Annotated in this window: 52 protein-coding genes and 1 riboswitch; of the genes, 45 read left to right on the top strand and 7 right to left on the bottom strand. The window is 40.1% G+C overall.

Annotated elements, in window-relative coordinates; genetic code table 11:
- The first annotated feature begins 229 nt into the window (after window positions 1-229).
- The 13 genes from IEX94_RS13310 to IEX94_RS13370 all read left to right on the top strand — a co-directional run bounded on the left by IEX94_RS13310 (window position 230) and on the right by IEX94_RS13370 (window position 15,598).
- On the top strand, window positions 230-712 hold the full coding sequence (locus IEX94_RS13310; protein WP_188858246.1) for a ribonuclease H-like YkuK family protein: 483 nt from the start codon (window positions 230-232) through the stop codon (window positions 710-712).
- Window positions 713-1,094: 382 nt separating this feature from the next.
- A complete protein-coding gene (gene aceB / locus IEX94_RS13315; RefSeq protein ID WP_188858163.1) occupies window positions 1,095-2,699 on the top strand; it encodes a malate synthase A in 1,605 nt (534 codons plus the stop codon).
- Window positions 2,699-3,976, top strand: coding sequence for an isocitrate lyase (gene aceA / locus IEX94_RS13320; protein WP_188858165.1), 1,278 nt, complete (start codon window positions 2,699-2,701; stop codon window positions 3,974-3,976). The genes aceB and aceA overlap by 1 nt, the downstream gene beginning before the upstream one ends.
- A 136-nt stretch (window positions 3,977-4,112) precedes the next feature.
- Window positions 4,113-4,259: a hypothetical protein gene (locus tag IEX94_RS20325; RefSeq protein ID WP_188858168.1), complete on the top strand. Its 147-nt coding sequence runs from the start codon at window positions 4,113-4,115 to the stop codon at window positions 4,257-4,259.
- A 234-nt stretch (window positions 4,260-4,493) separates the two neighbouring features.
- Complete coding sequence (locus IEX94_RS13330; protein WP_188858171.1) at window positions 4,494-6,764, top strand: ATP-dependent Clp protease ATP-binding subunit; 2,271 nt, start codon at window positions 4,494-4,496, stop codon at window positions 6,762-6,764.
- Between the two features lie 241 nt (window positions 6,765-7,005).
- Window positions 7,006-8,349 (top strand): dihydrolipoyl dehydrogenase, encoded by a 1,344-nt coding sequence (gene lpdA / locus IEX94_RS13335; RefSeq protein ID WP_188858174.1) that lies wholly within the window; start codon window positions 7,006-7,008, stop codon window positions 8,347-8,349.
- Between the two features lie 159 nt (window positions 8,350-8,508).
- Entirely contained in the window at window positions 8,509-9,444 is a 936-nt protein-coding gene (locus IEX94_RS13340; RefSeq protein WP_229782727.1) for a thiamine pyrophosphate-dependent dehydrogenase E1 component subunit alpha, read from the top strand.
- Window positions 9,445-9,471: 27 nt separating this feature from the next.
- Window positions 9,472-10,503, top strand: a complete 1,032-nt coding sequence (locus IEX94_RS13345; RefSeq protein WP_188858179.1) for an alpha-ketoacid dehydrogenase subunit beta — start codon at window positions 9,472-9,474, stop codon at window positions 10,501-10,503.
- 16 nt (window positions 10,504-10,519) lie between these two features.
- A complete protein-coding gene (locus IEX94_RS13350; protein WP_188858182.1) occupies window positions 10,520-11,767 on the top strand; it encodes a dihydrolipoamide acetyltransferase family protein in 1,248 nt (415 codons plus the stop codon).
- Between the two features lie 189 nt (window positions 11,768-11,956).
- On the top strand, window positions 11,957-12,352 hold the full coding sequence (gene spxA / locus IEX94_RS13355; RefSeq protein WP_156855778.1) for a transcriptional regulator SpxA: 396 nt from the start codon (window positions 11,957-11,959) through the stop codon (window positions 12,350-12,352).
- 148 nt (window positions 12,353-12,500) lie between these two features.
- Window positions 12,501-13,052, top strand: coding sequence for an RNA polymerase sigma factor (locus IEX94_RS13360; RefSeq protein WP_188858184.1), 552 nt, complete (start codon window positions 12,501-12,503; stop codon window positions 13,050-13,052).
- Window positions 13,042-13,356 (top strand): hypothetical protein, encoded by a 315-nt coding sequence (locus IEX94_RS13365; RefSeq protein WP_188858187.1) that lies wholly within the window; start codon window positions 13,042-13,044, stop codon window positions 13,354-13,356. Before IEX94_RS13360 ends, IEX94_RS13365 begins: the two co-directional genes overlap by 11 nt.
- Window positions 13,346-15,598, top strand: coding sequence for a carboxypeptidase-like regulatory domain-containing protein (locus tag IEX94_RS13370; RefSeq protein WP_188858190.1), 2,253 nt, complete (start codon window positions 13,346-13,348; stop codon window positions 15,596-15,598). The genes IEX94_RS13365 and IEX94_RS13370 overlap by 11 nt, the downstream gene beginning before the upstream one ends.
- 42 nt (window positions 15,599-15,640) lie before the next feature.
- Here the strand turns inward: IEX94_RS13370 and trhA are convergent, their stop codons facing one another.
- On the bottom strand, window positions 15,641-16,288 hold the full coding sequence (trhA, locus tag IEX94_RS13375) for a PAQR family membrane homeostasis protein TrhA (protein WP_156855782.1): 648 nt from the start codon (window positions 16,286-16,288) through the stop codon (window positions 15,641-15,643).
- A gap of 128 nt (window positions 16,289-16,416) precedes the next feature.
- Between trhA and IEX94_RS13380 the strand changes: the two genes are divergently transcribed.
- The 12 genes from IEX94_RS13380 (at window position 16,417) to IEX94_RS13435 (ending at window position 28,096) form a co-directional block, all read left to right on the top strand.
- Window positions 16,417-16,986: a DUF1836 domain-containing protein gene (locus tag IEX94_RS13380; protein WP_188858248.1), complete on the top strand. Its 570-nt coding sequence runs from the start codon at window positions 16,417-16,419 to the stop codon at window positions 16,984-16,986.
- 204 nt (window positions 16,987-17,190) lie between these two features.
- Window positions 17,191-18,246, top strand: coding sequence for a M42 family metallopeptidase (locus tag IEX94_RS13385; protein ID WP_229782722.1), 1,056 nt, complete (start codon window positions 17,191-17,193; stop codon window positions 18,244-18,246).
- A gap of 273 nt (window positions 18,247-18,519) precedes the next feature.
- Window positions 18,520-19,506: an LLM class flavin-dependent oxidoreductase gene (locus IEX94_RS13390; RefSeq protein WP_188858193.1), complete on the top strand. Its 987-nt coding sequence runs from the start codon at window positions 18,520-18,522 to the stop codon at window positions 19,504-19,506.
- A gap of 99 nt (window positions 19,507-19,605) precedes the next feature.
- Window positions 19,606-20,211, top strand: coding sequence for a DedA family protein (locus tag IEX94_RS13395; RefSeq protein ID WP_156855785.1), 606 nt, complete (start codon window positions 19,606-19,608; stop codon window positions 20,209-20,211).
- Between the two features lie 244 nt (window positions 20,212-20,455).
- On the top strand, window positions 20,456-20,800 hold the full coding sequence (locus IEX94_RS13400; RefSeq protein ID WP_156855786.1) for a lmo0954 family membrane protein: 345 nt from the start codon (window positions 20,456-20,458) through the stop codon (window positions 20,798-20,800).
- A 26-nt stretch (window positions 20,801-20,826) separates the two neighbouring features.
- On the top strand, window positions 20,827-21,465 hold the full coding sequence (locus IEX94_RS13405; RefSeq protein WP_188858195.1) for a PspA/IM30 family protein: 639 nt from the start codon (window positions 20,827-20,829) through the stop codon (window positions 21,463-21,465).
- A 90-nt stretch (window positions 21,466-21,555) separates the two neighbouring features.
- The gene (liaF, locus tag IEX94_RS13410; protein WP_188858198.1) at window positions 21,556-22,284 is read left to right on the top strand and encodes a cell wall-active antibiotics response protein LiaF; all 729 of its coding nucleotides are present in this window, start codon (window positions 21,556-21,558) and stop codon (window positions 22,282-22,284) included.
- Complete coding sequence (locus IEX94_RS13415) at window positions 22,281-23,354, top strand: sensor histidine kinase (protein ID WP_188858200.1); 1,074 nt, start codon at window positions 22,281-22,283, stop codon at window positions 23,352-23,354. Before liaF ends, IEX94_RS13415 begins: the two co-directional genes overlap by 4 nt.
- On the top strand, window positions 23,354-23,983 hold the full coding sequence (locus IEX94_RS13420; RefSeq protein WP_156855831.1) for a response regulator: 630 nt from the start codon (window positions 23,354-23,356) through the stop codon (window positions 23,981-23,983). Before IEX94_RS13415 ends, IEX94_RS13420 begins: the two co-directional genes overlap by 1 nt.
- Before the next feature lie 313 nt (window positions 23,984-24,296).
- Entirely contained in the window at window positions 24,297-25,634 is a 1,338-nt protein-coding gene (locus IEX94_RS13425; RefSeq protein ID WP_229782723.1) for a C40 family peptidase, read from the top strand.
- 234 nt (window positions 25,635-25,868) lie between these two features.
- Window positions 25,869-27,161 (top strand): hemolysin family protein, encoded by a 1,293-nt coding sequence (locus IEX94_RS13430; RefSeq protein ID WP_188858201.1) that lies wholly within the window; start codon window positions 25,869-25,871, stop codon window positions 27,159-27,161.
- A 128-nt stretch (window positions 27,162-27,289) separates the two neighbouring features.
- Window positions 27,290-28,096: a VLRF1 family aeRF1-type release factor gene (locus IEX94_RS13435; RefSeq protein ID WP_229782724.1), complete on the top strand. Its 807-nt coding sequence runs from the start codon at window positions 27,290-27,292 to the stop codon at window positions 28,094-28,096.
- A 47-nt stretch (window positions 28,097-28,143) separates the two neighbouring features.
- On the opposite strand, the gene IEX94_RS13440 is transcribed toward IEX94_RS13435, so the two are convergent.
- The 5 genes from IEX94_RS13440 to IEX94_RS13460 all read right to left on the bottom strand — a co-directional run bounded on the left by IEX94_RS13440 (window position 28,144) and on the right by IEX94_RS13460 (window position 32,296).
- Window positions 28,144-28,608, bottom strand: coding sequence for an SH3 domain-containing protein (locus IEX94_RS13440; protein ID WP_156855793.1), 465 nt, complete (start codon window positions 28,606-28,608; stop codon window positions 28,144-28,146).
- A 711-nt stretch (window positions 28,609-29,319) separates the two neighbouring features.
- Window positions 29,320-29,733, bottom strand: coding sequence for a Fur family transcriptional regulator (locus tag IEX94_RS13445; RefSeq protein ID WP_156855794.1), 414 nt, complete (start codon window positions 29,731-29,733; stop codon window positions 29,320-29,322).
- Window positions 29,733-30,581 carry a metal ABC transporter permease gene (locus IEX94_RS13450; RefSeq protein ID WP_188858202.1) on the bottom strand — a complete coding sequence of 283 codons (849 nt, stop codon included), beginning with the start codon at window positions 30,579-30,581 and terminating at the stop codon, window positions 29,733-29,735. The genes IEX94_RS13445 and IEX94_RS13450 overlap by 1 nt, the downstream gene beginning before the upstream one ends.
- 12 nt (window positions 30,582-30,593) lie before the next feature.
- Window positions 30,594-31,349, bottom strand: coding sequence for a metal ABC transporter ATP-binding protein (locus IEX94_RS13455; protein ID WP_188858204.1), 756 nt, complete (start codon window positions 31,347-31,349; stop codon window positions 30,594-30,596).
- A gap of 14 nt (window positions 31,350-31,363) precedes the next feature.
- Complete coding sequence (locus tag IEX94_RS13460; RefSeq protein ID WP_188858207.1) at window positions 31,364-32,296, bottom strand: metal ABC transporter solute-binding protein, Zn/Mn family; 933 nt, start codon at window positions 32,294-32,296, stop codon at window positions 31,364-31,366.
- Between the two features lie 340 nt (window positions 32,297-32,636).
- On the opposite strand from IEX94_RS13460, the gene IEX94_RS13465 reads away from it, so the two are divergent.
- From IEX94_RS13465 to IEX94_RS13515, 11 genes are all read left to right on the top strand, one after another.
- Window positions 32,637-35,024 (top strand): 3-hydroxyacyl-CoA dehydrogenase/enoyl-CoA hydratase family protein, encoded by a 2,388-nt coding sequence (locus tag IEX94_RS13465; RefSeq protein WP_188858209.1) that lies wholly within the window; start codon window positions 32,637-32,639, stop codon window positions 35,022-35,024.
- 20 nt (window positions 35,025-35,044) lie between these two features.
- Window positions 35,045-36,220, top strand: a complete 1,176-nt coding sequence (locus tag IEX94_RS13470; protein WP_188858212.1) for an acetyl-CoA C-acetyltransferase — start codon at window positions 35,045-35,047, stop codon at window positions 36,218-36,220.
- 39 nt (window positions 36,221-36,259) lie between these two features.
- Window positions 36,260-38,044, top strand: a complete 1,785-nt coding sequence (locus IEX94_RS13475) for an acyl-CoA dehydrogenase FadE (RefSeq protein ID WP_188858214.1) — start codon at window positions 36,260-36,262, stop codon at window positions 38,042-38,044.
- 137 nt (window positions 38,045-38,181) lie between these two features.
- A complete protein-coding gene (locus tag IEX94_RS13480) occupies window positions 38,182-38,538 on the top strand; it encodes an arsenate reductase family protein (protein ID WP_188858216.1) in 357 nt (118 codons plus the stop codon).
- Window positions 38,539-38,632: 94 nt separating this feature from the next.
- Entirely contained in the window at window positions 38,633-39,019 is a 387-nt protein-coding gene (gene gcvH, locus IEX94_RS13485; RefSeq protein ID WP_188858218.1) for a glycine cleavage system protein GcvH, read from the top strand.
- A gap of 118 nt (window positions 39,020-39,137) precedes the next feature.
- Window positions 39,138-39,494 carry a toprim domain-containing protein gene (locus tag IEX94_RS13490; protein WP_188858221.1) on the top strand — a complete coding sequence of 119 codons (357 nt, stop codon included), beginning with the start codon at window positions 39,138-39,140 and terminating at the stop codon, window positions 39,492-39,494.
- Between the two features lie 12 nt (window positions 39,495-39,506).
- On the top strand, window positions 39,507-39,827 hold the full coding sequence (locus tag IEX94_RS13495) for a thioredoxin family protein (RefSeq protein WP_188858223.1): 321 nt from the start codon (window positions 39,507-39,509) through the stop codon (window positions 39,825-39,827).
- 52 nt (window positions 39,828-39,879) lie between these two features.
- Window positions 39,880-39,981: riboswitch (SAM riboswitch) on the top strand.
- 87 nt (window positions 39,982-40,068) lie between these two features.
- Window positions 40,069-41,097: a methionine ABC transporter ATP-binding protein gene (locus IEX94_RS13500; RefSeq protein ID WP_188858225.1), complete on the top strand. Its 1,029-nt coding sequence runs from the start codon at window positions 40,069-40,071 to the stop codon at window positions 41,095-41,097.
- Window positions 41,090-41,746, top strand: a complete 657-nt coding sequence (locus IEX94_RS13505) for a methionine ABC transporter permease (RefSeq protein ID WP_188858228.1) — start codon at window positions 41,090-41,092, stop codon at window positions 41,744-41,746. Before IEX94_RS13500 ends, IEX94_RS13505 begins: the two co-directional genes overlap by 8 nt.
- A 17-nt stretch (window positions 41,747-41,763) precedes the next feature.
- Window positions 41,764-42,639 carry a MetQ/NlpA family ABC transporter substrate-binding protein gene (locus IEX94_RS13510; RefSeq protein WP_188858229.1) on the top strand — a complete coding sequence of 292 codons (876 nt, stop codon included), beginning with the start codon at window positions 41,764-41,766 and terminating at the stop codon, window positions 42,637-42,639.
- Window positions 42,640-42,866: 227 nt separating this feature from the next.
- A complete protein-coding gene (locus IEX94_RS13515) occupies window positions 42,867-43,007 on the top strand; it encodes a YuzK family famiily protein (RefSeq protein ID WP_194461812.1) in 141 nt (46 codons plus the stop codon).
- A 46-nt stretch (window positions 43,008-43,053) separates the two neighbouring features.
- Here the strand turns inward: IEX94_RS13515 and IEX94_RS13520 are convergent, their stop codons facing one another.
- On the bottom strand, window positions 43,054-43,737 hold the full coding sequence (locus tag IEX94_RS13520; protein ID WP_188858231.1) for a DUF421 domain-containing protein: 684 nt from the start codon (window positions 43,735-43,737) through the stop codon (window positions 43,054-43,056).
- 235 nt (window positions 43,738-43,972) lie between these two features.
- On the opposite strand from IEX94_RS13520, the gene IEX94_RS13525 reads away from it, so the two are divergent.
- The 9 genes from IEX94_RS13525 (at window position 43,973) to IEX94_RS13565 (ending at window position 54,808) form a co-directional block, all read left to right on the top strand.
- Entirely contained in the window at window positions 43,973-45,235 is a 1,263-nt protein-coding gene (locus IEX94_RS13525) for a hypothetical protein (protein ID WP_188858233.1), read from the top strand.
- 21 nt (window positions 45,236-45,256) lie between these two features.
- Entirely contained in the window at window positions 45,257-45,406 is a 150-nt protein-coding gene (locus IEX94_RS13530; protein ID WP_188858235.1) for a hypothetical protein, read from the top strand.
- Window positions 45,407-45,533: 127 nt separating this feature from the next.
- Window positions 45,534-45,998 carry a KGG domain-containing protein gene (locus tag IEX94_RS13535; protein ID WP_188858237.1) on the top strand — a complete coding sequence of 155 codons (465 nt, stop codon included), beginning with the start codon at window positions 45,534-45,536 and terminating at the stop codon, window positions 45,996-45,998.
- 565 nt (window positions 45,999-46,563) lie between these two features.
- Entirely contained in the window at window positions 46,564-47,349 is a 786-nt protein-coding gene (sufC, locus tag IEX94_RS13540; RefSeq protein WP_156856685.1) for a Fe-S cluster assembly ATPase SufC, read from the top strand.
- A 17-nt stretch (window positions 47,350-47,366) separates the two neighbouring features.
- Window positions 47,367-48,680 (top strand): Fe-S cluster assembly protein SufD, encoded by a 1,314-nt coding sequence (gene sufD / locus IEX94_RS13545; RefSeq protein ID WP_188858240.1) that lies wholly within the window; start codon window positions 47,367-47,369, stop codon window positions 48,678-48,680.
- Entirely contained in the window at window positions 48,680-49,900 is a 1,221-nt protein-coding gene (locus IEX94_RS13550; RefSeq protein ID WP_188858242.1) for a cysteine desulfurase, read from the top strand. The genes sufD and IEX94_RS13550 overlap by 1 nt, the downstream gene beginning before the upstream one ends.
- A complete protein-coding gene (sufU, locus tag IEX94_RS13555; RefSeq protein ID WP_156856688.1) occupies window positions 49,890-50,324 on the top strand; it encodes a Fe-S cluster assembly sulfur transfer protein SufU in 435 nt (144 codons plus the stop codon). The genes IEX94_RS13550 and sufU overlap by 11 nt, the downstream gene beginning before the upstream one ends.
- Before the next feature lie 34 nt (window positions 50,325-50,358).
- The gene (sufB, locus tag IEX94_RS13560) at window positions 50,359-51,756 is read left to right on the top strand and encodes a Fe-S cluster assembly protein SufB (protein ID WP_156856689.1); all 1,398 of its coding nucleotides are present in this window, start codon (window positions 50,359-50,361) and stop codon (window positions 51,754-51,756) included.
- A 655-nt stretch (window positions 51,757-52,411) separates the two neighbouring features.
- Window positions 52,412-54,808 (top strand): YhgE/Pip domain-containing protein, encoded by a 2,397-nt coding sequence (locus IEX94_RS13565; RefSeq protein WP_156856690.1) that lies wholly within the window; start codon window positions 52,412-52,414, stop codon window positions 54,806-54,808.
- Window positions 54,809-55,125 lie beyond the last annotated feature (317 nt).

Below are 55,125 nucleotides of genomic sequence, written 5' to 3' on the forward strand. Positions count from 1 at the left end.
CTTTCTTATTGCCATTTTTAGCGTTATTTCGTAAGTATTTTCATACAAATGTTAGTTGAACCGAATCAGGAATTTACGGGTATTAGAGATCGTTAATGCGTGATAAAATAAGCAACTATAATTGAATCAAAGAATATAAGTGAACATATTTTAGAAACAAGAGGAGGTTATCATTTTGGAAAAATTCCAGTTGTACAACTTCGCTTTTGAAAACTTAAGCAGGAAAAATATGTCGTTTCAAGAAGTGTTTCAGCATGTTAAAAGTTTCATGGAGAAGGATCGATATGGCAATTATAAACTGATGTTTGGGACAGATTCCCAGGTCCATCCGACATACACGCGTTTTATTACAGGGATTGTTATTCAGTGTGAAACAAAAGGAGCATGGGCTTGTATTCGGAAAGTAATTGTTCCAAGAAGAATGAATCATCTTCATGAACGGATTTCTTACGAGACAACGTTGACGGAAGAAATTGTCGGGTTGTTTACAGAGGAACGCAAGAATCAGTTGATTGAACTTATTTTGCCGAATATTTATCGAGGCGCATCATTAACGATTGAAGGGCATATTGACATTGGATCAGGTAATAAAAATAAAACGAGAATCTTTGTAAACGAAATGCTTGCACGTATGGAAGCACTTGGAATTGAAGCAAAGATTAAACCGGAAGCATTTGTGGCAAGCTCTTACGCGAATCGATATACAAAATAATTTTTTAAAAGAAAAAAATAAAATATTATATAGCGCTTTAAAGCTTTGTACATAAGGCTTTATTGAGAAAAAGCAAGTTCATTAATAAAAAATTTTCACTCTTTTTTAAAAAAGGTGTTGCATTATTATTTAAAATCGAATAGACTGTATTATAACAAGGGAACAAAAAATAATATTGTTATATAAGAGGAGGGGCGAACATGAACAAACATGAACAAGTATCGTGTCCGGAATGTGGGCAGGAAGTTGATTCAAGAAGCTACACGATGGAATGTGATTATTGTTTGTCAAAAAAGGAAGATTAATTTTTTTATTAATATTGTTATATAACAATATTAATATTTGAAACTATAATACAACAGTATATTGGGAGAGTGAATTCATGCTTACGAATCAAACTTCTGTTTCTGTACAAATTGAACACGAACAAACCTTTCCGAAAATCTTGACACCTCAGGCCTTAGAGTTTTTAGGAAAACTTCATGAGCACTTCGATGAACGGCGAAGGAACTTACTCGAAATTAGACAACAAATTCAAGAAAAGCTGAATGAAGGGAGACAGCTTCAGTTCTTGAAGGAAACGAAGCATATCCGTGAAGGTGACTGGACAGTAGGGCGTTTGCCGAAAGATTTACAAGATCGCCGCGTTGAAATAACGGGACCGGTTGACAGAAAGATGATTATCAATGCACTTAACTCAGGTGCAAAGGCATTCATGGCAGACTTTGAAGATGCAACATCTCCAACTTGGGAAAACATGATGAACGGGCAAATTAATTTAAAAGATGCAATACGCAGGTCTATTGATTTTGAAGCAGATAATGGCAAGCGATATGAATTGAATGAAGATACTGCCGTATTAATCGTCAGGCCGCGAGGATGGCACTTAGAAGAAAGGCATTTGCGGTGCAACGGAAAGTCAATGTCTGCCAGTTTAGTAGATTTCGGACTGTATCTATATCACAATGCAACAGAACTAATAGCAAGAGGAACAGGTCCTTACTTTTATTTACCGAAAGTAGAGAATCACCTTGAAGCACGTCTTTGGAATGAGGTATTTGTTTTTGCACAAAATGAGCTTGGTATTCCACAAGGTACAATTAAAGCAACGGTCTTGATTGAAACGATTACAGCTGCATTTGAAATGGATGAGATTTTATATGAATTACGCGACCATGCTGCAGGCCTAAACTGTGGCCGGTGGGATTACATTTTCAGCTATATTAAAAAGTTTCATAAAGACCCAGAACGGATACTTCCGGACCGGGCAACCGTAACAATGGAAGTTCCATTCATGCGTTCGTATTCACAGCTTGCTATCAAAACTTGTCATAAACGAAATGCGATGGCGATCGGTGGCATGGCTGCCCACATCCCGGTAAGAAATGATGAAGCGAAAAATAAAATTGCTTTTGATAAGGTACGTAAGGATAAAGAGCGGGAAGCACGTGATGGGCATGACGGAACATGGGTTGCTCACCCAGGGATGGTTGAACTTGTAAAAGAAGTGTTCGATGAGATCATGCCGACCCCGAACCAATTGCATCGTAAGCGGGAGGATGTTGAGGTAACAGCTGAGGACCTTGTCCAATTGCCAGATGGAGAGATAACAGAAGAAGGTCTTCGGACGAATGTCAGTGTTGGAATTCAGTATACCGCTGCATGGCTTTCGGGAAGAGGTGCTGTACCAATTAATCATTTGATGGAAGACGCAGCTACTGCAGAAATATCAAGAGCTCAAGTTTGGCAATGGATTCGGTGTCCAAAGGGTGTACTTTCTGATGGGAGAAAAGTGACATTTGAGTTGGTCGACAAAATTCTTCAGGAAGAGTTGGAGAAAATAAAGGGACAGATTGGGGAAGCGGCTTATGAGCAAGGAAATTTTGCAGAAGCTGCGGAGATTTTTGATTCGTTAGTAAAAGAAGATGAATTTGCAGAATTCTTAACATTACCAGCATACAAACAATTAACGAGGGGGAATAAATAATGTACCAAGAGCGGGCAGAACAATTACAAAGAGAATGGGAAAATAATGAGCGTTGGTCAGGGATTAGAAGGGAATATTCAGCCGAGGATGTCATTCGGCTGAGAGGTTCCATCGATGTGGAGCATACATTGGCAACTCGCGGTGCAAAAAAATTGTGGAACTTAATCAACGAGGAAGACTACATTAATGCTTTAGGTGCATTAACCGGAAATCAGGCGGTACAGCAGGTGAAAGCAGGCTTGAAGGCGATATACTTAAGTGGCTGGCAAGTAGCAGCAGATGCGAACCTGTCAGGCGAAATGTATCCGGATCAGAGCTTATACCCAGCGAATAGTGTGCCACATGTTGTCAAGCGAATTAATCAGGCATTACAGCGTGCAGATCAAATCCATTATTCGGAAGGCGACTCGGAAATTGATTGGTTTGCTCCAATTGTGGCAGATGCGGAAGCTGGATTTGGCGGACAATTAAACGTGTTTGAGTTGATGAAAGGCATGATTGAGTCGGGTGCATCTGGTGTCCACTTTGAGGATCAGTTATCTTCCGAGAAGAAATGTGGACATTTAGGCGGGAAAGTTCTTCTGCCGACGCAAACAGCGGTGAAAAACTTGATTGCAGCTCGGTTTGCGGCAGATGTCATGGGAACGCCGACAATCATTATTGCTCGTACCGATGCGAATGCCGCTGACATGATTACGAGTGATGTTGATCCGACTGATGCACCATTTATTACAGGTGAAAGAACTTCTGAAGGGTTTTTCCGAACAAGAGCAGGACTGGATCAAGCAATTGCTCGAGGTTTAGCCTATGCGCCGTATGCAGATTTAATCTGGTGTGAAACGTCAGAGCCAGATATGGAAGAGGCACGTCGTTTTGCTGAAGCGATTCATGAACAATATCCAGGTAAACTGCTAGCTTATAATTGTTCACCATCATTTAATTGGAAACGGAAATTATCCGATAAGGAAATCGCAAATTTCCAGCGAGAACTCGGGAAGATGGGTTATAAGTTCCAGTTTGTAACACTAGCAGGTTTCCATGCATTGAATCACAGCATGTTTGAACTTGCAAGGAAATACAAAGATGAAGGCATGGCTGCTTATTCCGAATTGCAGCAGGCAGAGTTCGCAAGCGAAGTACATGGTTACAGTGCAACTAGACACCAGCGTGAAGTCGGAACAGGATACTTTGATGAAGTAGCCCAGGTAATTTCAGGTGGAGCCTCATCAACAACCGCACTCGCAGGATCAACAGAAGCAGAACAATTTACAAGTTGATTGTAGAGCGGGACAGTGGGGTCAGAGGCAACGTCCCAGTGGGACATTGCCTCTGACCCCACTGTCCCGCTTTTTAAGTCCTTTAATATAATTGATAAAGGCATTTTCAGATGAGAAAACGATACTGGCTCTAGGCATGGTGGACCATCGAAATCTGACAGTGCATACCTATAACGAAGAACTTGCTGTAGAAATTTTTAACAGTTTGGGTGAATATTATAAATTACTAAGAGAATGGATAGATGATATAAAGAAAGATAAAAAAGGAATATGGCGCTGGTGAACTGGGACAGGGGGTCAGAGAAAGAATCCCATAAGGTGATTCTCTCTCTGACTCTTTTTGTCTTTTTTCTATTTTTTTACTGAAGATAAAAATGAGTACGGTGTTCAAAAAATATCCAGTGCTCCGCCTTATTGGTCTGTTTCACATATTTGACAAAACCATTCTCCAACATAGGAGCTATACCTTTGTTATAATGAATATGAGAATGCGCTTCCAGTAAAGGGGTGATAAAATATGACAGACAATCGGACAATTGCAGTGAAAGAAGCTCTATTGGCGGCAAAAGAGATTGCGAAGAAACAAGAAAATTATCAGTTAGATATACCGCATCTCTGGTCAGCTTTATTACAGCCGGATCTTTTTGCTTATGAGCTTTACGTAGATTTAGATGTTGATATGAATGAATTTATTCAACTTGTAAACAGGGAAGTTGAAAAGATTTCAAAAATAACAGGAACAGATATCCAATACGGTGAAAAGTTAAGTCAGCGATTGCAAAGTCTACTCGATGAGGCAGAAGTGGAGTCGACGAACCTACGTGATCAATATGTAACTATAGAACATTTAATACTTGCACTTTTTGAACAAAAGTTCAACCCGATTACTACTTATTTAGACGAAAATGGAATAAATAAAGAATTAGTTTATAAACAGATGAATAAAGTCCGAAAAGGAAAAAAAGCTGTGCATCAGAATCAAGAAAATGTGTATGATGCACTGGATCGGTATGCAGTAAATTTGAATAAGGAGTATTTAGAAGGAAAGATAGAGCGTGTTATCGGAAGAAGTGATGAAATAAACGATATTATTCGTATATTAACACGGAAGATTAAAAATAACGCCATTCTTATTGGCAGTCCTGGAGTCGGAAAGTCTGCAATCGTAGAGGGATTAGTTCAAAAAATTGTTGATAAGGATGCACCGAAAAACCTGGAAAATAAAATTGTTTACAATCTGGACATGAGCGCTTTGGTAGCTGGCGCCAGATACCGTGGTGATTTTGAAGAAAGATTGAAAACCGTATTAAACGAAGTTCGGGATTCTAATAATCAAATTATATTATTCATTGATGAGATTCACACAATTGTTGGTGCTGGAAGAACGGAAGGATCCATGGATGCCGGTAATATTTTGAAGCCGATGCTAGCTCGCGGTGAGATTCGTTGTATCGGTGCTACTACACAAGATGAATATCGGGAGAACATTGAGAAAGACAAGGCGCTCGAAAGAAGATTTCAGCGTGTTATGGTGCACGAGCCAACAGTTCAAGACACGATTGAAATCCTTAAAGGGATCAGGCAAAATTACGAACTATTCCATGAAACAACCATTACAGAAGAGGCGATTGAAGCCGCTGTAAAACTATCGGTTAGGTATATAACTGATCGTTTCCTTCCGGATAAGGCTATTGATTTAATGGATGAAGCAAGCGCCGTAAAATATATTAAGCTTAATAACCCCCTATTAAATGATGGATTAGTAAATGTTGATAATGCTGTCACTGAAGATGATATTAAAAATGTAGTAGAGAGATTAACGGGAATTAAAATTAGTGGCATTATGGAAAATGAAAGAGAAAAACTATTAAATCTTGAAGACGAACTCCGGAAACACATTATTGGTCAAGATGAAGCAGTATCGAAAGTTTCTGAGTCGGTGCTAAGGTCCAGAGCTGGTGTACAAAATCCTAATCAACCTACTGGTTCGTTCTTATTTTTAGGACCAACAGGTGTTGGAAAAACACAACTTGCCAAAAGCCTAGCACAGGTTTTATTTGGCAGTGAACTGGATATGGCAAGACTTGATATGTCGGAATATATGGAAAAACATGCAGTGGCCAGGTTGATCGGCCCGCCTCCAGGATATGTCGGTTATGACGAAGGGGGACAATTGACAGAAGCAGTACGTCATCGACCACATTCCATTGTTGTTCTAGATGAAATTGAAAAGGCTCATCCAGATGTGCTTAATCTACTCCTTCAAGTACTTGATGAGGGAAGGCTAACTGACTCCCAGGGACATACTGTAGATTTTAAGAATACAATATTAATTATGACGAGTAATATAGGGTCTCCCATACTATTACAAGCTATTGAAAGCGACGGAGAAATTTTGCTAGATATAAAAAATAAAGTAACACAGCAATTAAGGCATCATTTTAGACCAGAGTTTATCAACAGGATAGATGATGTTCTAATCTTTAATCCGTTAAGACAAAAACATATGCATCAGATTACGATGTTGATGATTAATGATCTAAATCAACGGCTAAAAGATAAGAATATGGCTGTTTCCTTAGATAAGGAGGCCGTCGAATGGATAGCAGAAAATGGGTATGACCCCCTTTACGGTGCTCGGCCACTACGACGATTTATTATGGAGGAATTAGAAACGCCATTGGCACGGGACATTATTTCAAATAAAATAACGGAAAATACCGATATTCATATTCAGTTGAAGAATTATAAATTAAATTTTATATACAATCAACATTTTAAAAAATAGACATGAAAATTGGGCTCTACCATTTGGCAAACTGCTATTGTAGAGCCTTTTATAAAAAAACAGAATGCTCACTTTGTCACAAATTCTTCAAAGTTAGTCTAAAACTGTCTGAAAAAGCAATAAATTGTTTGTTAACAAATTTAATTTTAGATACAATTGAATTGTAAGCGCTTTATAAAGTCTTTTTAACTACTTTTATACTGGCTTACACTTAACGAATAAGAAACAGGAGGGTGGTTATTTGTCAAACTTTGATATTTTAATTATTGGAGCTGGTCCGGGAGGATATGTAGCAGCAGAAGAAGCTGCTACATTAGGTAATTCAGTAGCAGTAATTGAAAAAAACGCCATCGGTGGATGTTGTTTAAACGTTGGCTGTATACCGTCAAAAACTTATCTGCAGTATAGCCATTGGCTTTCAGGAGTGGAAGCAGCTAATAAGAATGGAATGACGATAACAGTAGAGAACATTGACTTTCCTGCAATTGTACAAAGAAAAAATAGGGTTGTTTCAACATTACAAGGTGGCATTCATAGTACGTTTAAAAACAATGGCATTAAATTTATTCAGGGAGAAGCGAAATATGTAAGGAAAAATACGTTTGAAGTCGATGGCAAGGAGTATTATGGGAAGAAAATTCTGCTTGCAACTGGTGGGCGCCCATTTGTACCCGGAATAGATGGGTTAGACCAAGTAGATTATTTAACAACCGATACATTTTTTGAGATGGAAGAATTACCTGATAAGTTTGTAACGATTGGAGGTGGAGTCATTGCTGTAGAATTGGCATTTGCCCTTAGAAAATTTGGAGTTGAAGTAACGATTATTGAAGTAGCCTCAGATATTTTATTAACACTCGACCACGAAGCTAGGGAGATTATTAAAAATAAACTAAAATCCATTGGTATTCAAATTGAAACGAGTGCCACCATTCAAAAAGTCACAAATCAAAAAGTTGTTCTCGCAGGTCATAAAGAGTTTTTATTTGATGAATTACTGGTAGCTGCAGGTAGAGAACAAAACCTCGATTTACCTCACGCAATAGGATTGGAATTAGATAATAGTAACAGATTTGTTTCCGTAGACGAATATTATGAAACAAGCGAAAGTAATGTTTTTGCTATTGGCGATTTAATTGGCGGACAGACATTAGCTCACGCTGCAAGTGCAGAAGGAATAAAAGCTGCACGTGCGATGAGTGGTAAAAAGGAAAGACCTGTTAATCCGCACAGTATCCCCAGGCCATTATTTATTGAACCTGAAGTTTCTGCTTTCGGCTTAAGTGAAGAAGAGGCTGAACGTGCCGGTTATGATGTGATTACGGAAATAATGCCTTTTTCCTTTAACGGACGTGCAATTGCATCAGATGAAACAGAAGGCTTCGTGAAAATTATAAGTGAAGCGAGGTACCGTGAAATTTTAGGTGGGGTTATTGTAGGTTCCCAGGGAGCAGATTTATTACATCAAATCTTGACAGTCTATGAATCAGAAGGAACGGTCGATGAACTAGCAAATACTGTATTTGCCCATCCTACACTATCTGAATTAATTCAAGAAACTGCTAAGCATATCGTTAAAAAATAATTTAATAATTTAGGAGGAATCATTATGTCAGGCAAAGCACAAAGAATGCCAGAATCAGTCAGTAAGGTGGAAACGTCATTCAAAGAATTGGTTGATCTGGAAGTCCGTACAGCAACAGATACAGCTGTTAAGAACCTAACAAGTGATAAAGCCAAAGACATGTATAAAAACATGGAAGACATCCGCAACTTTGAAGAAAATGCAAAACGTTATTTTGCTGCTGGAGAAATTCCGGGTTTTGTTCATTTATATGCTGGTGAAGAAGCAATCGCAACAGGTGTCTGTGCTCACTTAACAGATGAGGATTATATTACGAGTACACACCGTGGCCATGGACACTGTGTCGCAAAAGGCGGAGATTTAAAAGGAATGATGGCTGAAATATTCGGTAAAGCTACGGGACTTGGAAAAGGAAAAGGCGGTTCTATGCATATTGCCGATATCGATAAAGGAATCTTAGGAGCAAACGGCATGGTTGGCGGCGGTTTTGGAATAGCGACTGGAGCGGCAATAAGAAATAAATATAAGAAAAGTGATCGAGTAGTTGTTTGCTTTTTTGGAGATGGAGCGGCAAACGAAGGGGTATTCCATGAATGTTTAAACATGGCATCGATTTGGAAGCTTCCTATTGTGTTTGTAAACGAAAATAACTTCTTTGCTGAAGCAACTCCGCAATGGTATTCATCAGCTTCTAACACAATTGCTGAGAGAGCTGTCGCATACAATATGCCTGGAGTTCGTGTGAATGGTAAAGATGTCGCGGGAGTCTATGAAACTGCCGGAGAAGCAATTGAACGTGCGCGTAAAGGAGAAGGTCCGACTCTAATAGAGTGTGTAACATATAGAAATCATGGTCACTTCGAAGGTGATGAGCAAACTTATAAAGCAGATTTTGGAGAAGAAAAAGAGTGGGCTGACGTTGATCCATTAAATGTATTCCGTGAGTATGCGATTGAAAACGGACTGGTTACTGAAGAAGAGTTGGATAAGTTGAGAGAAGAATCGATAAAAGATGTTGAAGAAGCAGTTAAATTCGCACAAGAAAGTCCTGAACCAGAACCTGAAGCACTTTATGAAGATGTATTTGCTGACTAACTAACAATTCGGAAGGGGTAGAATACCATGAGTAAAGAAAAATTGTTTATGCAAGCGATAAATGAAGCGCTAGACCAGGCAATGGAAAAAGATGAAGATGTTATTTTACTTGGAGAAGATATTGCTGGCGGTGCGAATGTGAAGCATTTAGAAGAAAAAAATGAAGATTCATGGGGCGGAACGATGGGAATTACTAGGGGGTTGATGCCCAAATATGGCCGTGAACGTGTTATTGATACACCTATATCTGAAATGGGATATATGGGAGCAGCTGTAGGAATGGCAGTAACAGGTTTGCGTCCTGTTCCGGAGTTAATGTTCAATGACTTTATTGGCTTTGCACTTGATTCGATTCTTGGACAAGGCTCGAAAATGCGTTATATGTTTGGCGGTAAGGCTACAGTACCAATGACGGTTCGTACCATGCACGGTGCTGGTGCCAGTGCTGCGGCTCAGCACTCTGGTTCTTATTATGGAATGCTTGGTTCCATACCGGGAGTGAAAGTAGTTGTTCCAGCAACACCGTATGATGCAAAAGGGTTAATGCTATCTGCTATTGAAGATAATAATCTGGTCATGTTTTTTGAGGATAAAACATTGTACGGTACAAAAGGAGACGTGCCAGATGAATATTATACGATTCCAATAGGAGAAGCAGCTATTAAACGAGGTGGTGAAGATTTGACGATTGTCACTATTGGAAAAATGTTATTTGTAGGTTTGGAAGTTGCTGAAATATTGGAGAAAGATAATGTATCCGTTGAAGTTATTGATTTACGCACTGTCGCTCCGTGGGATCAGGAAACAGTCATTGAATCTGTTAAAAAAACAGGAAGATTAATAGTTATTGATGAAGCGAATCCACATAATAACACAGCAACAGATATTGCATCTGTAGTATCTGATAGAGCATTTGATTATTTAGATGGCCCGATTAAATGTGTTTGTGCACCAAATACACCTGTTCCTTTTGCAGCGAATCTCGAAAAACTATATATTCCGAACGCAGATAAAGTATTAAGAGAAGCAGCAGAAATTATCGATGATTTAAAAGCTTAGAAAGGGAGGTAGAACGATGGCAACTGAAATTGTAATGCCTAAATTAGGGTTAACGATGACAGAAGGAACCGTTGAAAAATGGTTAGTAAGTGAAGGCGATCAGGTTGAACAGGGAGATCCGCTTGTTGAAATCAGTTCTGAAAAGCTGACAAATGAAGTTGAAGCACCGGTATCCGGAGTGATTATTAAAGTAGTTGCTGAAGAAGGTGATGTTGTTCCAAGTAGGGAAGCTATCGCATTTATCGGTGAAGAAGGCGAAACCGTTGAAACAAATAGGGAATCAGAGAATAAAAAAGCGATGGAGACACAAGGAACACAGCAAGTTGAACAACATACTGCTGTTGATACAGAAGCAAAGCAACACGAACTGGTACATTCAAAAGAAGGAGAACGAATTTTTATTACCCCGGTTGCCCGGAAAATGGCAAAAGAGCAGAATATTGATATCCGTGATGTAAATGGAACAGGTGGAAATGGAAGGATTACACGGCTTGACATATTAAGGTATGAACCATCAGAGAAAGCTGTAGCTGAGAAAACACAGCCTGCAGGTGCAATCTCTCCGGAAATCGAATACGGTGCTGGACTTGAGGGTATGCGCAAAACGATTGCCGAGCGTATGATGAGAAGTGTTCAATCAACAGCACAAGTAACGAATCAGCGAAAAGTAGATATTACAGAATTAATGACATTCAGAAAGGAAATACAAGGGAAAATAAAACAGCCGCTTGATAATGGAGAAATGAGTATTAATACATTACTGACAAAAGCAGTTGTTCTATCTTTACTGGATACTCCTGAAATGAATGCGTGGTTCTACAATGGTAAATATATTAAAGTGGATGAGGTTCATATAGGTATGGCTACTGCGATTGAAGAGGGGTTGGTAGTACCTGTTATCAAGAATGCACATCATATGCCGCTGTCACAACTTGGCCCAGAAATAAGAAAGGTAACATCTGAAGCTAGAAAAGGAACACTGGATGGCAGCCTATACACAGGGTCCACATTTTCGATTACAAACTTAGGTGGATTTGATATAGAATACTTTACACCTATCATAAATACACCTGAAGTTGGTATTCTTGGAGTTGGTTCCCTGCAAAAAGAATTAGCATTTGATGATAATGGAAAAGTAGTTGAAAAGCTGAAACTTCCATTAAGTTTAACATACGACCATCAAATTATAGATGGTGCTCCAGCAGCAGAATTTTTAAGTAAAATAGCTGGTTACCTACAAGATCCTTATCGACTGATGATTTAACGAATTTCGGGACAGTGGGGTCAGAGGCAATGTCCCACTTGGGACATTGCCTCTGACCCCACTGTCCCATTTCATTTATATCCCGTTAGGGCTTGACGTAATTGTGTTTTTGGGTTATGATATATTTAATTAAACATATTTGAATTTGTTGAAATAGATGATTAATTAAATATATATGGGGGTAAATGAATGGTCACACTGTACGTCACACCTAGCTGTACTTCCTGTAGAAAAGCAAGAAAATGGTTTCAAGAGAACGGTATTCCTTTTAAAGAAAGGAATATTATGTCTGACCCGGTATCAAGGGATGAAATCAAAGAAATTTTACGCTTGACGGATAATGGTACGGAGGAAATTATTTCTACCCGTTCAAAAGCTTTCCAACAATTAAAACCAGATTTGGAAAATTTAACATTACAGGATTTATTGACACTGATTGAAGAAAATCCAGGAATCTTAAAACGCCCAATTATGTTTGATGATAAACGTCTTCAGGTCGGATATAACGGAGACGAAATTCGTAGCTTCTTACCACGTTCGGTAAGAGAATTTAATCTGCAAGAAATGCAGAAAATGATTAACTAAACATATTAAAATAATTGAAGTGCTATTTCTCGAACAAGCGAGAGATAGCACTTTTTTGATTTTCTTGTACAATCAATCTAAAAGAATTTTTTATAAATGCAACTTTTTATCATCTGCCTGCATCTTAGTAGTAAGGGGAGGGAGCAAGTTGAACCTAGTCGACAGGTTAAAAAGAAAAGAAGAGGCTGCTTTAGTTGAACTCATGAATCAATATGGGGACTATTTGCTCCGAATGGCTTACCTATTAATCAAGGATCACCAACGGGCAGAGGAAGCGGTGCAAGATACATTTATCTCCGCATTTGAAAAAATAAATCAGCTGGAAAAGGAAGAACATTTAAAGAGCTGGCTGACAACGATAACGATTAATCGTTGCCGACAGCAAATGCGCAAATGGAGTTTTAAGCATATTTTCCCAGATATAGAAATAATCGAGCGCACACAACAAGCGGATAGGATTGATAGTCCAGAAGCGGATTTATTGGCAGTTGAGTGGAACGAGAATCTCACAGCTGCAATTCATGCATTGGATTATAAATATCGAGAAGTCATCACGTTATTTTATTTTAACGAATTGAAGCTTGCGGAAATTGCTGTCTCGACAAATATAAAGGAAAATACTATCAAGTCACGGTTAAAGCGGGCGAAAAAATTGTTAAAAGACCATTTACTAAAGGAGGGTGCGCATAATGGAGGATAAAAAGCAGATAAAGAATCGACTAAATAAGGAACTTGAAAATATTCGGTTTACAAAGCAAACAGATGTGTTGAAAAAAGTTTACCGGCCAACGTGGAAAGATAAACTTCATCAACTATGGAATAAAGAGATCAGCATACCAATTCTTCCAGTAAGTTCAGCCGTGGTCATCCTTTTGTTCGGTTACGGATTTTTCACAATTTCTGAATTCAATAATCAAGATGAATATCCGTATGAAACGATTGAAATCGGAGGTAATACGTATTGGAAAGCGGAAGTAGAGAGGAGACTTGTGAATGAGGAATAATATTACGTTAAAAATAAAGCATTTGGTTATGATTATGACGGGCATTTTTATCCTTATTCCGCTTGCAAGTATTTATCTGATACCACAACTTGAACTCGGTATAGTAAAATATAAGCTTGCGAATGGAAGTGGGGTTGGAAAAGACAAAATTCTCGAACTCTTGGAAGACAATATTCTGCCGAGTCAAAAATATCACCTGATTGAAGAGCGTTTCTTAAGTGGGGAGTGGATGAATGACTATGCAATATATGTCGGGCCTTCTATGACGACAAGCGTGGCTGCGGATCATGATTGGCCATTCATCAGTTGGGAAGAAAAGCAACCATATATTGAGGATTATCTAGAAAATGGGCCTATTAATGGATATCTACAAACGGCGGTTATGGAGCTAGCATATGAAGCAGTACTGGAAGGAGATGACGCTAGACTTCAGGAAATCTATGATCGTGCAGTTGAACGTTTGGAAAAGTCGGAGCACTCTTATGAAATTCCTGAACTAAAGTTTTCGTTTATCAAGCTCCATTTGCAAGCTGGAAATCTAGCTAAAGCGGAAAGTCTATTAGAACAAATTGACGTTCCGGACCATGCGTATGCTAAGGCAGAAAAGAAGCAATATGAAGCATTCCTTTTATTGAGGAAGGGGCAGCTGGAAGAGGCTTTAGCGACGGTTCAGCAAGGTTTGGAAGAATATAGAATTGCTTGGGAAAAAGAAGAGAATGAAGACCCGATAGAACAGAGCGGTGTTTATGAAGAGATGAAGAAATTGGAGAACCGCTTGCTAACTGGTCCTCCTGTGAATGGTGCGGCGGAGGTTGCGAAGGTATCAGGAAATATTAGCAGACAGGACGGGACGCCGATTAAGGATGCCGGTGTATTTCTTAGGGATGCTGCCGATGTTACTAGTTCGATTCGTCCTGATGAATGGTACCAGACAAAGACAGATGCTGCTGGGAATTTCGAATTCACGGGGGTTATGCCTGGAGATTATCAAGTGTTTGCCGGTTTCCAAATGGAGCAAATCGATGGCTATTTTTGGCCGGTTGATATGAATGACTGGGTAAGAATCGACGGTACAGAAAATATTCAATATGATATTACGCTAGCCCCGCTACTGGAAGTAAACGCTCCTGCAAACGAAGCCGTATTGGAGGAAAAAACGATTGATTTTAGCTGGGAAGCGGTTGACGAGGCAGCTTATTACATGCTTGACTTTCATATAGAAGAAAGCGATGTTTCTTATGGGATGAGCTGGGATAGGAAGGTGGAAGAAAGTCAACTTTCATTGCCTGTAGAGAGTCTTTATAATATTTATTTGAATTTCCTTACTGATATTGCAGAAACAAAGAACGATTATTTCAACCCGGCAACGGTGCTTGGCTTTGAAAATCCAGAGGGACATTATTCTTGGAATGTGAAGGCTTTTGATGAAGATGGAAATCTTATAACACAAAGCAATGGTTACCGGTTAGCGGAAGAAACAATCGGAAATCTGCCGACTATGTATTTAAAACAACGGGAACTTACAGCAGAAGATGAATTGCTGCTAGCCGGTGAATTGGAACAGGCGCTTGACGGTTACCGGAACGTTTTAACATCCAACCCAGATGACTTGCACAGCCTCCGAATGGTTGCACGGTTGATCGGGATCGAAGCGGGTGGGAGCTTTAGTACCGCGCAAAAGCTGCAGCAACCTTATTATGAACAACTAGCCGAGCTTACGGCAGATCCTATTTATCTGAATCAGATGTTACATTATTATTACGATGCAAGCGATTGGGAGCCATATGAGAAGTGGTATCAGAAGTATAAAGCGGCTTTGGGAGAAACAATCGACCCTTATACAAAAAGTATCCATGCCAATGCTCTTTTATTTCAAGGTAAATACGAGGAAGCTGCGAACCTCCATAAGGAAGCACTGCTGGAAGGAAGCGACAACCACAATATCGGAAATCTATTAGCTGTGGAAATTTATCTTGGTACTGATTTAGATGAAGTGTATGATTTAGCAAAACAATATCCTTATATGGAATATACGACTGGTAATGTCGGTGTAGTGGATTGGAGTGTTCTTATTTCTGATATAAAACAAGCGGTGCATGATGACGCTCGGGTTATCGATACCTTGCATGAAGGGCTGATGTTCTTTTTCAAAGAGCAGGATACCGAGCTGCAGGAATGGAAGGAACAAACAGAACAAACTTCACTTACTAAATTTATCCGCGCTTTGGAGGAAGTGAATTAAAAAAATGCGTGAGGCAGATATCCCGCCTTACGCATTTTTTTGTTAAATGACATACCAATATATACAAATGAAATGGAACAGGCTGCCGAGGAGAATAAAAATATGAAAAATCTCGTGGAAGCCCCAATTTTTAAACCGGAGAAATTCTGGTTTAAATCCGTAAATAATCCCGCCAATCGTATAGGCGACACCACCAAGGATAAGATAGACCATCCCGCCTGTACCAAGTGCTGGGGCTAATTCTCCAGTGAAAAAGATAGCGAGCCACCCCATTAAAATGTAAATCATGGTGGAAAGCCATCTTGGTGAAGTGAACCATGTCAGTTTGAAAATGACACCAAGAATTGCGAGGCCATTAATGACACTGAATAGAATCCAACCTAATGTGTTATTCAATGCGATGATACATAAGGGGGTGTAAGTCCCAGCAATTAAAACGAAAATCATCGAATGATCAATTCGCTGCAGCCAAGCTATCACCTTATCTTTTGCAATGACCATATGATACGTTGCGGATGCCGAGTAAAGTAAAATCATGCTGACTCCGAAAATAACGACGGCTGTCAAGCCAATTATTGAATACCCTTCGGCGACGGCCTTTATAATCATTGCTACTAATCCAAATAAAGCGAGAACTGCACCTACCCAATGTGTTAGGCTGTTAATTGGTTCTCTAATATACTGATTCAACTGGAAAACCCCTTTCGATGTAACACGTGGTTTTTAAAACTACGTGTTAGTGTTATAATAAATTTATAACATAGTTTATAGCGATAAGTCAACCGCTGCTAATAAAAATGTGGAGGAATTTAGATATGGTGAATAATTTAGATAACTTACTGGAGAAACTGCAGCTCAATACACGACTATCCAGCCAGGATATACCTGGATTGGACTTATACATGGATCAGGTCATCCAATTATTTGAAAATAAGTATGAACAAACGAAACGGACAACAGATGAAAAGATTTTAACGAAAACAATGATCAATAATTATTCCAAGGGGAAATTATTTTTCCCGATAAAAAATAAAAAATACTCCCCGGAACATGTCATGCTCATTGATTTGATTTATGAAATGAAGACGATTCTTGCAATACGGGATATTAAGACAACACTGGAATCACTTAATCAGCAGATGATGGAAGAAACACTTGATCTCGGGCCATTATATGAATCCTTTATAAAGCTTTCGGGAAGTAATCTCGAACGTTTTACCGAAGACAGTAAGAAAATGGTGCGCGAGGTGGATGCCGGGCAACTCGATGATAGCTATTTGAATCAGGTGCTGCTCGTACTATCCTTTGTTAATATGAGTAATTATTATCGCAGGGCAGCTGAAGCCTTAGTTGATGAGATTGCAGATATAGAAGCGAAAAAGGACTAAGCTTTACCGTTTATCACGCATTAAAGGTTTGTAATACCCCCACTTCTAAACATGAGGGAAGTCCAACATGTGAGGGTGGGGGATAAACAGTCCATAAATGCCTGATTCTGTTCAACTAACATTCAGTGGAGAGGTAATGAATCCCCCACTGAATGAAGTTTCACTTTATGATAAAATAAAAGAAAAAGAATGAGGAGAATGCATGTGGCGACTTATCCAAATCTTTCAGAGACGAAAAACCTAATTAAACAACTTGTTTCTATTCCGAGTCCTTCCGGGAATACTGGAAAAGTAATTTCTTTTATTGAAGAGATTTTAACAGATTTACAAATTGAACATAAGCGAAATAGAAAAGGCGGCTTGATTGCGACAATTCCAGGTGAGAATGAAAACGAACATCGTATGCTTACTGCTCATGTCGATACGTTAGGTGCCATGGTGAAAGAAATTAAGCGTGACGGTCGTCTCCGATTGGATTTAATTGGTGGATTTACGTATCACTCAATCGATGGGGAATATTGTGAGATTGAGACGTCTTCAGGGAAAATCTTCACCGGAACTATTTTACATCATGAGACATCTGTGCATGTCTATAAAAATGCGCGGGATGCTAAATATAATCAAGAAAAAATGGAAGTGCGAATTGATGCCAAAGTGGAAAATGCGGAAGCAGTAAGAGCGCTTGGCATCGAGGTGGGAGATTTTGTCTCCTTCGATCCCCGTGTTGAAATAACAGATAATGGCTTCATCAAATCACGTCATTTAGATGATAAAGCGAGTGTTGCGATGCTTATCCAACTAATGAAACGAATCAAAGATGAAAAGCTTAGTCTACCTTATACAACCCATTTTCTGATATCTAATAATGAAGAAATCGGTTATGGAGGAAATTCTAATATTCCAGCGGAAACGGTCGAATATGTAGCGGTTGATATGGGAGCAATGGGGGAAGATCAGTCCACGGATGAATACACGGTTTCTATCTGTGTGAAAGATGGTAGCGGACCATACCATTATGGATTGCGCAAGAATTTAGCTAATTTAGCCGAGGAAAATCATATCGGCTACAAGTTAGATATCTATCCTTATTACGCATCCGATGCGTCAGCGGCAATCCGAAGCGGGCATGATATCGTCCATGGCCTTATCGGTCCAGGAATCGACGCCTCCCACGCATACGAACGCACCCACGAAGATTCCCTAAAAAACACCGAACAATTACTCTACCACTACATCCAATCCAAACAGGTAGAAATATAAAACGGGACACGGGGTCAGAGCACTTGTCCCAGTGGGACATTGGGGACGGAGGCATTGTCCCACCTCTTGTTCTAGCGTAGGAAACTATAAAATAAAAATGCAGTGATAATTTAGGTATCCAGGGTTAGCCACGTCCGCTCTGCGCCCAGCAACTAGCAGATCTTTTGGTGGGACGAGTAATCGCAGTTCCAGGCGCCCGCGTAACGAATCGCGTTCTTAGCCTGTAAGGGCGCTTGCGCCTTTATTCGAGAACAAGGAAGGTAGGTATAAAAGATGAAACTAAGTATTCTTGATCAGGTTCCCATTCCAAATGGAAAAACTGCAAACGAGGCACTGGAAGCGACGATTGATCTCGCTGTGACGGCGGAAAAATTAGGATTTCACCGCTATTGGATTGCCGAGCATCATGACTTCCCGGGATTAGCAAGTCCCGCACCAGACATCATTCTTGGTATTATTGGTTCGAAAACGAATCGCATTCGCATCGGCTCTGGGGCGGTTCTTTTACCAAACTATAGGCCGTACCAGATAGCTGAAAGATATAACCTGCTGGCTACTTTATATCCCGGAAGAATAGACCTTGGACTTGGACGAGCGCCGGGCGGATCAGCAGAGGCATCGATTGCGCTTGTAGATAATTTTCTCGAACAGGTGAAAAACTATCCGGAAAAACTGGATGAATTACTCCATTTCTTGAATCGTGATTTTCCTGAAGAACATCTTTTCTCTAAGGTTTCTGCACAACCTGTTCCGAAAGAACAACCGGTCCCGTGGCTTCTTGGCACGAGCAAGAAAAGTGCAGTGTTAGCGCTCGAGAAAGGCCTGCCATATGTGTTTGGCGACTTTATGAGTGATGCAGACGGTCCGTCAATTGTGCGCGGTTACTTTGAAAACTTCCAGGAGGGAGAGCCGGAAGCAATTGTTACGGTGAACGTTATTTGTGCGGAGACGAAAGAGGAAGCGGAGCAGCTTGCGAAAAGCAATCAAATATGGAAATGGATGCAGGATAAAGGGAAGGGAAATGGAAAAATTCCTTCTATTACTGAAGTGAATGAATATAAGCTTACAGATGAAGATCTCGAACTTTTGCGTAAATCCGGTGACCGGCAAATTGTTGGAACGCCGGATATTGTTCGGAAATCGCTTGAGTTACTAAGTGAGGAATATGGTACGGACGAGTTTATGATTCTTACAATTACGCATGATTTTGCGGCTCGTAAAAAATCTTACGAACTGATTGCACGTGAATTTGGATTATAGCTTCTAAGTTCATGGTAGTTTGTATATAAATATTATAGAGAAGCGTTTAATGGACAAGTATCCATAATAGCAAGGTAAATTGAAAGTCAGGAGGTATGCATGCAAAGCTGGGTCACATATATAATGGAAAAGTTCGGCTACTTGGGTATTTTTCTTATGATGACGTTGGAAAATTTATTCCCGCCCATCCCATCTGAAATCGTTCTTCCCTTTGGAGGGTTCATGACCACGTATGCAAATCTAACAGTAATTGGCGTCATGACAGCAGCGACATTGGGTTCCGTTATCGGTGCGATGATTCTGTATAGCATCGGCCTCCTGATTGATGTGGAGCGCTTGGAGAGAATTGTGGCACGGTTCGGTCATCTTCTTAGAATTGAAAAAGCGGATATTCGTAAAGCGGATACCTGGTTTGATAGATTTGGATATTGGACAGTGTTTTTCTGTCGGATGGTGCCGCTCGTTCGTAGTCTTATTTCTATTCCAGCTGGGATGTCGAATATGAAATTTTCCGCATTCATCCTGTTAACAACACTCGGAACATTGATTTGGAATGCTCTCCTTGTAGCAGTGGGTGTCCTCCTTGGTGAGAACTGGGAAGCTATTCTAGGAATTATGGACGTTTATTCGACAATTGTTTATTCATTGCTTGGAGCAGGCGTCATTTTGATGGCATTTATATATATAAAAAAATGGAGAAAATGAAAAGAATGGTGATATGCCGTTCTTTTTTTGTACTCTTTTTTAGGTGCGTATAACTGGGACATTTACACTGACCCCATGTCCCACCAGTCCCCAGTGTCCCACCAGTCGCAGTGGGACAAAACCTCTGACCCCGGTGTCCCACTAAATACGTCTTGGGGCTTAGTTGGATTTATGTCTGGGGCTCATTATCAGGTTTTGTTTTCTGCGGTAAGATGGAGTCAAGATCAAGAAAGGAGGCTGTCACATGAAGAAATTTTTACTCTTTGTTGGGGGATTAATTGCATTTTTCGTGTTGCTTGCCAATATTGGACCAATGATTATTTTAGGGTTGAGTCTCTGGTTGTTGTATATCGTGTTTAAAAAGTTTGTCGCAACGGATTCAACGGGTGCAAAAGTCGGCTGGATTGTAGTTGGATTGCTTGTGTTAAGCATCAGCTTGTCGAACATCTATGCAATCATTGGTGTCGCAGCTGTTTATGTATTGTATTTGATCATGAAGAGCTGGAAGGAAGAACCAGTTGTCCACACGGTGAACGATGACGATCCATTTACGAATTTCGAACGGGAATGGGCAGATTTACATCAATAATTAAATTTAAAAGGAGAGAATAAATTATGTCAACAAACATTTTTACACGCATCATGGATAATATTTCAGCAGACTTGCATCATTTAATGGATAAGAAAGAGGAAAAGAATCCAGTCGCAGCATTGAATCAATACTTGCGCCAAAGCGAACTGGAAAAGGAAAAAGTCAGAAAGATGATTGAGCGCCAGTACAAATTGAAAGATGAATTCTCTCGTGAATATTTAAAAGCTCAAGATTTAGCAGATAAGCGCAAGAGACAAGCAGACATTGCAGAGCAAGCAGGAGAAACCGATTTATATGAATTTGCAGTGAAAGAGTATGAAGAGTATGAGAAGCGTGCAGCCCGCTTAAAACAGAGCAGGGAAGAAACAATAGAACAACTCGTTTCACTGGAAAATAAATATGAAGAAATGAAGCATCGCCTGAAAGATATGCATATGCGCCGAATGGAATTAATGGGAAGAGAAAATATTGCAAGGGCGAATCAGCAAATGAACCAAGTAATCGATGATGTATCCGATAAACCATTTGCGAAGTTTGCCGAACTGGAGCAGTATATCGAGAATCTGGAATACAAGGTGAATAGCTCCTATTATAAGAGCACATTCGATAGTAAAATTGCTAAGCTTGAAAAAGAATTACAAGATAAAGAAAATGTGGAATAAGATGCGATAAGCTCCAAGGAAAATGATATACTATATAGGCGTAGATGAAATCTGCGCCTTAAACGATTGAAAAGGTAAGGGGGAGCCGTCATGTTCAAGCAATTACCGACAAAATCATATAACTGGATTCTAATCATCGGCATCCTCCTTCTCATGGCTGAATTTGTATTTTCCTTTGGAGGAACAATTATCCCCGCTATTATATGCGGGTTCTTAGTCTATATTAGCTGGAAGAACTTTTATACCCTCTGGGGTAAAATTGTCTTTTGGCTTAGTCTTATTGGTCTCATTTTTTCGATACTGAGTCTTATGGCAGTTAGATTCCTTATTATTGCAGCAATTGTTATCTTTGCGATGAGATACTATGATTCAACGAAAAGAACCGATCGAATCTATCCCAAGCTTCCCGACGAAGAAGCACTAAACGAGCCGCTAAGTCGTGTGGAACCTCTATTTGACCATACCGTATTGGATGACCAGTATACTGAGGAGACTGCTTACCAGTGGAGAGATGTGAACATTCATGGCTTGCTTGGTGATAGGGTTATTGATTTAAGTAATACCGTCATCCCGAATGACACAGCGGTTATTTCAATACGTCATGGTCTGGGTAATATTGAAATATATGTACCTTATGAAGTGGAGGTCAGTATCCACCACAGTGCTATATTCGGTAATGCCCATATCTTCCACGAAAGTCATGAAAAACTTTTTAATAAATCGATTTTTTATCAAACGGCTGTTTATGATCACGCAACAACGCGTGTAAAAATCGTCACCTCGCTATTTTCTGGAGATATTGAGGTGAAGCGTATATGAGTACGATTATCCGCCATATATTCACTGGCATTCTGTTTAGTATCTTACTTTCAGCGGTCGTCCTCACACTTGTGTTCACTGTTTTCCCTCCGGACAGTTATGCGATTCTGTGGGAAACCGAGATTGGCAATGTTTCTTTCTTAATCTGGGTGTTTGGTTTCATACTAGCAGGCGGAACGATTTTCGGGATATCAACTGGTTGGTACTGGAGACAACGACTGCATCGGATTGAACGTAAGCTTGACAGACTAAGTAAGGGGCAGAGACTTGATGAGGAAAAAGAACCGTATCACGAACTGAAAAGCATTGAAAAGCGTCTAGAACTCATTCAATCACGAATAGATCAGCAAACGGAAAACGCGCAAAGACTTGCAACAGAAAGAGCGGAAGAACGAGAAAAGAGCTTACAAGAAATTGTCGTCCAAGAACGAAACCGGCTTGCCCGTGAATTACATGATTCTGTAAGTCAACAACTCTTTGCGGCATCAATGATGATTTCAGCTCTCAATCTGCAAAATGCTCCTGAAGATGATGAAATGAAGAAGAAATTACAATTAGTGGAAAAAATGCTGCAACAATCCCAGCTGGAAATGCGGGCACTCCTTCTACACCTGCGTCCAGTCGCGTTAAAAGGGAAATCTCTTGTTCAAGGTGTGGAAGAATTGCTTGTTGAAATGCAACAGAAAATTACGATTGATATATCGTGGACAGCGGAAGAACTTTCTGTTGATAAGGGAATTGAAGACCAACTGTTCCGTATCATTCAAGAAGCGATGTCCAACACATTGCGCCACGCACAAGCCACGAGTTTTCATGTGTTGCTCATTAAGCGAGAAGGTACGGTAATTTTACGTATTTCAGATAATGGGGTAGGTTTCGACATGGAAAGCGTGAAAACTAGTTCCTATGGCCTCCATAATATGAGGGAGAGGGCATATGAAATCGGTGGAACGTTCAAAGTTGTCAGCTTACCGAATCAAGGCACGAAGCTTGAGGTAAAAGTTCCCCTACCTACAGGATCGGATCAAGAAGAAAGAGCATCTATTCAAACAGAAAGTGAGGAAGAATGATGATAACTGTATTATTTGCCGATGATCATGAAATGGTTCGTATTGGCGTAGCGTCTTATCTGTCCGCACAACCGGATATTGAAGTCGTAGCTGAAGCTGATGACGGAGAACCAGCTGTGAAGTTAGCTCTTGAATGGAAGCCGGATATCATTTTAATGGACTTAGTTATGAAGGAAATGGATGGAATCGAAGCTACGAAACAGATCCTATCTGAGTGGCCGGAAGCAAAGATTATCATCGTTACAAGCTTTCTCGATGATGAAAAAGTTTACCCAGCGCTTGAAGCCGGCGCGAAAAGCTATTTGCTGAAGACTTCCAAGGCTGAAAAAATAGCCGAAGCGATCCGCGCAACTCATGAAGGCCAATCGATCTTGGAACCTGAAGTAACTGGGAAATTAATGAACCGGATGCGCCATTCTCAAGAGGAAGCGTTGCATGAGCAATTGACAGAACGGGAGAAGGAAGTCCTGCTTCTTCTTACAGCTGGGAAAACGAACCAAGAAATAGCCGATGAGTTGTTTATTGCAACGAAAACAGTGAAAGTCCATGTAAGTAATATTTTAGCAAAATTAGAGGTACAGGATCGAACCCAGGCAGTTATTTATGCTTTCCAGCATAATCTTGTATAATTTTCTATCAGTCTTAAATTATCAGGTGAAATGAAAGGATTTTAATATATCGTCCTCTATTAGGAAAATATACGTCTAAACATGTAGTATGCCCGAGGGATATTGCATGTTTTTTCTCTATTAAGGAAATAATTTGTCATTAATTGAAACATAACTGTAATATAACGATAACACGACTGCAATTTTTGGGTGTTACAATACCATTGAAATGAAAATAATACATAATATAAATTAATGACACGAATTTGCAGGTAGGCTTTCATGAACATACATAAAGAGATGCAATAGTAGTGAGGAAGTGGGGAACGAGAAATTGAAAAAGACCTTAGTAACGATGGCTACTGTAACAGTAGTAGGTTTGAGCAGTGTGTTTTTTACTGATCACGCATCAGCAGAATCTATTGATGACCTGAAGGACAAGCAAACGCAAATTCAAGATGAAAGAGGAACGATTAAAGCAAACTTATCCGAGGCAGAAGCGGAGATTGCTGATTTATTAATAGACTTAGAGAATTTAAATGATGAAATTGACCGTGTTAATAAAGCGCTTGACGAAAACAAAGCAACAATGGAGAAAAATGAAAAATCCATTACTGCAACAGAAGAGCAAGTAGACAAGCTTGAAGCGGAAATCAAAGAACTTGAAGAAGCGATTGAAAAACGTTTCGACATTTTAAAAGAACGCGCATCAGCTTACCAAAAGAATGGTGGTAACATTTCTTATCTTGAAGTGTTATTCGGCTCGCAAAATTTCATGGATTTCATTAGCCGTGTAAGTGCAATTAACAAAATTAGCGATTCTGATGCTGAATTAATGGAACAAATCGACGCTGATAAAGTTAAAGTTGAAGAGAAGCAAGAAGAGGTAATTGTTAAACTTGATGAATTAAAAGAAATGCGTGTCGAGCTTGAAGGAATTGAGAAAACAATCAAAGCTCAACAAACACAAAACAAAGATAAAAAGGCAGAAATCAAAGATAAAGAAGCAGCACTTGTTGCAAAAGTAGAAGAACTTGAAGTGAAAGACAGCGAGCTTGCTTCCCTTGAAAGAGACGTTAGACAGAACATTAATGAATTAACACAACCTGCTCCTGAAGTTCAGGTAGCAAGTAACGAAACGAATGCAAGTGGCAATGAATCAAATAACAATAGTTCAAATAATAATGATTCAAGTAACAATAACTTATCAACTGTTTCAAAAGAAGAACCGAAATCAAAATCAACTAATTCGACTAATTCAACTAATTCAACTAATTCATCTGATTCATCCCGTCCAGCAGCGTCTGGCGGTGTTGAAACTGCAATGAACGCTGGATTCGCTCACCTTGGCACTCCATATGTATGGGGAGGAAAAGGACCAGGTGGATTTGACTGTTCTGGATTTGTATCCTGGGCATTTGCTCAAGGTGGAATTTCCGTACCGTCAAGCACTGCAGGACTAGCAGGTGTTGGTACGAAGGTTTCCGCAAGTAATATGCAACCGGGTGACATTGTATTCTTCAACACATATAAAACAAACGGTCATGTAGGTATCTACCTTGGTGGCGGTAAGTTTATCGGTGCACAGAACTCTACTGGTCTAGCAGTAGCAGACATGTCTAGCGGTTACTGGGCTGATAAATTCTCAGGCCACGTACGCAGCGTAAGATAATAAAGTAAACAATTCATAAAATCCATCCTATCTGTAGGGTGGATTTTTTCTCGTATTTTATCCTTAAATTTTTGAACCTGAATTTTAAAAAATAAAATCTTCTGTATAGACGGGTATGGTTGGATATATTATAATAAAATGGAGCCAATCATAACTAATAATCTCGAAATAAAAATGAATTTATATTTGCACTTAGGAGGTGAAGTTCCTATTGCTTGTGCATAGGAACACTAATTGGACGTATTGCCCATAATTAATTTACTTGCAGTTGCTGTACTAATTGCATTAACCGCATTTTTCGTAATGGCGGAATTTGCGATTGTAAAAATTAGAAGTACACAACTTGAACCACACATCGAAGTAGGGAAAAAATCTGCAATTGCTGCAAAGAGAATAATCACCCACTTGGATGAATATCTATCAGCGTGTCAGCTCGGAATAACAATCACTGCATTAGGGATTGGACGACTCGCGGAACCGACATTTGAGAAAATGCTCTATCCAGTCATTTCTTATTTTAATGTTAGTACTGGAATGGTTACGACGATAGCAATTGCGATCTCCTTTCTGATTGCAACTTTTCTACATGTTGTAATTGGAGAACTCGCACCAAAGACGATTGCTATTCAAAAGGCGGAGCAAGTTACCTTATTTATTGCAAGACCTCTCGTTTGGTTCTATCGTTTACTTTATCCGTTCATTTGGCTTTTAAACGGTACAGCTCGGCTAATTATTCTTGCTATGGGGTTCAAACCAATCAGCAGTCATGAAGAGACCCACACGGAAGAAGAGCTGCGTTTAATTCTAGCTGACAGTTATAAAAGTGGTGAAATTAATCAATCGGAAATGATGTATGTAAACAACATTTTTGAGTTTGATGAGCGAGTAGCAAGGGAAATCATGATACCTCGAACTGAAATGGTATATTTCTTTAAAAAAGATAGTTTAGAATCAAATATGGATGTTATCCTTGAAGGACAATATACAAGATATCCGGTAGCGGATGAGGATAAAGATAATATTATTGGATTAGTAAACTTGAAAGAAGTTCTCACAGGATATCACCAAAATAAGCATGTTACAATTGATCAGTTTATTCGGCCAATTCTGCATGTATCTGAAGCTACACCGATTAAGCAGGTGCTGCTCAAAATGCAGAAAGATCGGATCCATATGGCAATTGTTAATGATGAATATGGCGGAACAGCCGGTTTAATTACGGTTGAAGATATTTTAGAAGAAATCGTTGGTGATATTCGTGATGAATTTGATGAAGATGAAATACCTGACGTACAGGAAGTGAATGATAAGACATTCATTGTATCTGGAAAACTTCATCTGGAAGATGTGAATCAAATCCTCGGTATCGAGCTGGTAGATGATGAAGTCGACACAATCGGGGGATGGATGTTTACGACAAACCTGGACGCACAGGAAGGTGTCATCATAGAATATGAAAACCACCGTTTTATAATCGAGGAAATGGATGGTTACCAGATTAAAAAAGTTAAGATAATTAAACCATAACGGTTCATATAGAAAAGCAGGCAAATTGCCTGCTTTTTTGTTGCGTTAAAACGGTCTTATGTTTAACTACTCTCTATTAAGGATAAATACAAGAAGAAGTAATTATCTTTTCTATAGGAGGCGATGGAGTGAGTCTTACTATTACGGAAACGATTAACTGGCTTAAGGATGTGCGGAAAGAAGGAGCGAACAAGGTATTTACGATGTATTTAAACACGGATAGATCAGACCCGAACCAGCAAGGGGGAGAATGGAAGATCCACTTGAAGAACGGGATGAGAAACTTCGAAACATACTTACAGCAAGATGATAATACAGAGGAATTAAATAATTTTAAAAAGGTTAAAAAGAAAGCGATGGATTTTATTAAGGAGAATGAGCAGCAATTCCAGCGTGGCGTTATTATTTATGCAACGGCAGATGATGATGTGTGGTTTGCTAAATGTGTACAAATGCGGTTGGAGGATGAGTTCTACTGGCAGGAAACACCGGAGATTAATCAACTTATTGAACTAAGCGAAAAGTATCCAAAGCTTGGTATCGTTCTCGTGCAGCAGAACCAAGTTAAAGTGATCGATTCAGAGTCGAATCGGATTAAGGAGACAACATATTTTGAACTCGATGTAGATACAGAAGATTGGAAGATAAAACAAGGCCCAAGGCGACCATCTACTGCAGGAGCGGGTGGTCCCCATGTACAAAAGGATAGTTTTGAATCGAGATTCGCTGCTAACCAACATCGCTGGTATAAAAAGATTGCCCCGAAATTAGATAAGATAGCCAAAGACAATCAATGGGAACAGCTTTATATGGTTGGAGAAGGAGACAGTGCGAAAGAGCTTGAGAAACTTATGCATCGCCCAATCGACGCCGTTTTACAGAAGAATATGCTCGACCATGAAGAAACAAAAGTGTTAGAAGAGGTGCTCGCATAAAAAGTAAGAAGAGGTAGGAAACTCCCACCTCTTCTTACTTTTTCAACTTATTCTTCAGATAAAAATTTTGCATTCACATAGCCGGTGAATTCATCGGTTGTTACCTTTACCCATTCTTCACCGCGATCTTCAACTTCGACTTGTTGATTCATGACAAGTACGCCGACTAAATCATAATCAACACCAGGTCCGCTTCTTGCATTTAAGGTCTCGACCTCTACGGTCCTTGTTGAAGTTGTTGCTTCTATTTCTTCAGCATCTACTGTATCGTCGGCTTCTTCGTCATTTACAACCGAACCAACAGCTCCAGCTACAGTATCTGTATCTTTTGCTTCCTCTTCATCGGATTCGTTCTTTTCGTCTGTTGTGGCACTCTCCGTATCTGTCTGTGGGTATGACATAGAAGCGAGGTCTGGATTGGTAAATTTTTGTTGCATTATGCCTACAAAAACAACGAAGGCAAGCGCAACGATTGTTAGTATAATTGCAATAAAAGCTTTCGTTCTTTTCATCTTATAAACTCCTAAACTATAATATCTAGTAGTAGTATACACGAATTAAACGAAAAAGTCTTTCATTACTTACTCAACTTTCACAGGATAAACAGCTATATTTACTTTTGTAATCGATAGAAGCTGTGGAAGCTGTGAATTGTTTTCCTGTTATACAGCATAAGTGCAAGTTTCTCCTGGAGGTTCGCAGTCCAGACACCTCTCGCTTTCCGCGGGCGGCTGGTGAGCCTCCTCGCAGGCAAGCCTGCTGCGGGGTCTCACCAAGCCTATCCTCCCGCAGGAGTCTCGAGGTGTCTGGACTGCTCCGAGGGAAAGCATGATTTGGAACACTATTTTTCATTTTAGAAATTAGGATCGCTTATCATAGTGGTGAGTTAGTTTCCATTAATAATAACGCTCTCTATCAGTTCAGTTGCCCGGCGGACGGTGACTTCAACGGGAAAAGCACGAGTCCGAAGACCCCGCAGGAAGCGAACTTCTTCCGAGGCAGACTAAGAACGCCACGTCCTGTGGCAACGTCTGCATTAGCACGTCCTATGCGTCGAGGCTGAGGCCGTGCCCGTGGAAAGCATCCGTCCGCCGGGCAACTGAACGGTAATTAGAACGCCAAAAAACTGAAAGAGCTGGACACTTACGCTGTATGAAAGTATTCTTCCTTCAAAATGAAGATTCACTTTGACCAAAAATGAGAAAGAAAGCCAAGTCGGTTATTTATGCGACTTGGCATTCGGGACAGAGGCCGTAGATTTCAAATTTGTGGTCCTCGATCATGTAGTTCTCTAGTTTATTTTCAACTTCATCCATCGGACAAATATTAATTTCTTTCGTTTTTCCGCACCTGCTGCAGATAAAATGATGATGATGGTGGGTCGCACATTTCATCCGGAAGTGTTTTTCCCCATTTAATTCTGTGCTTTCAAGAATTTTCATTTCATCATATAAATGTAAATTCCGGTACACGGTGTCAAAACTAATACCTTCATATTTATCTTCCATAAATTGATGCAGTTCTTTCGCTGTCCGGTATCCATCAGCTTTTTCGAAAAAGGTTAAAATATCTTTCCTGCGCCCAGTTGATTTATACCCATTCTTTCTTAGCACTTCCATTGCATTCTGTAAATTCATTAGGCTTCCCTCATTTCTTGTTGTGATTTCCGACTCCGTTTAACCCCGATTGTTAACAGTAAAATCGTGACGGCAATCATGACAATTGTTCCACCTGGCGGGATACTTAAATAATATCCGCTTATAATACCAATGATAACAGAAATTTCACCGAACAAAATAGATAAAAACAACATTTGTTTAAACCCTTTTGCAATCCGCATCGCTGCAGCGACAGGGAGGGTCATAAGAGCGGAGACGAGTAAGACTCCAACAATCCGCATTGAAGCAGCAATAACAAGAGCAGTTAGCACAATAAATAACAGGTGAATGTGTTTCGTATGAATGCCTGAGATCGTTGCATGTTCTTCATCAAAGGATAGAGTAAGCAGTTCTTTATAGAAAAAAGTGACGATCAGAACGACGATAATAAATATTATGAAAATCAATAAGAAGTCACTTTGGCTTACAGCGGAAACCGATCCGAATAAATATCCGAATAAATCCGTGTTAAATCCATTAGCTAGAGATATGAAAATAACACTTAATCCGACACCGGCAGAAAGGATAATCGGAATTGCCAATTCCTGATATGTTTTATAAACCGTACGCAGCTTTTCAATAAAAATGGAACCGATGACGGAGAAGGCCATCCCGCTGTAAAGAGGGGGGAAGGTGATGAGAAGTAACTTCTCGATCATTAACCCAAAGGCAATCCCTGCCAATGTAACATGGGATAAGGCATCCGCAATTAAAGAAAGCCTGCGGACGACAATGAAAGTTCCGAGTAATGGAGCGATGATTCCGATTAATAAGCCAGTTATAAATGTATATCGTAAAAATTCATAGTTTAAAAAGTCAGCTAGCATAATATTCCTCCATTACGAATGATGGACAATCGTTGTGACTGGATGTCCATAAAATAAAGATAGGTCTTTATCGGAAAGGGAACAATATTCTTCAGAATTTCCATGGAAATGCAATGTCTTATTTAAACAGACAACATCTGTCGCATATTCCGTCATAATCTCAGTGTCATGGGTGACTAAAAGAATCGTAATCTCTTGTTCCTCATTTAATTTGTGTAGTAACTCATAGAATCGTTTCACATTTTCTTGGTCAACTCCAACGGTTGGCTCATCGAGAATCAATAATTCCGGCTCACTTACAAGTGCCCTAGCGATGAATACCCGCTGTTGTTGTCCGCCAGAAAGCTTTCCGATATTTTCATTGGCAAACCCACTCATATCGACCAATTCAAGTGCTCTTAGGATGTTTTGTTTATCTTGTTTGTTAAAAAATGTAAAATAGCCAAGCTTTGCCGTAAGACCGGTTGAAACGACTTCAAAAACAGTTGCAGGGAAACCTGTATTAAAGCTATTTGCTTTTTGCGAAACGAACCCGATTTTATTTCTTTCTTGAAACTTTTCCAGTGGTATGCCGAATAATGTTACATTTCCTTCATCTGGTTTAAGCAAGCCGAGAATCAGTTTGACCAGCGTGGTTTTTCCACCCCCGTTCGGACCAACTAGGCCCATAAACTTGCCCTTTGGAAGTTCAAAATTAATCCCATCGAGTATTGGTTTGTTTTGATAGGAAAAGCTGACATTATGCATCGTTATAATAGGTTCATTCATTGGAACACATCCTTTCAATTCATTGCTTCATCGAGAACTGCTAAATTATCTTTCATAATGGAGAGGTAATCCCGATTTTCTTTAATATCTTCATCGGTGAGTACTGCAAGATTATGGATAATCAACGGTTCAGCATTGATCTCTTGCTGAATCACTTCAGCAACTCGAGTTTTTACATTTTGTTCAAAAATAATATGATTGATGTTATTTTCTTTTACTACGTCAATGATTTCTACTAATTCTTTCTGGGATGGTTCATTTTCCGTGGAAAGCCCGTGGATGGAAATTTGTTCAATTCCGTAGCGTTCTTCCCAATAACCGAAAGCTGCATGGGTGACGAGTAATTTTTTAGTTGACTTTGTTGCAAGTAATTCTGTGAATTCATCATCTATTGCTTGAAGTTGTTCTTTTAAATGTGCAAAGTTTTCTGCAAACCGTTCCGCTTCATCCGGATATTGTTTACTTAACTCATCATGGATAATCTCGGCAATCTCAATCATGCGAATCGGATCGAGCCAAATATGCGGATCCTTGTCTCCGTGGTGATGATCATGATCTTCGTGAGCGTCATGGTCATCTTCTTGGGCTAAGAATAATTGTTCATGCTGACCGATTTCGATTAACTTCACATCTTCATTTTCTAAAGCGCTGGCAGCGGTGCTTGCTAATGCTTCAAGCCCTGCGCCGATATAAATAAAAGCATCTCCATCCGCAATCTTTGCCAATTCCTTTGCCGCAGGTTCATACGTATGCTCATCCACTCCAGGAGGATAAACGGACTGTACTTCAACAAGATCACCAGCAATCTCCTCAACGATAAATTGTAACGGATATATTGTTGTATAAATCGTCCCTTTTGATTGGTCGATATCATTTGATGCCGTGCTACAACCGGCTAATAATAAAATAAATAATAAAAAGATAAAAATACGTTTCAATACTCTCAATGAACATCCTCCTGTACGATGAAATTCTTCCTATAATAATTCCTTATTATTAATTCAACAATCATGCACCTGAAAGGTGAGTAGAGCTCTAATATAAGCGAAAGAGCAAGAACACTTATGCTGAATGGTGGCAATCAGCTTATGAAATTCTTTTCTAATCATATCGTAACCGTTCCGATTTGTAAATAATAATCATTTCGATTTAGAAAAAAACCAACATCTCTGTTGCGAAATATCAGAAAGTATTTTATACTAAAAGCAGGTTAAGAGATTGTTCTCTTATTTTTTTAAAGAATAATGAATGAGCATTCATTCAAAGATATGGATTGGGGGATAAAACATGAAACGGTCAATCAAGCGAGCTGCTGTATTAGGCTCTGGAGTAATGGGGTCTGGAATCGCCGCACACTTAGCAAATAACGGCATTCCTGTACAAATGCTCGACATTGTACCATCAGAATTAACGGTGCAAGAGGAAAAACAAGGATTGTCGCTAGAAGACAAAAGAGTGCGTAATCGGATAGTCGAGAAAAGTAAACAGGCATTATTAAAGCAAAAGCCATCACCCATTACATCGAAGGCAAGTCTTGATTTGATTGAAATTGGGAATTTTGAAGATGATATGGAACGCTTAGAGGAAGCCGATTGGATTATTGAAGTAGTGACAGAGAATCTTGAAATCAAGAAGCAAGTATTTGCAAATGTGGATAAACACCGGAAGAAGGGCAGTATTGTTAGTTCCAACACGTCAGGAATATCTGTAGAAGCGATGATTGAAGACTGTAGTGAGGATATGAAGAAACATTTCCTAGGAACACATTTCTTTAATCCACCGCGTTACTTAAAATTGTTGGAAGTAATTCCAACCTCACATACCGATCCAGATGTACTTGAGTTCATGAAAGTATTCGGTGAGAATGTTCTTGGTAAAGGGGTTGTAGAAGCGAAGGACACGCCAAACTTTATAGCAAACCGAATTGGGACATATGGGCTTCTTATCACACTAAGGGAAATGCTTGAACAAGGATTTAGTGTTGGGGAAGTTGATTCGGTTACTGGTCCACTTATCGGTAGACCGAAGAGTGCCACGTTCCGTACATTGGATGTAGTCGGCCTCGATACATTCCTGCACGTCGCACGAAACGTCTATGACAAAGTGGAAGGAAAAGAAAAGGAAGTATTTGATCCGCCGGCATTTATGCAGAAAATGGTTGAAAATGGTTGGCTCGGTTCTAAATCTGGAAAGGGATTTTACGAGAAAAAAGCTGGAGTCATTTATGAAATTGATCCGGATACACTTGAATTTAGTGAACGAAAGAAATTACAAACACCAGCAATCGAAATGGCAAAGCAAGCAAAAGGCTCTCGCGCCAAAATGAAAGCGCTTCTATCGATGCCCGATGATCCAGCAGCTAAGCTCGTTTGGTCTTTATTAAAACCGGTCCTTATTTATTCCGCCGAACTGGTCGGTGAAATTGCCGATGATATTACGGCTATTGACGAAGCGATGAAATGGGGATTCGGTTGGGATATCGGACCATTTGAGACGTGGGATGCGATTGGTTTGAAACAAGCAACCGAGCGGATGCAACGTGAAGGGGAGACAGTGCCAAGCTGGGTGCTAGAGTTAATTGAAAAAGGATATGAATCTTTTTATAAACAAGCAGACGGAGAAATAACCTTTTATAATGGCAATGAATTTGAAGAGCTTAAGACAAATCCGAAAGAAGTGAATCTAAGACTCTTTAAGAATGAATCAAATGTAATCAAGAAAAATACTGGTGCAAGTTTAATAGATTTAGATGATGGTGTTCTATTACTTGAATTCCATTCACCAAATAATGCGATTGGTCTCGATATTATGCAAATGGTGAACACAGCAATCGAGGAAGCTGAAGCTAACTATGAGGGGCTTGTTATTGGAAACCAGGGTAAAAACTTCTGTGTTGGTGCTAATCTCGCATTAATGTTAATGGAAGCACAGGATGATAATTTCTATGAACTTGATATGGTCATCCGTATGTTTCAAAATATGACGACAAACATTAAATATGCAAATATACCAGTAGTCGTCGCTCCATTTAATATGGCGCTTGGAGGCGGGGCGGAAGTGTCGCTACCTGCAGCAGCAATTCAAGCGTCACCGGAAACATATATGGGACTTGTCGAAGTTGGTGTCGGTCTTATACCTGGTGGAGGTGGCACGAAAGAACTTTATCTAAAACAACTTCGCAATATGCCAAAGGGGATCGATTTTGACTTATCGAAGGTCGCGAATGATGTCTTTGAAAAAGTGGCAACAGCGAAAGTATCAACCTCCGCAAAAGAAGCACAAGAGCTAGGATTTCTAGACCAAAAAGATGCGATCAGTGCGAATCCAGATCATTTAATTTACGATGCCAAACAAAAAGTGCTTGCACTAGCTCAAGCAGGTTACCGGGCACCTGCAAAAGAAAAAATTCCGGTCGTTGGAAATGCAGGCTATGCGGCGATGCTGCTCGGGGCAAAAAATCTCCAGATGAGCGGTTATGCATCTGAACATGATGTGAAGATTGCCGAAAAGCTAGCCTATGTCTTATCCGGTGGAAGAATTAAAGAAGGTTCGCTTATTGATGAGCAGACAATGCTCGATTTCGAGCGAGAAGCATTCTTAAGTCTAATCGGTGAACCGAAAACACAAGCCCGGATGCAACACATGTTAATGAAAGGGAAACCATTACGCAACTAAGGACCTGAGGGGGAGAAAATGTGAAGGAAGCAGTTATCGTTGCAGGAGCAAGGACTCCGGTCGGTAAGGCGAATAAAGGTAGTTTAAGAGACGCGAGACCGGATGATTTAGCTGCACTGACAATCAAAGAAACATTGAAAAGGGCAGGCGACTATACCGGAAATATTGATGACGTCATCATCGGTTGTGCGATGCCGGAAGCAGAGCAAGGGATGAATATGGCAAGAAACATTGCGGGGCTTGCCGGTCTTCCGAAAGAAGTTCCGGGAATTACAATTAATCGCTATTGTTCTTCCGGACTGCAAGCAATCGCCTATGGTGCTGAACGTATTATGGTTGGCGCAAGTGATGCGATTATTGCTGGTGGAGCAGAGTCGATGAGCTTAATTCCGATGGGCGGACATGTCATTAAACCAAACCCGAAACTCGTAGAAGATGCGGTTGGCTATTATATGGGCATGGGACATACGGCGGAAGAAGTGGCGAATCGTTTCAATATATCCCGAGCAGATCAAGATGCTTTTGCAGCACAAAGTCATGAGCGGGCAGCGAAAGCAATTCAAGAAGGTAAATTCGCTGATGAAATTGTCTCGGTGGAAGTCACAGAACGTGTTATCGGTAAGGATAATAAGGTTGTAGAACAGACAAAACAATTTGCGATGGATGAAGGGGTACGCGCAGATACAAATACAGAAGTCCTTGCTAAACTGAGACCTGCATTTCATGTTAAGGGATCTGTAACAGCTGGAAACTCCTCGCAAATGAGCGATGGGGCAGGAACCGTCCTATTAATGGAGCGCGAGAAAGCCCAAGCAGAAGGATTAATCCCCTTATTAAAATTCCGTTCCTATGCTGTAGCTGGAGTGGAGCCGGAAATTATGGGAGTAGGTCCTGTAAAGGCGATACCAAAGGCACTGGAAATTGCCGGCCTTGAGTTATCGGATATCGGATTGATCGAGCTGAATGAAGCGTTCGCATCCCAATCGTTACGAGTTATTGAAGCGCTTGACTTAGATACTTCCATTGTGAATGTAAACGGTGGAGCAATTGCACTCGGGCACCCGCTAGGAATGACGGGAACGAAGCTGACGCTAACTTTAGCTCATGAGATGCGCCGCAGAAATGTTCAATTTGGAATTGTTACGATGTGTGTTGGCGGTGGAATGGGAGCAGCAGGAGTATTTGAGCTAATTTAATTTTTACAACTAACTTTTAATAAAAGGAGAAGATCGATTATGAGTGAAACAAAAGACAGACTCTTTAAAGGAGGAGCTTTCCTCATTGAAGAATTAACCGGTGAGGACATTATCACTCCTGAGGACTTAACAGATGAGCATAAAATGATTGCGAAAACAACAGAGGAATATGTTAACAATGAAGTCGTCCCGCTTATCGACAAGTTAGAAAACCACGAATTCGAACATTCCGTGGAATTATTGAAAAAGGCGGGAGAGCTAGGCCTGCTCGGTGCAGATGTTCCGGAGGCTTACGGTGGGCTTGGTCTGGATAAGATTAGCTCATCCTTGATTACAGAGAAAATGGCACCAGCAGGAGGATTTTCCATCACTCATGGAGCCCATGTCGGTATCGGCTCGCTGCCAATTGTGTTTTTCGGGAATAAAGAACAGAAGGAGAAATATTTGCCAAAGCTTGCGACGGGCGAGCTAATCGCCGCCTATGCCCTGACAGAACCTGGCTCCGGTTCAGACGCTCTCGGGGCAAAAGCGACTGCCAAGCTGAATGAGGCAGGAACCCACTATATTTTGAATGGGGAAAAGCAGTGGATCACGAACTCCGCGTTCGCAGATGTATTTGTCGTCTATGCAAAAATTGATGGTGAACATTTCTCTGCGTTCATTGTAGAACGCGATTATCCAGGTGTGTCCACCGGTTTGGAAGAGAAGAAGATGGGGATTAAGAGCTCATCGACCCGGACACTGATTTTGGAAGATGCAGAAGTGCCGGTAGAGAATCTCCTAGGTGAAAAAGGTAGAGGACATATTATTGCCTTTAATATTTTGAACGTTGGACGTTACAAACTAGCCATCGGTGGAGTTGGTGGCTCGAAACGGGCATTTGAACTAGCGGCAAAATATGTAAATGAACGGAAACAATTCAGTGTACCAATTTCGAGCTTCTCCCTAACCCAATCTAAGCTTGCTACGATGGCGAGTGAAATCTATGCAAATGAAAGTGCGGTTTATCGTACAGTAGGATTGTTCGAGCAGCGGATGGGTGCTTTGTCTGATGAAGAACTTGAGGACGGTCGGGAAATTGCCCGGGCAATTGCTGAGTACCAAATCGAATGCTCGATAACGAAATATATGGCGACAGAATTACTTGATCGCACTGCTGACGAGGCAGTTCAGCTGCATGGTGGGTATGGGTTCATGGAAGAATATGAGGTAGAAAGAATCTATCGGGATTCCAGGATCAACCGGATATTTGAGGGTACGAATGAAATCAACCGACTGCTTGTTCCGGGAACATTGCTGAAGAAGGCGATGAAAGGGGAACTACCATTATTACAGAAAGCCCAAGGACTTCAGGAAGAGCTTATGATGATGATGCCTGAAGAAGTTGGCACAGGACCACTTGATCAGGAAAAGCATTTAGTGCGTAATGCAAAGAAAATTGTTCTCTTAGGTGCTGGTTTGGCGGCACAGAAATACATGCAGAAGCTTGAGAATGAGCAAGAAATTCTCGTCCACTTGGCCAATATGGTTGGAGATGTCTTTAATATGGAATCAGCCCTCCTCCGTACTGAAAAAGCGATCCATCATACGGGCGAGGAGAAGAATGAGCTGAAACTGCTTTATACTCAAGTATATGTACAGGAAGCATTCAATCGGATTGAGGCAGCAGCAAAAGAGATCTTAATTGCGGTGGAAGATGGGGATACTCTACGGATGATGCTCTCTTCCTTACGTAAATTGACCCGTCATGAACCGACGAATGTTACTCTGAAGAAACGGGAAATCGCCAAATCACTTATCGAAAGTGAAAAGTATATCGTATAATTTCAGTTCGTCCGGAGTATAGAATATGCTCCGGACCATTTTTTTTAAAACCATACGAGCTCTGTAGCAAATACATGTGTCAACAAACCTTCTATGTTAAAATAGTGGTAATTACATAAAGGAGCTGGTTTTTTAAAATGAGTATGACTTTTTACTGGTATCCAAAATGCGGCACGTGCAGAAATGCGAAGAAGTGGTTGGAAGCGAACGATATCGACTTTGAGGCAGTCCATATCGTTGAGGATACACCATCTAAGGAAGAGATTTTACAATTGATTGAAAAAAGTGGTCTAGAACCGAAGAAGTTCTTTAATACGAGCGGTAAAAAATATCGCGAATTGAATATGAAAGAGAAGATTAAAGATGCTTCAGTTGAAGAAATGGCAGAATACCTAGCTTCTGACGGTATGTTGATTAAACGACCGATAGCAGCGATGGGAGACAAAGTTACGGTTGGTTTTAAAGAAGACGAATACGAATCAATTTGGAAATAGTACAGAAGGTAAAGAGAAAATGTGATGTATAGTAGATTTTCTAATCTATCCATTGTATAGTTGGAGTGAGAAGAAACGGAAAGGATGATAACCGATGAATTTACCAGAGGACTTACGTTATACGAAAGAGCACGAGTGGATTAAGAAAGAGAGCGACAATAAAGTGCGCATCGGAATTACTGATTTCGCTCAAGATGAACTTGGAGATATCGTGTTTGTCGAACTTCCGGAAGAGGGCGACACAGTCGAAGCGGACGATTCATTTGGCAGTGTAGAATCGGTAAAAACAGTTTCCGAGTTATATGCACCAGTCAAAGGGACAATAGTTGAAATCAATGAAGAATTGGAAGACAGCCCAGAACTTGTCAACGAATCTCCATATGAACAGGCTTGGATGATCGTTGTAGAACTAGAGGACGCAAGTGAATGGGATAATTTACTGACAGCTGAAGAATACAAAGCAATTATAGAAGAAGATTAATACAGCAAGACAAAAAAGAGGGGGACTAACTATACAATAAAACAGTATAGTCAGCCTCCTTTCTTTCATATGCTATAATAATAGGTGGATGATTTGATCGGATAAGGAGTGGCAGGGTATGATAGCACACGAAACCGAAAAAGTTATTATTGTGGAGGGGTTGACAGATAAACGTAAGATAGAAGAAATTCTAAGCGAAGAAGTCACGATTATTTGTACAAACGGCTCACTAAGCATCCATTGGTTTGATGAGCTGTTAGAAACATATAACTTAGATGAAAATGATGTCTACATCTTTGTCGATGAAGATAAAAATGGCTTGAAACTACGAAAACAACTGGCACGGGAACTCCCTCATGCCGACCATATTTATATCAGCAGGGATTACCGTGAAGTCGCAACTACCCCTTATAAAATCCTTGCCTCCTTACTCGTTGCAAAACATTTTTCAGTACGACCAACATTTTTATACTAGTCAGGTGAGCCTATGCAGAAAGTAATATCAAAACAGCTAAAGAAAGATTCTTACTTATTATATATTTATTCGCCATTTTGCGGCACATGCCATATGGCTAGGACGATACTTGAAAAAATTGAAGACATTCATGGCGAAGAAATATTTTATGAAATGAATGCCAATTTTGAAGAAGCTTTCTTACACGAACATAAAATAGAGAACGTGCCTTGTTTATTAATTAAAGAGAATAATGAAGTAAAGGAGAAAGTGTATACTTTCTATTCTACCGGTAATATTTATCGTTATCTTTTCGAATATAAGCCTGAGCTCTTCACTGGGGAAAGCTATTGACAGCTTAACTCAACTCATGCTATGATTTCTTTATATTAATTGAATAGGTATGCTCTTATCGAGAGCGGTGGAGGGACTGGCCCTGTGAAACCGCGGCAACCTTCAAAGTCATTTGAAAGGTGCCAATTCCTGCTAATATCTTGATAGATAAGAGAACAAGAAATGCAATTATAGGTAAAAGCGTCTTTCTGTTCTCGAATAGAAAGGCGCTTTTTTGATTTATTTGGAAGGAGATAGTCAGTTGATTTCCATTAAAGGTTTAAGGAAGCAATACGTTACAAAAGAAAGGCAAATCATTGCAGTTGATGATTTGGATCTGGATATAAAAGAAGGAGAAATATTTGGCGTTATTGGTTATAGTGGTGCTGGTAAAAGTACCTTCATCCGCTTGATCAATCGGTTGGAGGAGCCATCAGGAGGCTCTGTAACAATAGGTGATAAAGACATAACACGTTTGAAGAAAAATGATCTCCGCATTGCACGCCAGGACATTGGAATGGTGTTTCAACATTTTAATTTACTATGGTCGCGGACTGTGGCGGAGAATATTGCATTCCCGCTTGAAATTGCTGGAATGAGCAAAACGGATCGTAAACAGCGGGTTCAGGAATTGATCGACTTAGTCGGTTTAACTGGTCGGGAAGATGCTTATCCATCTGAATTAAGTGGTGGGCAAAAACAGCGTGTCGGTATTGCTAGATCACTGGCGAACAAACCGAAACTATTACTTTGTGATGAAGCGACATCTGCTCTTGACCCGGAAACGACAACATCTATTTTGGATCTACTCGTAGACATTAATGAAAAGATGGGACTCACAATTATTCTGATTACCCACGAAATGCAGGTCATCCGGAAAATTTGCCACCGAGTTGCTGTTATGGAAGAAGGAAAAGTAGTTGAAATGGGAGATGTCCTCGATGTTTTCCTGCATCCGAAACAACAAATAACAAAGAAATTTGTTAGCCAAGTGATGGGAAATACAGAGGAAGAGGATGCGATCCCAAGCATGCTCCAAGATAATCCAGAAGGGAAGCTAATCAAGCTGCAATTTATCGGAGAGTCAGCGAACAAAGCTTTAATCAGTCAGCTTGCAAAGCAGTTTGCCATCGATATCAATATTATCCAAGGCAAGATTACAAATACGAAGGCCGGAAGTTACGGAACATTGTTTGTTCAAATTACTGGTGAGGATGCGGAAATTGACCGTGCTATTCTCTATGTTCAAACGAAAACCTCCGTGGAATTGGAGGTCATCCTAAATGTTTGAAAATGTGAATATGGACGAGCTGTTAACAGCGACTAATGAAACTTTTTATATGACAATTATTTCGCTATTGGGCACCTTGGTCATCGGAATACTTCTTGGATTATTACTATTTCTTACAGCAAGAGGCGGTATTTGGGAAAATAAAGTCATTAATGCAATAACCGCATCTGTTGTCAACGTATTCCGTTCGATTCCGTTTATAATATTGATTCTGTTACTATTTCCATTTACAAATTTCCTTATTGGGACGATTCGAGGACCAAGTGCTGCGCTACCAGCGCTAATTATCGGCAGCGCGCCATTTTACGCTCGGCTTGTGGAGATTGCGTTCCGGGAAGTTGATAAAGGTGTCATTGAAGCTGCAAAATCAATCGGTGCGAAGACGAGTACGATTATATTTAAAGTATTGATACCTGAATCCTTACCAGCTCTCGTATCAGGGCTGACCGTTACGGCTATTGCACTTATCGGCTATACCGCGATGGCAGGAATAATTGGGGCAGGCGGTCTTGGAGATTATGCTTATTTCTATGGTTTCCAGCGCCGGAACTTTGATCTTGTGTTTATTTGTACGATAATAATTTTGATCATTGTATTTATTATTCAATTTATTGGAGATTTCATTACCAATAAAATAGATAAAAGATAAAAAGGAGAGGAATAAAGATGAGAAAGTTTCTAGGATTAATTCTACTATCATTCATTCTGTTGCTGGCTGCATGTGGTACAAGTGGAGAAAAAGAAGATACCGCAAATGGCGCAGATGATGCAGATAAGACCGCTGGAGAAGAAGCCACAGAACCGGTTGATATCGTTATTGGTGCATCAAGTACACCCCATGCTGAAATTTTAGAAGAAGCTAAGCCGTTGCTTGAAGAGCAAGGAATCAATATTACAATCGAGACGTATCAAGATTATGTATTGCCGAATGAGGACTTGGAATCGGGTACGCTCGATGCGAACTTTTTCCAGCATATTCCATTCCTCGATCAAACAATTGATGACACAGGGTATGATTTAGATTATATTGATGGAATCCATATTGAACCGATGGGTGTTTACTCGAAAAATATCACATCACTTGATGAGATTGAGGATGGTCAAGAGATTATCATCAGCCGTTCCATTCCTGACCATGGACGTATTCTGTCATTATTTGAGCAACAAGACTTGATTACATTGGATGAGAGTGTAGAGAAATCTACGGCAACAATTGAGGATATTGTAGACAATCCTTTGAATTTAACATTCTCACCAGATGTGGATCCATTGTTATTGCCAGAAATGTACGAGTCGGAGCCGGATGCATTAGTTGCAATCAACACAAACTATGCCATCGATGCAGGCCTGAATCCGCTAGAAGATGCGTTATTCATTGAAGACGAGAATTCAGAGTATGTAAACGTCATCGCTGTCCGCAGCGAAGACAAAGACAATCCTGCGTTCCAAACATTAGTTGATGTTTTACAATCGGAAGAAATCCAAAACTTCATCTTAGAAAATTATGATGGGGCAGTTGTTCCGGTTGGCGGAAGCAATTAAAATTTGTGAAATCGGTAGTAAAGGGAAGCATAAGCTTAGATGTTTATGCTTCCTTTCTTTATATTACAGCATCGTTCATTTCCGGTTAAATACTCCACCCTATACGTTTATTTCTCCTTTGAGCAGGGTAGCGTTATTGTGTTAACCTTTTAATGTAGAAAACAAAGGAGTGGTTTATTATTAATTCGGTTAATAATGAGTATTATACGCAAGAAATGGAAAAGGCAATGAACGAATATCATAAAATGAGCATTGCCGAATACGAATCGAATTTAGCAAACCGAATGAAAGTAGAGCGGGAACGCGAACGGGAATATCAAGAATCAAAACAAATCATCGCTGAAATTGACAATCAGCTTGGATACTAAAAGAACAGAAGACGGGCCTACTTGGTCCGTCTTCTGTTCTTTTAGCTTATGCCTCATTCATCATACCGCGAATTGTAAAGCCATCATTTTTAGACCATTCCGCATAATAGATCTTACTGATTTCGGTATAGCCTAACTTCGCAAGTTCTGACTTTAGCCATGTTTCACTTTTTCCGATTTTTTCTAGCGTTGTTCCTACTATTTTCCCTTCATCAATCACTAGATAGCTAAGGGCTGCTTCTTTTGGTTGGATGGAAAGCATTTCTGCTGTGACTGGTACGGATCGTTCATGCTCTAACACACTCAGCTGTCCGCTTGGCTCGATTATTCCATATTTCACTTCATTAATCGAGAAAATCCCTTGTTGCCTCAGCATTGTACGCAACTGTTCCGATTCGAGCTTATTCTTTTTCAAAGCTTTTATATCGAGTTCACCATCATGGATAATGACGGTAGGTTCTCCTTTTACTGCTGGCCTTGTTTTATCGAATTTCTGAACGATCTTTTCAATACTGTATATGAGAAGGGACCATAAGACAATAGCTGCCAATACTTGCCAAACAGTGACTTTGTCATCATAGACCGATTCTTCGAGCAAGCCTCCGAGTACAAGGATATATACAAAATCAAAAGGAGTAATTTGAGATAGTTCTTTCTTTCCTAACAAACGGACTACAATCAGTAATGCGAGTAAACCACAGATTATTTTTATTGTCATCGATGTCGCCATACTTGTTATTCACCTCTGCTTTATTCTTGTAATTGTAATACCCTTTATTGAACTAACTAATCTACTAAGTTGAATATATCGCTGCTTCCGTTTTCCACTTGGGTGACACGGGTAAGGAATACATATAAAGTGAAACTTCATTCAGTGGGGATCCTTACCGTTCCTTACCTCCCCACTGAATGTTAGTTGAATAGAATCAAGGATTTACAAATAACCAATAAAGGAGCATTCGAAAATGACGGCTGAAGTGGCAGTACTGAATAAACAAGGAATCGCAATGGCTGCAGACAGTGCAATAACAAGCGGTAGAGAAGGTGTACAAAAAGTATATAATACGGCCAATAAATTATTTTCATTATCGAAAGAACATTCAATTGGAATTATGATATATGGGGCTGGGTCCTTTATGGAAGTTCCTTGGGAAGTCATTATCAAAGCGTACCGGAATAATCTCGGGACAAAAAAGTTTCCGAATGTAAAAGATTATCTCCATGATTTCTTTTGCTTTTTGGATGAAGATGAACGGTTCAGAGATAAATATGTCGAAGAAATTATTGTGTATCGTATTTTTTCCGATAATCTAAAACGGATAGTCAAAGAAGTGGAAGAACGAATGGCAAGAAAAGAGCATATGGAGGAGGGGGTCTCGTCCGAGCGGGTTACCAACTGGCTTGGGGAAGCTACTCGTCAACTAATTAAATCCTATCAAAAAGAAGAAAATAATTTTATAGAGATGGATGAAAATGCTTTTAAAGAACGCTTTGGTTCGGTAGTTATTGAAATAATCGATGAACTGATTAAATATGATGTTCCGGCAGAACTGACAGAGCAGTTTTACAAATTAGCTTTTGAAGCTGTTCGGAAGGACTATTTCAGCGTAGGGAGTACTGGATTTGTAATTGGCGGATATGGAGAAGAAGATATTTTTCCCCGTCTATTAAATTACAGATTGGAAGGATTTATCTTTGGTCAACTAAAATATAAGAAATTAAAAGATAAAAAAATTAGTTATACGACGGATAAAGACGATGGCACAGCCACGATTACCGCATTTGCTCAAAGAGAAATGGTTGACTCCTTCATTAGTGGTATCGAACCGAATATGGAAGATCTTATATTTAATATCATTTCGGGTGTATTGAGAAATTATCCTGCAGAAATTCAAAAACGTCTAGCACTCGATTTTACAAAAGAACAAGTTAAAGACTTGGAAGTAATGGGTAGAGAAATGTATGAGTCTATAGAAAGCGCTATAACAGAATACCAGGAAAGAAATTATATTGCCCCCCTACTTGGTGTTGTCCGTTCCTTGCCAAAAGAAGAGCTGGCAGATATGGCGGAAGCCCTCGTCTCCTTGACGACATTTAAACGTAGAGTAACGAGAGCGACCGAATCAGCAGGACCGCCAATTGACGTCGCGATTATTACAAAGGGAGACGGTTTCATCTGGATGAAACGGAAGAATTACGTTGATGAGGAAATAAATGCTCATTTATAGCATTGGAAAGGAGAGAGTGACATGCTGCCTAAGGGTAATGATTCAAAGAAGAATGCTTATTTTCAGCTGCCGCCGGAGGATCGGATGGAATTTGAACTAGAGGATAAAGAGAAAAAAGAAAAAGAAATTGCCGTTGAAAAGGTCTATGATAAGTTGAAGAAAAATAAATAGATGTTACAAATGTTACAAGTAGAAAACAACTCTATTAAATGTCGTTTGTTGAGTTTAACTTTAATAAAATGTGGAATCTAAAGTAATGTACGAGCAAGAATTATCATCATGAAAGGAGTTTTTACAAATGGTTAAAAACAACAATAATGGTAAGATGTCTCGTGAGCAAGCAGGAAGAAAAGGTGGTAAAGTAACTTCAAGAAACCATGACCAAGATTTCTATGAAGAAATTGGTCAAAAGGGTGGCGAGGCTACTTCACGGAACCATGATCAGGAATTTTATGAAGAGATCGGTCAAAAAGGCGGGGAAGCTACAGCGCAAAATCATGACCGCGAATTCTATGAAGAAATTGGTCAAAAAGGTGGCGAGGCAACTGCACGGAATCACGACCGGGAATTCTATGAAGAGATTGGTCAAAAGGGAGGAGAAGCTACCTCCCGAAATCACGATCAGGAATTCTATGAAGAAATTGGTCAAAAGGGTGGCGAGGCAACTGCACGGAACCATGACCAAGACTTTTATGAAGATATCGGTGAAAAAGGTGGAAAATCTCGAGCCCGAGAGCGCCGAAACAATAATAACAACAAATAAAATTATAATACACTCCACTTAAGGTGAAAAAGCGCAGCAGTCCATTCGGTACTGTCTGCGCTTTTGACATGTTTTACATAACTTACGAACGATATCTTCTGGCAACACAAGCTTCTTTAGAAAGGCGCAGCAGTGCAGGGATAGCAACAGCATGTCGTAAAGTTGCTAAGATTACCTTAAGAAATGTGCTGTTGGTGGAAAGCTTCTACTAAGCCAAAAGAACCCCACGGCTTTAACCACAGGGGTTGTCAGTTAAATGAGAACGAGATATAGTGTATACTAGATATATATTATAGAAGAAACGGGATGATCAGTTATCATGCTGTTTTTCTTATGTATAAACAACGAGGATTGGAGGGGGAACTTTCGGCGAGAAAATAAAAATTTCGATAATGGCGAACGCTTCTGTCCGTTGGATTTAAGCGCTTATATACAATCTTATTGCAAATAGACCGAATGGGTTGATAATTAATTTGAAATGCTTTAAGATTGTAATGAGAATAGATTGAGAATGAATATCAAGTTCATCTCGGAAAACTAGAATAAGCATTTGGAGGTATTGATTATGTCAGGATCAGTTTTAGAAATCAAAAATCTTCATGTTTCCATTGAGGATAAACAAATATTAAAAGGTGTAGACCTTACAATTAAGGGCGGGGAATTCCATGCAATCATGGGACCGAACGGAACAGGTAAATCTACATTAGCATCAGCAATTATGGGGCATCCCCTTTATGAAATAACAGAAGGAAGCATTACGTTTAATGGTGAAGACGTATTAGAAATGGAAGTGGATGAGCGTGCAAGAGCAGGTCTTTTCCTAGCAATGCAATATCCAAGTGAAATCAGCGGTGTAACAACTTCTGACTTTTTACGTAGTGCAATTAATGCAAAACGTGAAGAAGGCGATGAGATTCCATTAATGGAATTCATTAAAGAACTTGATGAAACACTTGATTTCCTTGAAATTGATAAGAGCATGGCTACACGTTACTTGAACGAAGGATTCTCTGGTGGGGAGAAGAAACGTAACGAAATCCTTCAATTAATGCTACTAAAACCGGAAATCGGTATTTTAGATGAAATTGACTCAGGACTTGACATCGACGCGTTAAAAATAGTTTCTAAAGGTATTAACAAACTACGTGATGAGAACTTCGGAACATTAATCATTACTCACTACCAACGTTTATTAAACTACATCACACCGGATTATGTACATGTCATGATGCAAGGCCGTGTCGTAAAATCTGGTGGTCCAGAGTTAGCTAAGCGTCTAGAAGCGGAAGGCTACGAATGGATTAAAGAAGAGTTAGGTATCGAAGACGAAACAATCGAACAAAATGCATAAACGTTAGGAGGAGTATCATGACTGTGGAAACAAAACTGTCATTTGATAAGGCTTATGTTGAACAGTTTTCAAAGAAAAGAAATGAGCCAGAGTGGATGCAGAAATTCCGCCTGGATGCGATAGAGCAGGCTGAAAGCTTGGAAATGCCAAAGCCTGATAAAACAACAATTAGAAATTGGAACTTTACAGAGTTCAATCATGATTTCAAAACTGGTGAATCAGTATCTTCCATTCAAGACCTTCCGGAAGAATTACGTGATTTCTTTGATGAAAAGCAAGCACCGGAAAACTTGATCATTCAGCGTAATCATTCTGTTGCTTACGCTGCATTGAATAATGAATTAAAAGAAAAAGGTGTCATCTTCACTGACATCCATACTGCTATCCGTGAACATGCGGATCTCGTTCAAAAGTATTTCATGACGGAAGATGGTGTTTATGTTAGCGAGCATAAGCTGACTGCACTTCATGCCGCCCTTGTTAATGGTGGTGTATTCCTTTATATACCTGAAAACTTGCAAATTGAAACACCAATTCAATCCATTTTCTGGCAAGAAGACCCAGAAATCACACTTGTGAACCATGTACTTGTTGTTGTGGATAAAAACAGTTCCATCACATATGTGGAAAACTATCTTTCCCATAATGAAGAATATGAAACGGTTGCCAACATCGTAACGGAAGTATATGCACTCGACGGTGCTAAAGTTGCATACGGCGCAGTTGATAACTTTGCAGCTGCAACTACAACATATGTGAACCGCCGTGGTATCGCAAGCCGTGACGCAACAATTGATTGGGCATTAGGACAAATGAACGACGGAAATACTGTTTCAGAAAACGTCACTCGCCTAGTCGGCGATAACTCCACTTCCCAAGCGAAAGCTGTATCGGTTGGCCGTGGAAAACAGACACAAAACTTTACTTCTGTTATGCACCATGACGGAAAAGCTTCCGATGGTTTCATTTTACAACGTGGTGTAATGACGGAAGGTTCTACAGCAATCCTTAACGCGATTGGTAAGATTGAGCATGGTGGAACGAAAGCAAACTCTGAACAGGAGTCTCGCGTACTTATGTTAAGTGAAAAAGCTCGAGGTGACGCTAACCCTATTTTGCTTATCGATGAGGATGACGTTACAGCAGGACACGCAGCTTCAGTAGGTCGTGTTGATCCATTGCAAGTATACTACCTGAAGAGTCGTGGGTTGACTGAAGAGGAAGCGCAACGTCTGTTAATTCATGGATTCCTTGATCCTGTTGTTTCCCAGCTTCCGATTGAATCTGTGAAAAAACAATTAACACAAGTGATCGAAAGGAAAATCAACTAATGGACGTAAGAGCCATTAAAGAACAGTTTCCGATTCTGGGTCAAGAGGTGAATGGACACCCGCTCGTATACCTGGATTCCTCAGCTACTTCACAGAAACCCGTTTCTGTGATAGAAGCTGTGGCCAAGTACTACCGGGAGACGAACTCCAACGTTCACCGCGGCGTGCATACTCTAGGAACACGTGCTACCGATCAGTACGAAGGAGCACGTGAAAAGGTCAGAGCTTTCATTAATGCTAAAAGTACTGCCGAAGTTATTTTTACCCGTGGAACTACAACTGCTATTAACACCATAGCTTGGAGCTATGCGCGTGCCAATTTAAAAGAAGGCGATGAAATTGTTATCACGCCGATGGAGCATCATAGTAACATTATTCCTTGGCAACAGGCAGCTAAAGCTACTGGTGCAACTTTGAAATATATTCCGTTACAAGAGGACGGCACCGTGTCACTGGAAGACGCCCGAGAAACAATTACTCCAAACACAAAAATTGTCGCTATCGCTCATGTTTCGAACGTTCTTGGAACAATCAATCCGATCAAAGAGATTACAAAGATTGCACATGAAAATAATGCAGTTATTGTCGTTGACGGAGCCCAGGGGGCGCCACATATGCAAGTGGATGTACAAGATCTCGATGTAGATTTTTATGCATTTTCTGGGCATAAAATGTGCGCCCCAACTGGAATTGGTGTATTATATGGGAAACGCGAACTTCTAGAGAACATGGAACCAGTAGAATTCGGTGGGGAAATGATTGATTTCGTTAACCTTTATGATTCTACCTGGAAAGAACTGCCATGGAAATTCGAAGCTGGTACTCCAATCATTGCTGGTGCAATTGGTCTCGGAGCCGCAATCGATTTTCTAAATGAAGTTGGTTTAGATAATATTTTAGAACATGAGAAAAAATTGGCGGCATACGCAATAGATAAGCTGCGTGAAGTGAATGGGATTACAATTTATGGTCCAAAAGAGCGTGCTGCCCTTGTAACCTTTAATTTAGGAGAGGTCCATCCGCATGATACAGCAACCGTACTCGATGCGGAAGGAATTGCAGTTCGTGCAGGTCACCACTGCGCACAGCCGCTGATGAAATGGTTAGACGTTACGGCAACAGCTAGAGCAAGTTTCTATCTGTATAATACAGAGGAAGATGTAGACCGTCTCGTCGAAGGACTGTTAAAAGCGAAGGAGTATTTTGGTGATGTCTTATAATTTAGATACGCTTTACAGACAAGTAATCATGGATCACTATAAAAATCCGAAGAACCGCGGATTAATTGAGGGTGATTCTCTTACCGTTGATATGAACAATCCTACTTGTGGAGACCGGATTGAACTGCAACTGCAGCTTGAAGATGGCATTGTAAAAGATGCCCGCTTTGAAGGAGAAGGCTGCTCCATCAGCATGTCATCCGCATCGATGATGACCCAGGCAATTAAAGGGAAAAAGGTTGACGAAGCACTTGCGATGTCTGAACTTTTCTCTGATATGATGCTTGGAAAAGAAATCGATACTGATGGCTTTGAATTAGGGGATATTCAAGCCCTTCAAGGTGTATCCAAATTCCCGGCCCGGATTAAATGTGCAACATTGGCCTGGAAAGCTCTTGAAAAAGGTGTCCATGATCAGGGATAAGGTGTTTTGAAATATCTGAAGGAGGGTTACAACTATGGCTAGGAATATGCCTGAAATAGGAGATTATAGATATGGTTTCCGTGACAAAGACGTATCGGTTTTCCGTACGGAGAGAGGATTAACTCGAAAAGTCGTTGAGGAAATCTCCAAAATGAAAGAAGAACCACAATGGATGCTAGATTACCGCTTGAAAGCGTTGGAGCATTTCTATGCACGTCCAATGCCGCAATGGGGCGGTGACTTATCAGGACTTGATTTTGATGAGATCATCTATTATGTAAAACCATCGGAGAAACAAGGTAGAACTTGGGATGAGGTTCCAACAGAAATTAAACAGACATTTGACAGACTTGGAATTCCTGAAGCAGAGCAGAAGTATCTTGCTGGTGTATCTGCTCAGTATGAGTCTGAAGTAGTTTATCAGAGTCTGAAGGAAGATCTTCAAGAATTAGGAATCATTTTCACAGATACAGATACTGCTTTGCAGGAGAATGAAGAATTATTTAAAGAGTATTTCGGTACAGTAGTGCCATACTCCGATAACAAGTTTGCCGCTCTGAACTCTGCAGTATGGTCCGGCGGTTCCTTCATTTATGTTCCAAAAGGAGTCAAAAGCTCAACGCCGTTGCAAGCATATTTCCGTATTAACACGGAAAATATGGGACAGTTTGAACGTACGCTAATCATTGTTGATGAAGATGCATCTGTTCACTATGTGGAAGGATGTACAGCACCAACTTATTCATCAGCATCCTTGCATAGTGCAGTAGTTGAAATCATCGTTAAGAAAGATGCATACTGTCGTTATACTACAATCCAGAACTGGTCCAGCAACGTTTATAACCTTGTTACGAAACGTGCAACTGTAGATGCGAACGGAACAATGGAATGGATTGATGGTAACTTAGGATCGAAATTAACGATGAAATATCCTTCTATTCTCTTGAAAGGTGAAGGAGCAAGAGGTAATACACTATCGATTGCGCTAGCTGGTAAAGGACAATTACAGCATGCTGGTGCAAAAATGCATCACTTAGCACCGAATACATCTTCAACGATTGTATCGAAGTCCATTTCCCGTAATGGTGGTAAAGTTTCTTATCTTGGACTTGTTCACTTCGGACGTAAAGCGGACGGAGCACGTGCGAATATCGAGTGCGATACATTGATTATGGACAATGAGTCTACATCTGACACAATTCCATACAATGAAATCTTAAATGACAATATCTCACTTGAGCATGAAGCGAAAGTATCCAAAGTTTCCGAAGAACAATTATTCTATTTAATGAGTCGTGGCTTAGATGAATTCGAAGCAACAGAAATGATTGTTATGGGCTTCATCGAACCATTCACAAAAGAACTTCCAATGGAATATGCAGTTGAAATGAATAGACTGATCAAATTCGAAATGGAAGGCTCTATCGGATAATTTTAAATAAAACATCCCCGTCACAGATATGTGGCGGGTTTTTTGTGCGTTTGGCAGCACATCGAACTAATCGCTGATAGCCTCTAACACGTCGTTGTGGCGAAAGTGTCTAGCTGAAAAGCAGCAGTGCGTGGTCGTGGGGCAATGTCGGAGGGTTTGAAGGGACAGGCGACATCAAACCCAAACCCATGCTGGTAGAAGCGGATAACCTTGCACAAGAAGGGAATATCCCATAATCGATACGGATTCCATTAGTTATGAAGGCTGGTTTCGGGGGAAAGTTCGGTGGCATGACCCGAGGAGGTCTTACTGTCTCTACTCCGTGGTAAACCTTAGGTAAGTCTGTGATGGACAAGCCAAGCTTATGGATAGTAAGAAGTAGAGCAGGGAATAGTAATGAAAAGGCCCACTGGAAAAGTTGCAAAAGTGAGTGACTCCGTATGATAAGTAGAAAATGGTGTGCTTACTCTATTGTTGTACGGGAAATTATAAATAAAAAGATGATAATAACTTGAGTTACTTGTAATGGCATGTTCTGAATAAGCTTTTTTTGTACTGTACCCGCTAAAATTGTGGAGTTTTTCAAGTAAATAGTGTATTTTAGTATGATGGAGAATGTCGAAGGAAATTACACTATTAGGATGATGATTAAGTTATGAAGAATATATGGGATATTTTTAAAACAGATTTAAATAATATACGGAAGAAACGTGCTGCAATCATCGTGATTGTAGCTCTAATGATTTTACCTTCCATGTATGCGTGGTTCAACATTTTACCTTCGTGGGATCCATATGCCAACACGGAGAATGTTGCGGTAGCAGTTGTGAACCTGGATGAGGGCGCGGAGGTAGAAGGAGAAACGGTCAATGTCGGGGATGAGGTTGTCACAAACTTAAAGGATAATAAGAAGCTAGGCTGGCAATTTGTTGATGAAAAGGAAGCGAAAGAAGGTCTTGAAAAAGCGGATTATTATGCGTCTATTACGATTCCGTCTAATTTCTCCGAGAAATTAACGAGCGTTCTGGATGATAAACCCGAAAAGCCTGTATTGGATTATTATATTAATGAGAAAGTGAACGCCATTGCTCCGAAAATTACGAATGCAGGGGCAACTGGTATTGTGGAAAGTGTCCATCAAGGATTTATTAAAGTTGCCAATGAAGCGATTTTTACAGCATTCAATGAAGCCGGAATTGAACTGGAAGCGAACAAAGAAAGCATTGAACGCTTAAGGGATGCCATCTATCAGTTAGAAGAAGACATGCCTGAAATTGAGCGACTTTTAGGTGTTGCGGGAGATGATTTAGACAAAGCGGAAGATGCGAGCGAAAAAGCGCATGAAGGTGTTAAGAAAGCAGAAGAAGTGAGTGTACAAGTTCAGGCACTTAGTGAAAGAGCTAAGGAGATTCTTAATGAAACTGATAAGTATGTAGACGAATATGTTCCCATTGTTAAAAATGATTTAACAACAGCACAAAAAGTTATCAAAGAAGTTCCAGGGGTAATTAGTCAAATATCCGAGAAAGAAGATTCTTTTGATGAAGTTGTAACAAAAATAGAAAATAGCACAGGAAAAATCGATCAAGGAATCGAAGTCCTGCAGTTATTGGAAGAAGCGTTGAAAAATGCGGATGAAGAAGCAACCAACGGCAACCAAATCGCCAATCTTGTTGCCCAATTAGAAGAAGACAATGAACGGCTCGAAAAAGCGAAACAAGATCTGCTGGCTACGATTGATGTCATCGAAAATGCACCAGATAACGGGGAAGATGCACCAAGTGAAGATGAGAAGTCTTTAGAGCAGTTAAAAGCGATGGTAGAAATTATCGAAGCTAGACAAGCAGCAATTCAGCATGCAATCGAGGCAAGTAAACAAGTTGAAGAATCTATTGCAGATGGTATTTTCCTTGACGGAGTTGATAAGGTTGCGGGTTATGAAGAAGATCTAAGACAATTCAAAGATGAAGTGCTTGCAAAAATTACTGCAGCTAAGGAAGGGAAAGCAAAACTAGCCGACGTATTAGATTATATAGAGGAACACGCTTTACGAATTAATACAACCATTAATGATTTATTAACATTTATCGATCAAGATTTAATGCCAACCTACAATAAAGAAATGAACACGGCCCGAAATGCAATTCATGAAGCAGATAAAAAAATAGAAAAAGTCACTTCCTACTTTCCGAAAGTAGAGGAAATTTTAAATAAAGTTGATGCAGGAATCGGTACAGGAAAAAAAGAGTTGGACAAAATTCAATCTGTTTTTCCTGAAGCGAAAGAGAAATTATTTAGTTTAGCGAAGAAAACGAGGGAATTAGAAGCTAAAGGAGATCTCGAAGAACTGATTGACTTTCTACGGAATGATCCGAACGCAAAGGAAGAATTCTTCGCAGATCCAATCATTCTTCAGGAACACAAATTATTCCCAATTCCGAACTATGGATCAGGCATGGCTCCGTTCTTTACGACACTCTCCCTCTGGGTTGGGGGGCTGATCCTCGTTTCTACTTTGATTGTTGACGTACCGAATAAGCATAAATACAAGGGCTATGAAGCATATTTCGGCAGATTTATAACATTTTGGTTGATTGGACTGGTACAGGCTTTAGTTGTCACTTGCGGTAATTTGTTCTTGCTTGAAACATTCGTTGTACACAAATTCCTATACGTTCTATTTGCTTTTCTGATCAGTACAGTGTTTATGGTGATTATTTATACATTTGTCTCCGTCTTTGGAAATACGGGCAAAGTGATTGCGATTATCTTGCTCGTTATGCAACTCGGAGCGTCGGGGGGTACCTTCCCAATCCAGACAACACCGCAATTCTTCCAAACAATCCACAAGTTTATGCCGTTTACGCATGGATTGGGCTTGTTAAGGGAAGCGACAGGTGGAATTGTTTGGTCCGTCGTGCTCACCCATATCGCTTGGCTTGTCGGTTTTATGATCATCTTCTTGTTTATCGGTATTAAACTAAAAGAAACAATAAATAAACGAAGCGATAAGTTCTTAGAAGAAGCACGTGAAAGTAAAGTTATTTTATAATGAAAAACCCGCCATTTTTAGTGGCGGGTTTTTCCTCATTGCATAGCGTCCTATAAAATATAAATGTTGTGCATAACTTAGATATCCAGGGCTAGCCACGTCCGCTCTGCGCCCAGCAACTATCAAACTTCACACTCCTCCAATCGATAAAGAAGACTTGCCGAGCGGTCTTTGTGAGGCTTAGTCGCCCTTATACCCTTGTGGTGAAAGCGGGCATCAACTCAAAGAGAAAAGGAAGGCCGACTAAGAACGGGCCAAGGCCCAACTCACGTCTACCCTAAAGGGGCATGTTTCCTTTATCTCATTCCGTAAAGGGG

It is taken from the genome of Oceanobacillus indicireducens, from assembly GCF_014647195.1.
Taxonomy (GTDB): domain Bacteria; phylum Bacillota; class Bacilli; order Bacillales; family Amphibacillaceae; genus Oceanobacillus; species Oceanobacillus indicireducens.

What these genes read in the sequence shown, in the direction of transcription:
- IEX94_RS13420 (WP_156855831.1), top strand. Translation starts at nt 23,354, where the DNA reads ATGATAACTGTATTATTTGCCGATGATCATGAAATGGTTCGTATTGGC.
- IEX94_RS13370 (WP_188858190.1), top strand. Translation starts at nt 13,346, where the DNA reads ATGAGGAATAATATTACGTTAAAAATAAAGCATTTGGTTATGATTATG.
- IEX94_RS13395 (WP_156855785.1), top strand. Translation starts at nt 19,606, where the DNA reads ATGCAAAGCTGGGTCACATATATAATGGAAAAGTTCGGCTACTTGGGT.
- spxA (WP_156855778.1), top strand. Translation starts at nt 11,957, where the DNA reads ATGGTCACACTGTACGTCACACCTAGCTGTACTTCCTGTAGAAAAGCA.
- IEX94_RS13345 (WP_188858179.1), top strand. Translation starts at nt 9,472, where the DNA reads ATGAGTAAAGAAAAATTGTTTATGCAAGCGATAAATGAAGCGCTAGAC.
- IEX94_RS13490 (WP_188858221.1), top strand. Translation starts at nt 39,138, where the DNA reads ATGATAGCACACGAAACCGAAAAAGTTATTATTGTGGAGGGGTTGACA.
- IEX94_RS13535 (WP_188858237.1), top strand. Translation starts at nt 45,534, where the DNA reads ATGGTTAAAAACAACAATAATGGTAAGATGTCTCGTGAGCAAGCAGGA.
- IEX94_RS13400 (WP_156855786.1), top strand. Translation starts at nt 20,456, where the DNA reads ATGAAGAAATTTTTACTCTTTGTTGGGGGATTAATTGCATTTTTCGTG.
- gcvH (WP_188858218.1), top strand. Translation starts at nt 38,633, where the DNA reads ATGAATTTACCAGAGGACTTACGTTATACGAAAGAGCACGAGTGGATT.
- IEX94_RS13310 (WP_188858246.1), top strand. Translation starts at nt 230, where the DNA reads ATGTCGTTTCAAGAAGTGTTTCAGCATGTTAAAAGTTTCATGGAGAAG.
- IEX94_RS13510 (WP_188858229.1), top strand. Translation starts at nt 41,764, where the DNA reads ATGAGAAAGTTTCTAGGATTAATTCTACTATCATTCATTCTGTTGCTG.
- IEX94_RS13480 (WP_188858216.1), top strand. Translation starts at nt 38,182, where the DNA reads ATGAGTATGACTTTTTACTGGTATCCAAAATGCGGCACGTGCAGAAAT.
- IEX94_RS13390 (WP_188858193.1), top strand. Translation starts at nt 18,520, where the DNA reads ATGAAACTAAGTATTCTTGATCAGGTTCCCATTCCAAATGGAAAAACT.
- IEX94_RS20325 (WP_188858168.1), top strand. Translation starts at nt 4,113, where the DNA reads ATGGTGGACCATCGAAATCTGACAGTGCATACCTATAACGAAGAACTT.
- IEX94_RS13330 (WP_188858171.1), top strand. Translation starts at nt 4,494, where the DNA reads ATGACAGACAATCGGACAATTGCAGTGAAAGAAGCTCTATTGGCGGCA.
- IEX94_RS13505 (WP_188858228.1), top strand. Translation starts at nt 41,090, where the DNA reads ATGTTTGAAAATGTGAATATGGACGAGCTGTTAACAGCGACTAATGAA.
- IEX94_RS13365 (WP_188858187.1), top strand. Translation starts at nt 13,042, where the DNA reads ATGGAGGATAAAAAGCAGATAAAGAATCGACTAAATAAGGAACTTGAA.
- IEX94_RS13340 (WP_229782727.1), top strand. Translation starts at nt 8,509, where the DNA reads ATGTATAAAAACATGGAAGACATCCGCAACTTTGAAGAAAATGCAAAA.
- sufB (WP_156856689.1), top strand. Translation starts at nt 50,359, where the DNA reads ATGGCTAGGAATATGCCTGAAATAGGAGATTATAGATATGGTTTCCGT.
- IEX94_RS13530 (WP_188858235.1), top strand. Translation starts at nt 45,257, where the DNA reads ATGCTGCCTAAGGGTAATGATTCAAAGAAGAATGCTTATTTTCAGCTG.
- IEX94_RS13565 (WP_156856690.1), top strand. Translation starts at nt 52,412, where the DNA reads ATGAAGAATATATGGGATATTTTTAAAACAGATTTAAATAATATACGG.
- IEX94_RS13440 (WP_156855793.1), bottom strand. Translation starts at nt 28,608, where the DNA reads ATGAAAAGAACGAAAGCTTTTATTGCAATTATACTAACAATCGTTGCG.
- liaF (WP_188858198.1), top strand. Translation starts at nt 21,556, where the DNA reads ATGTTCAAGCAATTACCGACAAAATCATATAACTGGATTCTAATCATC.
- IEX94_RS13455 (WP_188858204.1), bottom strand. Translation starts at nt 31,349, where the DNA reads ATGAATGAACCTATTATAACGATGCATAATGTCAGCTTTTCCTATCAA.
- IEX94_RS13475 (WP_188858214.1), top strand. Translation starts at nt 36,260, where the DNA reads ATGAGTGAAACAAAAGACAGACTCTTTAAAGGAGGAGCTTTCCTCATT.
- IEX94_RS13465 (WP_188858209.1), top strand. Translation starts at nt 32,637, where the DNA reads ATGAAACGGTCAATCAAGCGAGCTGCTGTATTAGGCTCTGGAGTAATG.
- sufD (WP_188858240.1), top strand. Translation starts at nt 47,367, where the DNA reads ATGACTGTGGAAACAAAACTGTCATTTGATAAGGCTTATGTTGAACAG.
- IEX94_RS13515 (WP_194461812.1), top strand. Translation starts at nt 42,867, where the DNA reads ATGAACGAATATCATAAAATGAGCATTGCCGAATACGAATCGAATTTA.
- aceA (WP_188858165.1), top strand. Translation starts at nt 2,699, where the DNA reads ATGTACCAAGAGCGGGCAGAACAATTACAAAGAGAATGGGAAAATAAT.
- IEX94_RS13445 (WP_156855794.1), bottom strand. Translation starts at nt 29,733, where the DNA reads ATGAATTTACAGAATGCAATGGAAGTGCTAAGAAAGAATGGGTATAAA.
- IEX94_RS13405 (WP_188858195.1), top strand. Translation starts at nt 20,827, where the DNA reads ATGTCAACAAACATTTTTACACGCATCATGGATAATATTTCAGCAGAC.
- IEX94_RS13350 (WP_188858182.1), top strand. Translation starts at nt 10,520, where the DNA reads ATGGCAACTGAAATTGTAATGCCTAAATTAGGGTTAACGATGACAGAA.
- sufU (WP_156856688.1), top strand. Translation starts at nt 49,890, where the DNA reads ATGTCTTATAATTTAGATACGCTTTACAGACAAGTAATCATGGATCAC.
- IEX94_RS13450 (WP_188858202.1), bottom strand. Translation starts at nt 30,581, where the DNA reads ATGCTAGCTGACTTTTTAAACTATGAATTTTTACGATATACATTTATA.
- IEX94_RS13525 (WP_188858233.1), top strand. Translation starts at nt 43,973, where the DNA reads ATGACGGCTGAAGTGGCAGTACTGAATAAACAAGGAATCGCAATGGCT.
- IEX94_RS13550 (WP_188858242.1), top strand. Translation starts at nt 48,680, where the DNA reads ATGGACGTAAGAGCCATTAAAGAACAGTTTCCGATTCTGGGTCAAGAG.
- aceB (WP_188858163.1), top strand. Translation starts at nt 1,095, where the DNA reads ATGCTTACGAATCAAACTTCTGTTTCTGTACAAATTGAACACGAACAA.
- IEX94_RS13520 (WP_188858231.1), bottom strand. Translation starts at nt 43,737, where the DNA reads ATGGCGACATCGATGACAATAAAAATAATCTGTGGTTTACTCGCATTA.
- IEX94_RS13495 (WP_188858223.1), top strand. Translation starts at nt 39,507, where the DNA reads ATGCAGAAAGTAATATCAAAACAGCTAAAGAAAGATTCTTACTTATTA.
- IEX94_RS13415 (WP_188858200.1), top strand. Translation starts at nt 22,281, where the DNA reads ATGAGTACGATTATCCGCCATATATTCACTGGCATTCTGTTTAGTATC.
- sufC (WP_156856685.1), top strand. Translation starts at nt 46,564, where the DNA reads ATGTCAGGATCAGTTTTAGAAATCAAAAATCTTCATGTTTCCATTGAG.